This window comes from Nocardiopsis alborubida, from assembly GCF_012396365.1.
In the GTDB taxonomy this organism is placed as follows: Bacteria; Actinomycetota; Actinomycetes; order Streptosporangiales; family Streptosporangiaceae; genus Nocardiopsis; species Nocardiopsis alborubida.
Genome location: NZ_JAAXPG010000039.1, coordinates 1 through 57,671, shown reverse-complemented (window position 1 = coordinate 57,671; position 57,671 = coordinate 1). Strand labels below are relative to the sequence as shown.

The following is a 57,671-nucleotide window of genomic DNA, read 5'->3' as shown; positions in this document are numbered from 1 at the left end:
TGGGGAGCGGGCCGAGACCGTGGCCGCCCTGGCCTGCGTCACCGGCTCGTTCGTCATCGAGGGACCGCCCGAGGTCGCCGACTGGGCCTCCTACGCCGAGGTCCTGCGCCCCCTGGCCCCCGCCGCCCTGGCCTACACCGCCGGGGACCGCTACACCCAGGCCAAGATCCGCGGCGCCGCCGCGCTCGGCGCGCAGGCCTGGGAACTGCCCTTCACCCCCGGCCGGTCCACCACCGCGGCTCTGGGTCGCCTCGCCCACTCCCTCTAGTACCGCCGGAACGCCCCCACCCGGCCCGTCACGACGACCGGCGGCTGCGCCCGCCCCCGTACGCGCCCGGGCCCCTCTCCGCGCCCCCACGCGGCCTGGGAAGCGGCGCACACGCACCGGTGTTGACGCTTGCGTGGCGAATAGGCAAGCAGAACGAGGCTGTTCATGACAATGATGTCCGGCAGACCCTCCTACAGGGCCCTGGTCAACGACGGGAGCGCGAAGGGGCAGTCACTGCCCCCCGGAATCACCCGGCGCATCATCTCCTACGCCCGCCCGCACTGGCGGGTGATCCTGTGCTTCCTGCTGGTGACGACGGTCGGCGCCGGGATCGTGGTCGCCAACCCGCTCCTGCTCAAGGCCATCATCGACCGCGGCATCCTGACCGGGAACACCGCGCTGGTGGTGTGGCTGGCGCTCGCCGCGGCGGGGCTGGCGGTGTTGGAGAGCGGGCTGACCCTGCTCGGCAGGTGGCTGTCCTCCCGCATCGGCGAGGGGGTCATCTACCAGCTGCGCACGCAGGTCTTCACCCACGTGCAGCGGATGCCGGTGGCCTTCTTCACCCGTACGCAGACGGGCTCGCTGATCAGCCGCCTGAACACGGACGTGGTGGGCGCGCAGCGGGCGATCACCTCGGTCCTGCAATCGGTGGTGTCCAACCTGGTCAGCGCGACCGCGGTGATCGTGACGATGCTCGCCCTGTCCTGGCAGGTGACGCTGATCGCGCTGGCCCTGGTCCCGCTGTTCGTGGTCCCCGCCAAGGTGATCGGGCGGCGGCTGGCGCACATCTCCCGCGACGCGATGGACACCAACGCGGACATGAGCTCGCTGATGACCGAGCGGTTCAACGTCGGCGGGGCGATGCTGGTCAAGCTGTACGGACGCCCCGAGGAGGAGTCGGCGGGGTTCGCCCGGCGCGCGGGGCGGGTCCGGGACCTGGGCGTGCGCCAGGCGGTGTTCGGCTCGCTGCTGTTCAGCCTGCTCGGCCTGATCACGGCGCTGGCCATGGCGATGGTCTACGGGGTCGGCGGCGTGCTGGCGATCGACGGGGCCTTCGAGGTGGGCACGCTGGTGGCGCTGACCACCCTGCTCGCCCGCCTCTACGGCCCGGTGACGACGCTGTCCAACGTGCACGTGGAGATCATGACCGCGCTGGTCTCCTTCGACCGGGTCTTCGAGGTGCTGGACCTGGAACCGGGCATCAAGGAGAGCCCGGACGCCCGGGACCTGTCCGGAGGACGGCTGGGCGTGGAGTTCGACAACGTGTCGTTCCGCTATCCGGCGGCGAAGGAGTCGTCGGTGGCGTCGCTGGAGCTGACGCCGCAGGCGTCGGTGGACGAGGACACCCAGGTGCTGAGCGGGGTGTCGTTCCGTGCGGAGCCGGGGACGATGGTGGCCCTGGTGGGGCCGTCCGGCGCGGGCAAGACGACGCTGACGCACCTGGTGTCGCGCCTGTACGACCCGACCGAGGGCCGTGTGCTCATGGGCGGGCTGGACCTGCGCGAGGCGACCGGCGACTCGCTGCGCGAGGCGGTCGGCGTGGTCACCCAGGACGCGCAGCTGTTCCACGACACGGTGGGTGCGAACCTGCGGTACGCCCGGCCGGAGGCGACCGACGCCGAACTGGAGGAGGTGCTGCGGATGGCGCGGCTGGGAACCCTCCTGGACCAGCTGCCCAACGGGCTGGACACGATGGTCGGCGACCGCGGGTACCGGTTGTCGGGCGGTGAGAAGCAGCGGCTGGCGATCGCGCGGCTGCTGTTGAAGGCACCGTCGGTGGTGGTGCTGGACGAGGCGACGGCCCACCTGGACTCCGGGTCCGAGGCGGCCGTGCAGGAGGCGCTGTCCGTGGCGCTGGAGGGACGGACCTCGCTGGTGATCGCGCACCGGCTGGCGACGGTGCGCGAGGCGGACCAGATCCTGGTGCTGGAGGACGGCCGGATCCTGGAGCGCGGCACGCACGACGAGCTGCTGGACCAGGGCGGGTTGTACACGGCGCTGTACCGGACCCAGTTCGCGCCGCAGAGCCGTTAGGACCCGTGCCGGGGAACGGCCCGGTGGGACGGTTTCCGGCGCGGCCGGTCGGCCGTCCGCCGGAAGCCTCTCCGGCGCCGGGGCGCGGCGCGGCCGCCGGGGACTCCGCGTCAGTCCTTGCCGGACCTGCCGCCCTTCCCGTCCTTCGTGGACTTCCCCGCCTTGGTCTTCTTGCCGTCCTTCTTGGACTTGCCGTCCTTCTTGGACTTCCTGCCCTTCTTCCCCGCCTTCCCGCCGTCCTCGTCCGGACGGGCGGCGTCCCCGCGCTTCTCCTTTCTGCGTTCCTTCTTGGCCGCCTTGGAGTGCTTGGGCTTCTTGCGCTTCTTCGGCTTCTTGGCGTCCTTGGAGGTCACGTGGTCGGCCAGGACCGCGGGCAGCGGGGCGATGCCGGGCCCGCCCTCGAAGATCCAGTCGTCGACGGCCTCGACCAGCTTGTCCTCGGTGACCTCCCCCAGCCACACCGGGCGGCCTCCGGCGGCCCGCCCCGCCGAGGACGGCTGGACGACCACCACGTTGGCCTGGAAGCAGATACCCAGGCACTTGCTGATGCGAACGGGAACGCTGCGGCCGGAGTGGTCGTCGATGGCCCTGAGGCGGGCGAGCTGGGCCTTGTGGTCCACCCCGGGGACCTTCTTCCTGGTACCGCAGCAGCAGCCCCGGCACACCGTGAGCTGGCAGGGACGTCCTTCGACCGTGTCCACGCCTCTCCCTCCGCGCTCTCGCCGGACCGCAGGAACCGTTAGGTTCGCCTTACCTCATCAGCGTAATCCGTCGTCGGAACCGCCTGACCAGCGGGTACGCCATCGGGCCCGGCCTCCTCCACCGGCACGCCCCCGTGCCCGGGACCGGCGACCACCACGGGGCGCCAGGTCTCGGGCAGCCCCGCTCCGCCGTCGCCGCCGTTCCACCCCGGCGCCCACACGAACGGCAGACCGGCGGCGAACAGGGGGCCCGGGCGGTCCATGAGCTGCATCCGCACCTGGGGTTCGGTGCAGGCGCCGGAGTTCCCGCAGCGGGCCACCGCCTGACCGGCCCGGACGCGGTCGCCCCGGCGGACCTCCAGCGATCCGCGTTCCAGGTGGCCCAGGAGCACGTAGGCGCCGCCCACGTCGATCACGAGGTGGTTGCCGAGCGGTCCCGCCGGACCGCGCAGCTCCCGCAGCGTGTTCTCCACGACCGAGCCGAACAACCAGGGCCAGGAGTTGCGGCTGCGGTGGTCGCGCTGGCGCCCGTGCGCGGTCACCACCGTTCCGTCGGCGGGGGCGTACACGGGCTGGCCGAAGCCCGGGAAGTCGCCCGGCGGGCGGCTGAGCGGCCGCCAGCCGATGTCGGGACGGGCGCCCGCGCCGGGTTCGGCGACCAGGCCGAGCGCGTGGGTCTGCCCGTAGGCGTGGCTGCCCTGGCTCGGCACGTTGTCCACGGGGCTGGTGAGCGCCATCCACCTGCCCCGCACCGGCGGCTCCAGCACCCGGGGCTCGCACCGCACGGTGCCCAGGCGCAGGTACACGACCAGCGCGGCGGCGAACAGCGTGCCGCCCGCCCACCAGGAGAGGCCGAGGTAACCGGCGAGGAGGGCGAGGGTGGCCGCCCACATCAGCGGCATGCGGACCCTGGCGAGCAGCAGCGGCCAGCGGGGGACGGGACGGCCGGAGGGGGCCGGGGAACGGCGCGGGGCGGGTGAGGGCATCCCCCATTGTGGACACCCCGTCCGCCCCGGCCGAAGACGGGTCGCGTTACCTCCGGTTCTCCCCGTCCCCCCGGGTCTCCCCGTCCTGCCCGGTCTCCCCGTCTCTGCGAGCGCGCTTGCGCAGGTACTCCGTCGCGGCTCCGGCGCCCCGGTCGATCCTGTCGTCGTGGGCGCCGCCGGTGGCCTTCTTCGCGGCTCTGGCGGCCTTGCCCACCAGACCCTGGGCCTGTTCGGCGTTGTCGTCGACGGCCTTCTTCAGCCGTTTGAACGCATCTCCGGTACCGGACATGGAATCCTCCCTCGATCCGTCCTGCCCTGTCGCGATACCCGGTTCCCACCCCGTTCATGCCGGTGGGGCGTCCGGTGTCGGCACGGGGGCCGGGTCAGACGCCCAGGACCACGGTGGCGATGGAGAAGTAGATGAGCAGGCCCGTGGCGTCCACGATGGTGGTCACCATCGGCGAGGACACCACCGCCGGGTCCACGCCCACCTTGCGGGCGAACAGCGGCATGGACGAGCCGATGACCGCCGCCCACGTGCACACCGCGATCACCGAGCACGCCACCACCACGGCGACGTCCACGCCCACCAGCAGGGAGCCGATGGCCAGGGCCAGCACGGCCAGGAGGAGTCCCAGCAGCAGGCCGACCCGTGCCTCCTTCCAGATCACCGACGGCAGGTCGCGCACCCGGACCTCGCCGACGGCCAGGGCACGCACGATCGCGGTGGCCGACTGGGCGCCGACGTTGCCACCCGTACCGATGAGCATCGGCACGAACAGGGCCAGGGCGGTGACCGCCTCCAGGGCCGACTCGAAGGCCTGCATCACGTTGACCGTGAGCGTGGCCGCCACGATGAGCAGCATGAGCCACACCGAGCGCGCACCGACCAGGCGCAGCACGCCGACGGACACGTAGTGCTCGCCGACCGGGCTCGCACCGGACTGGAGGGCCATGTCCTCGGAGTCGGCGGCCTCGATGACCTCCAGGGCGTCGTCGAAGGTCAGCAGACCCACGAAGCGCTCCTCGGAGTCCACCACCGCCAGGGCGACCAGGTTGGCCTCCTGCATCAGGCGGGCGGCGTCCTCGACCGGCTCCGTGGCGCGCACGCGCGGCGCGAACACGTCCACGATGTCCTTGATCAGCCGTTCGTCGTCGCTGACCACCAGGTCGCCCAGCGTCACCGTCCCGACCATGCGGCGGCCGTCGCTGACCACCGGCAGGGTGTAGATGGTCTCGGCCTCCGCCCCCCTCGCGCGCACGACCTCCAGGGCGCGGCCCACCGCGAGGTCGCGGTGCAGGATGACCGTCTCGGGGGTCATGTACCGGCCGACGGAGTCCTCGGGGTAGCCCAGCAGGGCGGCGGTCATCCTGCGTTCGGCGGGGCTGAGCCCGGCCAGGGCGCGGGTGGCGATCTTGGCGGGCGCCTCGCCGATGAGACGGGCCCGGTCGTCCGGGTCCATCTCCTCCAGGATCTCGTGGAAGGCCGTGTCGCGCAGTCCCAGCAGGATGGACTGCTGCTGGCCGGGGTCGAGTTCCTCGAAGACCTCCAGCTCGCGGTCCTTGTCCAGGAGCCGGAAGGGGATGATCGCCTCGCCGCCGTCCATGCGGGAGAGTTCGTCGGCGATCTCGTAGGGCCTGTGTTCGGCCAACCAGAGCCGGATACCGGTCAGGTCGTTGTTCTCGACCAGATCGATCAGTTCTTCAGCGCGCTCGCCTTCTGACATGCGAAGCACCCCCTCGCATTCTTCTGCGCCCGGTGGGAAGCACCACGGGCGGCACCGGATCCTGGGAAAAGCGGTGGGCCGGTGGTTCCACGGCCCCGCTCCGGTCCCGTCGTCACTGGTGTGGTGAACCGTGCGTCGAGTGGGTCTCCGGGGGCGGAAAAGGCGGGCACGGTGATCCGGGGACGTGTACGGTCTGACCGCCGTACGCGGGACGGGGAGCACTCCGACCCTACCCGTCGAAGTGCTCCGAGGGCACACCGGACGATCCCGCACCCACCAAAGGACGACCGACGGGCGGGAGGCGGAGCGACCCGAGAACACACCCAACGACCCCGCACCCACCGGAAGACGACCGACGGGCGGCGGGTCAGTCCCGCCAGAGGACGACCAGGGCGCAGTCGTCGTTCTTGTCCTTGCTGAGGGTGTCCACGATCTCGTCCGCTCCGGTGGCGAAACCGCGCGGGACGAGCTGTTCGGCCGCGCCGAGGAGGCGGTCGATCCCGGCGTCGAGGTCCTCGCCCGGGGTCTCGATGAGGCCGTCGGTGCAGAGCATGATGGCGTCACCGGGCCGGAGCCTGCCCTCGACGGAGGTGTAGGTCATCTCGGGGATGACCCCGAGGACCACGCCCTTGGCCTCGGTGGTGCTCCACAGCCCGCCGCCGCTGTCGTAGTGCAGCGCGGGCGGGTGTCCGGCGGAGGCGATCTGGTACTCGCCGGTGTCCAGGTCCACGCTCAGGTGCACGGCGGTGACGAAGCCCTCACCACCGCTGTTGCGCATGAGGTAGTCGTTGCAGTGGGCCAGGAAGTCGCGGGTGGGGACGGCCCCGATCAGGCCGCTGAAGGCGCCGGAGAGCAGCAGGGCCCGGGTCCCGGCGTCCACACCCTTGCCGGAGACGTCCACCACTGCCACGTCCAGCCGGTTCTCCCTGCGGATGGAGACGACGAAGTCACCGCCGAAGGACGAGCCGCCCGCCTGGCGAAGGACCGCGGTGCGCCCCCAGCCCTCGGGCAGCCGGGGCAGCCTGCCCTGGCGGCGCAGGCGGTCGCGCAGGTCCAGCAGCATCATCTCTCCGCTGAGCCCCTGGACGCCGAGGCGCTCGCGCACCCCCGACAGCAGGTAGGACAGCACCGCGGTGACTCCGATGGTGACCAGCAGGCCGGGGCCCACCTGGCCGAAGTCGAGCATGAAGGCGACGAAGACCAGGACGGCGGCGACCACGGCCAGCAGGAAGGCCAGGCTCTTGCGCTTGAGGAGGAGGCCGCCCGCGAGAACGGTGAGGATGGTGGAGCTGGGAGGGAACCAGCCGGTGGGCCCCCACACGGCGCCGACGCCGACGCCGACGGCCAGGGCGACGAGGGTGATCAGGACGAGCCGGTAGCGGAACAGCACCTTGCGCCGGAGCACCGCGACGAGCCGCTGCGCGGTGGAGCGCAGTAGCCGGGTGGTCTTGGCGGTCGGTGTGGGCTTCATGTGTCCCCTGCGTTGCACACCCGCTCACCAGCGGGGGTTCGGTTCTCGGACGGCACGGTCGGATGGGCGCGGGGGCCGCGTCGCCGCCGGGGGCCGGCGTACGGGGCGGTGTGGGGCACGCCCTGGCCGTGGTTGCCGGAGGTGCCGACCGGAGGGCACCGCCGCGCCGCGGGCAGTGAGGCCCGCAACTGTGCACGAACTGTAGCGCGGGGGGTGTCGCCGTGGCACGTGCAACCAGCAGTGTTCTCCGCCCAAACCGAGGATTTGGGTTCAGCCGATAACCGAGCGTGTGGATTCGGGCATCGTCCCGGCGTCCGGAAACCGTTCCGTAAGCCGGGATGTCCACCCCTCTCGGACGCTCCCGCGCGGCCGGGCCCCGCCTGCGGTCACCCGGTCGGGTCCACGCCCCGTCGTCGCGGTCCGGTCCCAGGCTCCCACGGGACGGCGGCGCGGGCCGGGGACTCTCGGCCCCCGGCCCGCGCCGGAGGTCGCTCCGCGCGCACGGACGCCCCCGCACGCGGCCTTCCGGTTCCGCGCGGGAGGCGGTTCGGGCGCCCACGGGGTTCTGGAGGGGCTGGAGGTGGGACTGCAGGCAGGACCGCGCCGTAGGCGTCCGTTGAGGGCGCTGGCCCGCCCCGCCTCGGAGCACCTCCGACGGGCGGTGGCGGGAGACGGGCGGGCCAAAGCGGAGCGGAGGTCCCCGAGAACACCGCTCAGGGGAGCGGGGGGAGCTCGCCGGTCTCCTCGTAGGCCGTCAGCATCGCGATGCGGCGGGTGTGCCGGTCCTCGTCGCTGTACGGAGTGGCGAGGAAGACCTCCACGAACCGGGTGGCCTCCTGCTCGGAGTGCATCCTCGCGCCGAGGCTGAGCACGTTGGCGTCGTTGTGCTCACGCGCCAGGCGGGCGGTGTCCTCACTCCAGGCCAGGGCCGCGCGCACGCCCCTGACCTTGTTCGCGGCGATCTGCTCGCCGTTGCCGGAGCCGCCGATGACGACGCCCAGGGCGCCCTTGTCGGATGCGGCCCCCTCGGCCGCGCGCAGCACGAAGGGCGGGTAGTCGTCCGCGGCGTCGTAGGCGGCGGGCCCGGCGTCGACGACGTCGTGGCCCTGCTCCCTCAGCCAGGAGACGAGGTGTTCTTTGAGCTCGTAGCCCGCATGATCTGATCCAAGGTAAACACGCACGGGTCCAGTCTGGCAGGTCACGGCGGTGACAAGCGCAGCGCCCCGCTCGCTGGGGCGAGACGGGGCGCGGTGGTACTCGTGTCCCTCAGAGGGAGCCGGAGGCCGCAGCGGCGACACTCAGCCCGAGGACGGCGAAGAGGGCCATCGAGCCGATGGCGATCACGTTGTAGAGGACGATCGCCTTGAGGTCCTTACCGATCGGACCTGCCTTGGAGACCGCGGGCTTCTTGCTCAACTTCCACCTCGTTAGGGTTCGACCGGGGATATCCCGTCGGAAATTTTTCCACACCGCACAACGTGGTCCTCACCGGGGCCGATTCCACGCGAGGGGCCGCGGGGACCGTGAGTCCGCGCACACCCGCCGGCGGGCCCGCGGTACCGGATCGTGCGCCGGGCCCCGCGGGGCCCGGCGCACGATCGGCGTCACAGCTGGAGGGCCTTGACCTCGCAGAACTCCTCCAGGCCGTGGGCGCCCCACTCACGGCCGTTGCCGGAGCGCTTGTAGCCGCCGAAGGGTGCGCGCGGGTTGAGGGCGCCGCCGTTGACCTCCACCTGTCCGGCCCGCAGGCGCCGGGCGACGGCCAGTCCCCGCTCGGGGTCGCCGGACCACACTGCGGCGTTGAGCCCGTACACGGTGTCGTTGGCGATGGCGACCGCCTCCTCCTCCGTGTCGTAGGGGATCAGGACCAGCACCGGGCCGAAGATCTCCTCCTGGGCGATGCGCATGCCGTTGCTCACGTCGGCGAAGACCGTCGGGCTGACGTAGTAGCCGTTCGCGCGGCCCTCGACCGGTTCGGGGCCGCCGGTGACCAGGCGGGCGCCCTCCTCCACGCCGAGCGCGAGGTAGGAGCGGACCCGCTCCAGCTGGTCGGCGGAGACCAGCGGGCCCATGCGGGTGGCCTCGTCCCCGGGGTCGCCGGGCGCGTACTTGGAGGCGGACTCGGCGGCCAGGGCGACCGCCTCCTCGTAGGAGTCGCGGTGCACCAGCATGCGGGTGAGCGCGTTGCAGCTCTGCCCGGTGTTGCGCATGACGTCCGCGACGCCGCGCTTGACCGCCTTGGTCAGGTCGGCGCCGGGCAGGATGACGTTGGGGGACTTGCCTCCCAGTTCCAGGGCGAGCTTCTTGACGGTCTCCGCGGCGACCTGGCTGACCCGGGTCCCGGCGCGCGTGGAGCCGGTGAAGGACACCATGTCCACGCGGGGGTGCGCGGCGATGGCCTCACCGACGACCGGGCCGGTGCCCGACACCAGGTTGAACACGCCCGCGGGCAGGCCCGCCTCGTGGAACACCTCGGTGAGGGCGTAGGCGCTGAGCGGGGCGACCTCGCTGGGTTTGAGGACGACGGTGTTGCCCGCCAGGAGGGCGGGGACGACCTTGAGCACGATCTGGTGGAGCGGGTAGTTCCACGGGGTGATGGCGCCGACCACGCCGACGGGCTCGCGCACGATGAGCGAGTTGCCCACCCTCTCGCCGCCGAAGTAGCGCTCGCCGCTCTCCTCGACCAGGTCGATGTAGGTCTGGAACATGAGGGCGGGCAGGCCCGCCTGGACCTTGCGGGCGAACACCACGGGGGCACCCATGTCCCGGGTGAGCACCGCGGCGATGTCGTCGATGCGGGCGTTGAACAGCTCCAGGGCCTTGGCCAGGTGGGTGACGCGCTGCCCTGGCGTGAGGGCGGACCAGGCGGGGAGGGCCGCCGCTGCCGCCGCGACCGCGGCGTCGACGTCCTCGGCCGCCCCGGCCGGAACGGTGTCGATGACCTGCTCGGTCGCCGGGTTGACCACGTCCAGTGCCTCACGGGAGGCGGAGTCGCGCCAGGCGCCGTCGATGTAGAGGGATCGCATGGCCCCACTGTCGCAGAACGGGATTCGGGTTGACCAGCCCGGGACGCCGGGCCGGTGCTTTCCCCGATGCCGGGATCCCGGCGGCCTCCCGCCCCGCCCGCCGGGGTCCCGGGTCGGTGGCGGTGCGAGGGCTCCGGGTCAGCTCCGCGCGGGGGCGCCGGGGCCGACCGTCGGGTCGGCAGCGCGCCCGGTCAGTCCCAGTGCGGGGGGCGCTCGGAGAGGAGGCGCGCGGTGGAGTCGTCGTCGGAGTCGCCCCAGCCGGGGCCCCTCTCGTCGCCGGTGGTGTCGGGCAGGATGTCGAGGTCGTCGAGGAAGTCGACCCTGCGCTCGTCGTCGGGTCCGGACACGGCCCCCGCTCCCTTCGCGTTCGTCGCGGCGGGCCCCTGCCCGCCGCCGGTGTTCGTCTCCAGTGTGCACCCGTCCCGGCGCGCCGCGGCTGTCCGCCCCGCCGGGCCGGGGCCGCGGACCCCGGCCCGGCGGGGCAGGGGTCAGTCGAAGACGGGATTCCGGGTGCGGGTCCGCTTGAGCTCGAAGAACCCGTCGGTCCCGGCGACCAGGAGCACGCCGTCCCAGAGCTTCCCGGCCGCCTCGCCGCGCGGGATCGGCGTGACGACCGGCCCGAAGAAGGCGGTGTCGGCGACCTGGACGACGGGGGTGCCCACGTCCTCGCCGACCAGCTTCATCGCCTCGGCGTGCGAGGCGCGCAGGGCCTCGTCGTACTCGGTGGACGCACCCGCCCCGACCAGGTCCTCGGGCAGCCCGACCTCGGTCAGCGCCGCGCGGACCGTGTCCGTGGTGCGCGGCTCGCCGCCGTTGTGGAAGCGGGTGCCCAGGGCCGCGTACAGGCCGCCCAGGACCCCGGGGCCGAAGCGCTGCTCGGCCGCGACGCACACCCGCACCGCCCCCCAGGACCTGTCGATGCTCTCACGGTAGTCCTCGGGCAGGTCGCGTCCCTCGTTGAGCACGCCCAGGCTCATCACGTGCCAGCGCACGCGGACCGGCCGGACCTTCTCCACCTCGACGAGCCAGCGCGAGGTGATCCAGGCCCACGGGCACGCGGGGTCGAACCACATGTCCGCGTGGACGGTCTCCTGCCCGTCGCCGGAGCCGGGGGTCTGCGTCATAGCTGCTCCTCCAAACACGAAAAAAGGTGTGCACACTTCAGACCTTAGGAGTGCAACCCCGGTTATCGGTTGCGCATTCCGTCCCGGCGCGTGGCAGGATCGAGGCGAGAAGACGACCTCCGGCCCCGACGACGCTCCACCCAGGCGGCGGACTCGCCGTGGTCGGCAACGATCCGGCCGGCGACGACGGCCGTGGAGGGAGCGTGGCGTGGCAGGGAACCTGACACGGGACGAGGCTCGCGAGCGGGCGCGGATTCTCAGCGTCGACTCCTACGCCGTGGAGCTGGACCTGACCACCGGTGCCGAGACCTTCAGGTCCACCACCGTGATCCGGTTCTCCAGCTCGGAGCCCGGGGCGAGGACGTTCGTCGAGTTGGCCGCCCCCGCGATCCGCACGGCGACGCTCAACGGCGCCGAACTGGACGCGGCCGAGCTGTTCGACGGCGAGCGACTCGTCCTCCCCGAGGTGGCCGCGGACAACGAGCTGACGGTCGTCGCCGACGCCGCGTACATGCGCACCGGCGAGGGCCTGCACCGGTTCGTGGACCCGGTCGACGACTCGGTGTACCTGTACACCCAGTTCGAGACGGCCGACGCGCACCGCATGTTCGCGTGCTTCGACCAGCCCGACCTCAAGGCGACCTTCGAGCTGACGGTGTTCGCTCCCCCCTCGTGGGAGGTCGTGTCCAACAGCGCGCCCGACGTGGAGCGCGAGGCCGCAGGCGAGGAGCGGGTGCGCTGGCACTTCCCGGCCACGCCGGTGATGTCCACCTACATCACCGCGCTGATCGCGGGCCCCTACCACGTGGTGCGCGACGAGCACGACGGCATCCCGCTGGGCCTGTACTGCCGCGCCTCGCTGGCCGAGCACCTGGACTCCGACGCCCTGTTCGAGGTCACCAAGCAGGGCTTCGACTTCTTCCACGGCCTGTTCGACCTGCGCTACCCGTTCGGCAAGTACGACCAGCTGTTCGTGCCCGAGTTCAACGCGGGCGCCATGGAGAACGCGGGCGCGGTCACGTTCCTGGAGGACTACGTCTTCCGCTCGCGGGTCACCGACGCCCGCTACGAGCGCCGCGCCGAGACGATCCTGCACGAGATGGCGCACATGTGGTTCGGCGACCTGGTCACCATGCGCTGGTGGGACGACCTGTGGCTGAACGAGTCGTTCGCGACCTACGCCAGCGTGTACTGCCAGGCCAACGCCACCAAGTGGACCGACGCCTGGACGACGTTCGCGAACGTGGAGAAGAGCTGGGCGCTGCGCCAGGACCAGCTGCCCTCCACCCACCCGGTCGCCGCCGACATGGTCGACATCCAGGCGGTCGAGGTCAACTTCGACGGCATCACCTACGCCAAGGGCGCCTCGGTGCTCAAGCAGCTCGCGGCGTACGTGGGCGTGGACGCGTTCTTCGCGGGCGTGCGCGCCTACTTCAAGGAGAACGCGTTCGGCAACACCGAGCTGCGGGACCTGCTCAAGCACCTGGAGGCCGCCTCGGGCCGCGACCTGTCGGGCTGGTCGCGCGACTGGCTGGAGACCACGGGCGTCAACACGATGCGCCCGGAGTTCGAGGTGGATGCCGAGGGCCGCTTCACCTCGTTCACCGTGCTCCAGGAGGCCCCGGCCGACCACCCGACGCTGCGTTCGCACCGTCTGGCGATCGGCCTGTACGACCGCACCGACGAGGGCGTCGTGCGCCGTGAGCGCGTGGAGCTGGACGTGCGCGGAGAGCGCACCGAGGTGCCGGAGCTGGTCGGCCGGGTCCGGCCGGACCTGGTCCTGATCAACGACGACGACCTGACCTTCACCAAGGTCCGCCTGGACGAGCGTTCCCTGCGCACCGTGGTGGAGGGCGTCGGCGAGATCCGCGAGTCCCTGCCCCGCGCGCTGGCCTTCGGCGCCGCCTGGGACATGACCCGCGACGGCGAGATGGCCGCCCGCGACTACGTCTCCCTGGTCATCTCCGGGATCAGCGGCGTGAACGACGTCATGGTCGCCCAGACCCTGCTGCGCCAGGCCAACTCGGCGCTGCACATGTACGCCGACCCGGCGTGGCGCCCGTTCGGCTTCGAGCAGCTCTCCGAGCGGCTGCGCGAGCTGCTGACCGCGGCCGAGCCGGGTGGCGACCTCCAGCTGGCCTACGCCAACGCGCTGGCCGCCTCGGCGGCGAGCGACGCCCACCTGTCCCTGGTCCGGGGCCTGCTGGACGGCGCGATCACCGTGGACGGGCTGGTCGTGGACACCGACCTGCGGTGGACGCTGCTGCGCCGCCTGGTCGCGACGGGCAAGGCCGGGGAGGCGGAGATCGCCGCCGAGCTGGAGCGCGACGCCACTGCGACCGGACAGCGCAACGCCGCCGGGGCCCGGGCCGCGATCCCCACCGCCGAGGCCAAGGCCGCGGCGTGGGAGCGGATCGTGGGCGAGGAGCTGGCCAACGCCGAGTTCCGCGCGGTCCTGCTGGGCTTCACCGAGCCGGGCCAGGCCGAGCTGTACCGGCCGTACGCGGAGAGGTACTTCGCGCAGCTGGGCCCGGCCTGGGAGAAGTGGACGGGCGAGTTCGCGCAGACCTTCGCCGAGGTGGTGTACCCGAGCGGTCTGGTGGAGGAGGCGACGCTGGAGCGCACGGACGCCTACATCGCCGAGTCCGACCCGGCCCCGGCGCTTCGGCGCCTGCTGGTCGAGGGCCGCGCGGGAGTGGAGCGGGCCCTGCGCGCCCGGGCCACCGACATCGCCGCGGGAGAGCGCCAGAAGTAGGGCGGGGAAGCGGCGCGCCCGCCCCGCCGTCGCAGGCGGGGCGGGCGCGTCCGTGTGTTCGGCTCCGGCCGTGCGGGCCGCTCCCGGGTGAGGGTCGGGGACCGCCCCGCGGGCGTCCGTCGGAGGCGCCTGCCCCGGCGACCGGTTCCGGGACCGAAAGGGCGCACCGGACCAGTCGTCCCTCACCGCAGGTCAGGATCCCTCATGTCACACCGGCAACGGTTCCGGGCTCGCTAGGGGGTGCGGTCACGGCCGCCGACCGGTCCGAGGGTGCGGCGGATGCGCGCCACCATGCGCGGGTCGGCGAGGAGCTCGTCCACCAGGACCGGCTCGCCCTCTCCGCTGGTGAGCGGGATGCGCCAGTTCGGGTACTCGTCGCTGGTGCCGGGCTGGTTCTGCATGCGCCGCTCCCCCACCACGTCGGTGAGCGCGACCCCGATCATGCGGGCGGGGGTGGCCACCAGGTAGGCGTGCATGGCCGCCACCACGGCGGCCGGGTCGGCCACCGGGTCGACGTCGTCGTCGAGCAGGCCCAGCTCCACCAGGAGCTCGCGCCAGCGCTCCACCCTGGACTCCGCGTCGGCGCGCTCCTCCTCCACGGGGCGGCCGAGCAGCCCCAGCCGGCCGCGCAGCTCCACGTGCTCGGTGGACAGGAACGACGCCACCGGCGGCAGGTCGTGGGTGGCGACCGTGGCCAGGCAGTCGGTGCGCCACTCCCCCGGCGGGCGCGGGCGTCCGTCGGCGTCCTGCTCGAACCACAGCACGGAGGTGCCCAGGACCCCGCGGTCGGCGAGGTGCCCGCGCGCCCACGGCTCCACGGTACCCAGGTCCTCCCCGACCACGACGGCGTCCGCCCGGTGGGCGGCCAGGGCGAGCGTGCCCACCATGCCCTCGTGGTCGAACCTGACGTAGGCGCCCTCGGCCGCGGAGGCGCCCTCGGGCACGCACCAGAGCCGGAACATGCCCATGACGTGGTCGATGCGGACCCCGCCCGCGTAGCGGAACGCCTGGGCGAGGATCTGGCGGAACGGTTCGTAGCCGCGCTCGGCCAGGTGCCGGGGGTGCCAGGGGGGCTGGCCCCAGTCCTGCCCCTGCTGGTTGAACTCGTCCGGGGGCGCCCCCACGTGCAGTCCGGGCACGAGCGCGTCCCCGTACATCCACGCGTCCGCGCCTCCCGCCTGCACGCCGATCGCCAGGTCGTGCACGATACCGACGGCCATCCCGCCGGTCTCGGCGGTGGTCTGCGCCTGGGAGAGCTGTTCGTCGAGGATCCACTGGAGCCAGCGGTGGAACTCCACGGCGGGCCACCTGCGCAGGGCCTCCTCACCGACGGCGCGGCTGTGGACCCCGCGCAGCCCGTGCGGCCAGGCCCGGTAGTCGGTGCCGTGCTGCTCGGCCAGGGCCGACCAGGTGGCGAACTCGACCAGCGGTCGGCCCTCGCGTTCGAGGTAGGCGCGCAGGGACGCCTCGCGGCCGGGGGCGCGGGGCGCCTCGAAGAGCACCTCCAGGGCGGTGCGCTTGGCCCTCCACACGGAGTCGCGGTCGAGGAGGTCGGCGGTGCGGCCGCGTTCGCGCAGCGGCCGGGCCAGGCGCTGGATGCCCTCGCGCTGGGCGGGGTCGAGCCGGGCGTACTCGGGCACGTCCTCGATGCGGATGTAGAGGGGGCTGGCGTAGCGGCGGCTCACCGGGAGGTAGGGCGAGGGCTCCACCGGGGGCAGCGGTTCGGTGGCGTGCACCGGGTTGATCAGGGTGAAGTCGGCGCCCAGGTCGCGCGCGCTCCAGTCGGTGAGCTCGGCGAGGTCGCGCAGGTCGCCGGTGCCCCAGGAGGCGCGGGAGCGCACGCTGTAGACCTGCGCCATGATCCCCCACAGGCGCGGGTTGTCCCTGAGCGCGCTGGGTTCGATGCGGTCGGGGGCCACGAGCAGGGGCGCGGTGCGCTCGGCGGCGCCGTCGGTGACGCGCAGGGTGTGCACGCCCAGCGGCAGTCCGGGGCCGAAGGGCAGCAGGGAGCCGCCGGAGGTCTCGACGACGCTGTGCGCCCCCTCGGGGAGCACGAGGTCGGGCGCCTTGCCCTCGCGGACGACCACCGCGGGCGGCAGCGGGCCCGGGGCCGTCCCGGGGACCGGGGCCGCCGGGTCCACGCCCAGGGCGGCCAGGACATGGCGAATGGTGTCGGGACTGACCGGAACCCTGCGCCCCCGCCAGTCCTCGTAGGTCGTCGCGACTCCGTGCTGCTCTGCCAACCGTGCCAGCTGAACGTCCCTCACAGAATCCGATCATGCCCTACCAGGGGCTCCGTACACCGGAGGCCGTTCCGGCGTGGGACCAGAACGTGTCCGGGGTGCGGGCCGATAACGGCTCCCCGCGCGGCGCCTCCGGACTGTCCAGCACGTACAAAGGGGCGCTCTGCACAGGCCGTCAAATCGATCGCCGTGTGTCCTGGACATCTGCATAATCGGGGTGTGCTCGCGAACTACCGGCGGCTCTTCGCCGTCCCCCACGTCCTGCCCCTGCTGGCCTGGTCCCTGGCCGCGCGCTTCTACATGCCGGGGCTGATGATCGCGGTCACCTTCCTGGTGGAGGGGTGGACCGGCTCCTACACACTGGCCGGGCTGGTCGCGGGCACCTTCACCCTGGGCATGGCGCTGGTGGGGCCGCTGCGCGGGCGGATGGCCGACCGGGGCGGCACCGACCGGCTGGTGCTGGTGTGCGGCGTGGTGTTCAGCGCGGGTCTGCTGGGCCTGGTCCTTCTCCCCGCGCAGCTGTGGTGGCTCTCGCTCCCGCTCGCGTTGGGCACCGGAGTGTTCGGCTCCCCGGCGAACCAGATCGTGCGGGCGCTGTGGCCGCGGCTGACGCGCGGTCCCGAACGGCAGGCGATCTACGCGGCCGAGGCGACCACCCAGGAGCTGCTCTTCGTCTTCTCCCCGATCATGACCGCTGGCGTGGTGGCCTTCGCCGGCGCGCGCTGGGCGCTGGTGCTGCTGTCGGTGGTGGCGCTGCTCGGCTCGGTCGGGTTCGCGCTCGGGCTGCGGCGGGCCGGGGTGACCGGTCCCGCGCTGGTCGAGGAGGGAGCCGGGGAGGAGCCGCGGGGTCCCCGCCGGAGCCTGCTGCGCAGCCCGGCACTGGTGGCGCTGTTCCTCATGTGTCTGCTGATGGTCAGCGGGATCATGGGCGTGGACCTGGTGATCGTGGCGTGGGCCAACGAGCTCGGCGCCCCGCAGTACGTGATGGTGCTGGCCTCGGTGTGGGCGCTGGGGTCGCTGGTGGGCGGGGCGATCGCGGGCGCGCTGCGCGGCCGCCCCCACCTGGTTCGCCGCTGCTTCGGCTCGGCGCTGGGCGTGGCGGTGCTGGTGCCGTTCGTGCCGCCGGTCGCGCAGCTGCCGACGCCCCTGCTGATCACACCGCTGCTGTTCCTGTCCGGTATGGCGCTGGCGCCGACCCTGGCCGCGGTCATGGGCCGTCTGGGCGACCTGGCCCCCGCGCGTCGGCGGGCCGAGGCCTTCGGGTGGATGTCCACGGCGCTGGGCGTGGGCGGGGCGGTGGCCGGTCCGCTGTCCGGCGGCCTGATCGACCTCATGGGGATCGCGGGCGGCATGCTGGGGGCCGCGCTGCTGGTGCTGGTGTCGGCGCTGCTGAGCCTGTTCGTGCCCGAGCCACGCCCCGAGGCCGACGAGGGGTCGGGCGGCCCCGCCGTCGAGGACGTCGGGAGCGTGCTGGAGGCTCCGCCGGTGCACGGCGCGGCGGCGGGCGCCGAGGCGGCCGCCGCGCCCGACGAGTCCCGTTAGCGGACCGGCCAGAAACGTTGCTGGTGTGTCATGGGAGTGCTGACCTGCGTTGGCGGAGGGGACGGGCCCGTGCCGGTCAGCCGACGCGGACCCGCGCGGCGCGGTGGGCCCACGGGCGCGCGCGTTCGAGCTGCGCGGACAGCGACAGCAGTGTGCCCTCGCCTCCCATGCGGCCGGTGAGCATGACGCCGATCGGCAACCCCTCGGGCGACCAGTGCAGGGGGACGCTGACCGAGGGCTGGCCCGAGACGTTGTAGACCGAGGTGAACGGCGCGAACGCGGTCATCCGCCGGAACTCCTCCTCGGGACCGTCGCCGGTGAAGTGCCCCAACGGGACCGGGGGCGCGGCCAGCACGGGCGAGAGCACCGCGTCGAGGGGCTCGGTCGCGGCGACGAGGGAGCGGACGCCGCGCTGGAGGCGGGCGCAGGCGGCGATGTAGTCGGGGACGGGCGTGGCGCGGGCCCTCCCGCGCAGCAACCGGTTGAGGGGGCTCAGCTCGGCCTCTCGGGCGGGGGCGACCGGTGTGGCCGAGGCCATCGCCGCCCAGACCACCCCGAAGTCCGCCATGAAGGAGCCGCCGAAGTGGGCGTCCCCGGGGGCGGGGACCTCCTCCACCTCGTGTCCCAGGTCGGTCAGGAGACGGACGGCCTCCTCGTGCGCGGCCAGGACGTGGGGGTGCACGGGGATCCCCGCGGAGCCGGTGGTGGCGTGGCAGCCGATGCGCAGGCGTCCGGGTTCGCGGTCCACGTGGTCGGCGAACGTCTCGCCCGGCGGCAGGGGCGGGGCGGTGAAGTGGTCACCCGGTCCGGAGAAGGCCATGGCGTCCAGGAGGAGGGCGGCGTCGCGGACGCCGCGGGTGAGTGGTCCGGCGGTGGACAGGCCCGCGAGGTCGGGCTTGAGCGGCGCGCCGGAGATCCGGCCGCGGGTGGGTTTGAGACCGAAGAGCCCGCACGCGCTGGCGGGAATGCGGATCGAGCCGCCGCCGTCGCTGCCCTGGGCCGCGGGGGCGAGTCCGGCGGCGACGGCCGCCGCGGCGCCTCCGCTGGAGCCGCCCGGGGACAGGTCGGTGTTCCAGGGGTTGCGGGAGGGCGGGGCGACGGCGTTCTCGGTGTAGCAGCTCGACCCGAACTCGGGGGTGTTGGTCTTTCCCGGCAGGACCGCGCCCGCGGCGCGCAGCCGGGCGACCATGCCGGAGTCGGTCGGGGCGACGGCGTCACGGAAGACCGGCGAGCCCTGGGTCATGCGGACCCCGGCGACCGGGTCGAGGTCCTTGACGGGTACGGGGAGCCCGAGGAGGGGCGGTAAGGCGTCCGGCGTGTCGGCCATCACCCGGTTCTGCGCGTAACGGGCTTGTTCGAGCGCCTTTTCCGGGGTGACCGTAATGTACGCACCGACGAGGTGGTCGTACCTCTCGATCCGGTCCAGGAAGTGCTCAGTGATCTCAGTAGGCGACAGCTCACGACTGCGGACCATCGCGAGGAGGCGGTGGGCCGGAAGGTCATGGATCTGGGTCATGGCGAGTCAGATTAGCGGGCACACCGCAGGGCACCACGGGAAGGAGGACCCGACTTCTCCAGAGAGACTGACCGAAAGGTAAGCATTCCCTGTCCTGAGGCGGCTGACACGCTTGCACGCCAAGGAACAGGGGATAGAAAAGTGTGAGAAGTAATGCACTAGGACTCGGATATGGATCGAACTAACCTGTCCGACGTGAAATCGGCTACCAGAGTGAACGGCTCCACTCCATCGTCCGAGGGACCGGACCCCGAAAGGCCCGAAGCCCTCTTTTTCCCCAACCAGAGAAAAAAGAAGGACACCTCGGGCGGCAAGGCGGTCTACGGCGCCCTGCGGTCCAACCAGACCGCACGCAGGTGGGTGGTGCGCGGCGGCGGTGCCGCCGTGGTGGCCGTCCTGGTCGGCCTGCTCACCTCCGACTGGCGGACCGGCGTCACCTTCGGCGTCCTCACCCTGGCCGGGGTCATGGTGTACGCGTCCCGTCGCGAGTCGGAGATCCCGCGCTGGCGCAAGCCCTCGGCGGCCCAGCGCAAGACCGAGGCACAGCTCAAGGTGATGAAGCAGCTCGGCTACCGCGTCCTGCACGCGCGCGCGGTGCCCGGCGGCAACGGCCAGATCGACCACTTCATCGTGGGCCGACGGGGCGCGTTCGCCATCGACTCCGAGTCGTGGGACAAGCGGCTTCCGCTGCGCAACAAGCTGGAGAAGCTCTACCACGGGCGGTTCAGCAAGAACGAGCGCATCGACGAGGCCCTGGAGGAGGCCAAGCGGGCGCAGGACCTGATCAGCTCCGAACTGGGGCGTGAGATCAAGGTGCGCGCGTCGCTGGCCATCTACGGCCCCGGCATGCCCTGGGACAGCCACCGGCTGCGGGGCGTGGACATCATCACCGGCACCAAGGTCCGCAAGTGGCTGCGCAGCGGCCGGGACCGCCTCACCGAGAAGGAGATCGAGGAGATCTACCAGGCCGCACTGAAGGCCCTGCCGCCCAGGTACTGAGACGCCCCCACCCCCCTGACACGGCTCCGGCCCGGGACGGACCACGGCTCCGTGGCACCCGGGCCCTCCTGTGTCCAGGGCCTTCCCGCCCTCCCGACCCGGCCGCGAAGCGGCCCGCGCCCGACCCTCCCACCACCGCCGTCTCACGATCCGGATGGCCCGTCTTCCAGTACGAGACCAGACCGGTACGACGAAGGACTACCATCGAGGGGAAACACCCGCAACGATGGGAGCCCACCCCATGCCAGTCCTACGCTCACGCACGGTCACCCACGGCAGGAACATGGCCGGCGCGCGCGCCCTCATGCGCGCCACCGGTGTGGAGCGCGAGGACTTCGGCAAGCCCATCGTGGCCGTGGCCAACAGCTTCACCGAGTTCGTCCCGGGCCACGTCCACCTGCGCGAGGTGGCCGAGGTCGTCGCCAACGCCATCCGCGAGGCGGGCGGCGTCCCCCGCGAGTTCAACTCCATCGCCGTGGACGACGGCATCGCCATGGGCCACGGCGGCATGCTCTACTCCCTGCCCAGCCGCGAGCTGATCGCCGACTCGGTCGAGTACATGGTCAACGCGCACTGCGCCGACGCCCTGGTGTGCGTGTCCAACTGCGACAAGATCACGCCCGGCATGCTGCTGGCCGCGCTGCGCCTGAACATCCCCACGGTGTTCGTCTCCGGCGGCCCCATGGAGGCGGGCAAGGTCACGGTGGTCGAGGGCACCGCCACCACCGTGCGCAAGCTGGACCTGATCAACCCCATGATCGCCGCGGCGGACGAGAGCGTCTCCCAGGCCGAACTGGACGAGATGGAGGAGGCCGCCTGCCCGACCTGCGGCTCCTGCTCGGGCATGTTCACCGCCAACTCGATGAACTGCCTCACCGAGGCGATCGGCCTGGCCCTGCCCGGCAACGGCACCGTGCTGGCCACCCACACCGCCCGCCGCGCCCTGTACGAGGACGCCGGACGCCTGGTCGTGGAGGCCGCCAAGCGCTACTACGAGGACGACGACGCCTCCGTGCTGCCGCTGTCCATCGCCACCCCCGAGGCCTTCGGCAACGCCATGGCCCTGGACGTGGCCATGGGCGGCTCCACCAACACGATCCTGCACCTGCTGGCCGCCGCCACCGAGGCGGGTGTCGGCTTCGGCCTGCCCGAGATCGACGCGGTCTCGCGCCGGGTGCCGTGCCTGTGCAAGGTCGCGCCGAACACCGAGAAGTACCACATCGAGGACGTGCACCGGGCGGGCGGCATCCCCTCCATCCTGGGCGAGCTGGCCCGCGGCGGCCTGCTGGACACCTCCCTGCCCACGGTGCACGGCAAGACGATCGGCGAGTTCGTCGCCGAGTGGGACATCGCCTCCGACACCGTCTCACCCGAGGCCCTGGAGCTGTTCCACGCCGCCCCCGGCGGAAAGCGCACCACGAAGGCCTACTCGCAGAGCACCCGCTGGGACACCCTGGACACCGACCGGGAGAAGGGCTGCATCCGCTCCGTCGAGCACGCCTACACCAAGGACGGCGGGCTGGCGGTGCTGTTCGGCAACCTCGCCCCGGACGGCGCGATCGTCAAGACCGCGGGTGTGGAGGAGGAGCTGTGGACCTTCTCCGGACCCGCCAAGGTGTTCGAGTCCCAGGAGGACGCCGTCGACGGCATCCTCAACAAGCGGATCGAGCCCGGTGACGTGGTGGTCATCCGCTACGAGGGCCCCAAGGGCGGTCCGGGCATGCAGGAGATGCTGTACCCGACGAGCTTCCTCAAGGGCCGCGGTCTGGGCAAGGCCTGCGCCCTCATCACCGACGGCCGCTTCTCCGGCGGCACGTCGGGACTGTCCATCGGCCACGCTTCCCCCGAGGCCGCCGCGGGCGGTGACATCGCGCTGGTGGAGGACGGCGACGTCATCAGCATCGACATCCCCAACCGGGGCATCGTGCTGGAGGTCTCCCCGGAGGAGCTCGACACGCGCCGCGAGCGCCTGCTCAAGGAGCTGGGCCGGTTCAGGCCGCGCGACCGCCAGCGGCCGGTGACCGCGGCGCTGCGCGCCTACGCGGCCATGGCGACCTCGGCCTCCACCGGCGCCGCGCGCGACGTGTCCCAGGTGGAGAAGTAGCAGGCAAAGAAGTAGCAGGCCGAGAGACGGGGGCGGCGAAACCGCCCCCGTCCCTCAGGAGCAGCAGCCGCCCCCGCAGCACCCTCCACCGGAGGGCGCGGGGGCGGACGCGCGTCCGCCCACCGCCACGGTGGACAGCAACCGGACCGTGTCGCCGTGCCCCTGGGGACAGGTCGCCGGGTCACCGGCCCGCGCCATCGGACGGGAGAGCTCGAAGGTGTCGCCGCACTCGCGGCAGCGGAAGTCGTATCTGGGCATGCGGTCAGGATACGACCGCCCCCCGGCGGGTGTGCCGGAGGGCGGTCGGGGTCGGCGGCGGCGCCGGGTGGGACGCGAGGTCCCGGCTCCGCCGGATCAGGCAGCCAGGTGGGCCATGTACGGCTCCCACTGGGGGTCGCCGTGGAGGTCACCGTTGATCAGGCGCCAGTGGGGCCCCTTGGGCACCTTGGGGGTCACGTGCAGCTCCCAACCGAGTTCGTCCAGGAACTTGTCGGCCTTGCGGTGGTTGCACGGCTTGCACGCGGCGACCACGTTCTCCCACACGTGCGCGCCGCCGCGGCTGCGTGGGATGACGTGGTCGATGGTCTCGGCCTTCTTCCCGCAGTAGCCGCAGGTGTGCCTGTCGCGCCGCATGAGGGCCACCCTGGTGAGGGGCACTCTGCGGCTGTAGGGGACGCTGATGTAGCGTCGGAGCCGGATGACCGACGGCACGTCGTAGGCACGTGTCGCCGAGTGCAGTATCGCGCCCGCGTCGTCCTGGTGGACGACCTCCGCCTTCTCTCTCAGGACGAGCAGGATCGCCCTGCGCAGGGGCAGTGTCGTCAGTGGTTCGAAGCTGGCGTTGAGCAGCAGCACGTGGCGGCGGGCGGTCCCTGTGCCACCCTCCCGGCTGCTTCGGGCGCTCATCGCGTCGCCCCAGCCGTCGTCTGTGACGGCCGTGTCTCCTCCCCGGCCAGCCGATCGGCCAGCCAGGAGACCTCCCTGTGCACCGATCCGAGGATCGATGGTTCCGTACGCCTTGCCACACGGACCTCCCGGTGGTCCCGCCGAGTTGCGTCCCGCATTCAGTTTGCGTGGTCGGACCGCTCCGGCGCCACCCCAATTTGCGCTGGGCCGCCCAGAAACCGCGTGTTCTCCCTTTTCCCGGCTCCATTGTGCGCTGACGGCGCTCCGTTTCACACTGGCGCCGCGCCGGGCACACCCGGGTGGATGGCGGTGGATAGGGTGCGAAGTATGCGTGAACTCCGCTACCCCCCGGCCGCACGGCTGGACATCATCGAGAACCTGCACGGCCACACGGTCGATGACCCCTACCGTTGGCTGGAGGAGGGCGATTCGGCGCAGACCAAGGAATGGGCTACCGCGGAGGACGCCCTGTACACCGAGGTCTCATCGCGGTTCACCACACGGAACTGGTTCGCCGACCAGGTGCGGTCCCTGCTGGGCGCCGGAAGCGTAGGAGTGCCCGTGTGGCGGGGCGACCGCCGCTTCTTCGTCCGGCGCACCGCCGAGCAGGAGCACGGCGTGCTCTACGTCCAGGACGGCGACGGCCCCGAGCGCGTGCTGGTGGACCCCGGGGCGCTCGACCCCCAGGGCCTGACCACACTGGACGCCTGGAAGCCCGACCACTCCGGCGCGCTCCTGGCCTACCAGCTCTCCGAGGGCGGCGACGAGGAGTCGGTGCTGCGCGTCGTGGACGTGGCCAGCGGCGACCTGGTGGACGGGCCCGTCGAGCGGGCCCGGTACAGCCCGATCGCGTGGCTGCCCGACTCCTCCGCCTTCTACTACGTACGCCGGCTCCCCCGGGAACAGGTGCCCGAGGGCGAGGAGAGCTACCACCGCCGCGTCTACCTGCACCGACTGGGCACCCCCGCCGACCAGGACGCCCTGGTCTTCGGCGAGGGCCGCGACAAGACCGAGTACTTCACCCCGGTCGTGAGCCGGGACGGCCGCTGGCTGGTGCTGCTCGCCAACCGCGGCACCTCGGCGGCCACCGACGCGTGGATCGCCGACCTGTCCGACGGGAACCTGGACGCGCCGCGCCTGGTCCCCTTCCAGGAGGGCGTGGACGCCTCCCTGTACCCGCACGTGGGCCGGGACGGGCGCCTGTACCTGTTCACCGACCGGGACGCCCCGCGCGGACGCCTGTGCGTGGCCGATCCCGCCGACCCCGGCTACGGGAACTGGACCACCCTGGTCCCGGAGGACCCCGAGGCGGTGCTGGAGGGGTACGCGGTCCTGGACGGCCCCGGGATGGAGCGGCCCGAACTGCTGGTCCTGCGCAGCCGCCACGCCGTCAGCGAGATCACCCGGCACGACCTGGCCACCGGCGAACTCCTGGGCGGTTTGGGCATGCCCGGTCTGGGCACGGTGGCCGGACTCGTCGAACGCCCCGAGGGCGGGCACGAGGCGTGGTTCGGCTACACCGACAGCACCCACCCCTCGTCGGTGTACCGCTACGACGCGCTCTCGGGCGAGGTGTCGCTGTGGGCCGAGGCCCCCGGTGACATCGACCTGCCCGACGTGCGGGTGGAGCAGGTCACCTACACCTCCCGGGACGGCACGGCCGTGCGCATGCTGGTGGTCTCGCCCCAGGCGCCCGCCGAGGGGCCGCGGCCGACCATCCTGTACGGCTACGGGGGCTTTCGCATCTCCCTCACGCCCGCCTACTCGGCGGTGGCCCTGGCCTGGGTGCGCGCGGGAGGCGTGTACGCCGTCGCCAACCTGCGCGGCGGCCTGGAGGAGGGGGAGGAGTGGCACCGGGCGGGCATGTTCGCCGACAAGCAGAACGTCTTCGACGACTGCGCGGCGGCGGCCGAGCACCTGGTGGCGACCGGGGTGACCGACCCCGAACACCTGGCCGTCATGGGCGGCAGCAACGGCGGGCTGCTGGTGGGGGCCATGGTCACCCAGCGGCCGGACCTGTTCACCGCCGCGGTCTGCTCGGCCCCGCTGCTGGACATGGTCCGCTACGAGCGGTTCGGTCTGGGCCAGCTGTGGAACGTCGAGTACGGCACCGCCGACGACCCCGAGCAGCTGGGGTGGCTGCTGGGCTACTCGCCCTACCACAACGTGCGCGAGGGCACCCGCTACCCGGCGACGCTGTTCACCGTGTTCGACAACGACACCCGCGTGGACCCGCTGCACGCGCGCAAGCTGTGCGCGCTGATGCAGCACGCCACGGCGGCAGCGCCCGAGGAGCGACCGATCCTGCTGCGCCGGGAGTCGGAGGTGGGCCACAGCTCGCGGTCGGTGAGCCGCAGCGTGGCGCTCAACTCCGAGCAGCTGGCCTTCCTCGCCCACCACCTGGGGCTCTCCGTGGACTGAGGTCCCCTCCCCGGTGTCCGCCCCGCGAGAGCAACAACACAGGGATCGGACACCGGGGAGCGCCCGTTCCCCCGGGGAGCGTTGAGACAATCGAGGGACCCGCTCCCCCAGGAGAACAGCGCGAGAGGACCCGGACGTGACACAGACCGAGACCGGAGCCGCCGACACCGGGGCGGCCGAGCCCCGGAGGCACGTGCACCTCGCGCAGGTCCGCTACGCCGACCTCGACCCGCAGCACCACGTCAACAACGTGCGGATGCTGACCTACCTGGAGGACGCCCGGGTGTCCTTCCTGCGCTACGGCGGCGCCGTCGAGGGCGACGAGGTCTTCGGCGCCATGGTGGTGGCCCGCCAGGAGGCGGACTACGTGGCTCCGCTGCTGCCCCGGTCGGAGCCGGTGCGCGTGGAGCTGTGGGTGACCGAGGTGCGCAACGCCAGCTTCACGCTGGCCTACGAGATCCGGGACGAGGCCACGGTGTACCTGCGGGCCAGGACGGTGCTGGTCGGCTTCGACGTGCCCACGCAGCGCGCCCGGCGGCTCAACGAGGTCGAGCGCGCCTTCCTCGCCGACTACGCCTGAGCGCCGCGGGGACCGGGCGGCCCGGTCCCGGCGGCCGTGTCACTCCGGGCCGGTGTCACTTGAGGGAGATGGTGACGGCCTCGCCGTCGTCCCCGTCGTCGCCCTTGGCGGACACCGATACCCGGGTCGGGTTGGCCACCTCGGGGGCGGTGGTCTCCTCGGGCACGTTCACCATGCTGTGCGCGGCCATGACCATGTACTCCCAGAGCTGGCGCTCCAGGACCTCGTGCAGGTCCAGGGAGTCCACGGCGACGCGCATGTGCCTGAGCCACAGGTCGCGCTCGGCGGCGCCGATGCGGAACGGCACGTGCCGCATGCGCAGCCGGGGGTGGCCCCGCTGCTCGTTGTAGGTGCGGGGGCCGCCCCAGTACTGGATGAGGAACAGGCGCAGGCGCTCCTCGGCGGGGCCGAGGTCCTCCTCGGGGTACATGGGCCGCAGCACGGGGTCGTCCGCCACTTCCTCGTAGAAGCGGCGGACCAGGCGGGTGAAGGTCTCCTCACCGCCCACGGCCTCGTAGAACGTCATCTGCACGGGCTCGTCGCCCGCGCTCTGCTGGGAATCGCGCGCGGAAGTCATCGCCACCAGGGTATGCGAACGCCCCGGCCCGGACGAGTCGTCCGCCGGGGCGGAGCGCGCGAGGGCCCGCGGCCGGATCGGGGATCCGGCCGCGGGCCCGGGGCGCCGCTTCGTACGGGGCGCTCGGCCCCGGTCCGTCAGTCGCGGGTGAGCTTGCGGTGGGTGACCGCGTGCGGGCGCGCGGCGTCGGGGCCCAGGCGCTCGACCTTGTTCTTCTCGTAGGACTCGAAGTTGCCCTCGAACCAGTACCAGTTGGCGTCGCCCTCCCACGCGAGGATGTGCGTGGCGACGCGGTCGAGGAACCAGCGGTCGTGGGAGGTGATCACGGCGCAGCCGGGGAAGTCCAGCAGCGCGTTCTCCAGCGAGCCGAGGGTCTCCACGTCCAGGTCGTTGGTGGGCTCGTCCAGGAGCAGCAGGTTGCCGCCCTGCTTGAGGGTGAGCGCCAGGTTCACGCGGTTGCGCTCACCGCCGGAGAGCACACCGGACGGCTTCTGCTGGTCGGAGCCCTTGAAGCCGAACGCGGCGACGTAGGCGCGGCTGGGGATCTCGACCTTGCCGACCTGGATGAAGGTCTCGCCGTCGGAGACGGTCTCCCAGACGTTCTTGGTGTCGTCGATGCGGCCCCGGTACTGGTCGACGTAGGAGATCTCGACGGTCTCGCCGACGTTGATCCTGCCCTGGTCGGGGGTCTCCTCACCGACGATCATCTTGAACAGCGTCGTCTTGCCGACACCGTTGGGGCCGATGACGCCGACGATGCCGTTGGGCGGCAGCGAGAAGCTCAGGTCCTCGATGAGCACGCGGTCGTCGAAGCCCTTGGTGAGGTTCTTGACCTCGACCACGGTGTTGCCCAGGCGCGGACCCGGCGGGATCTGGATCTCCTCGAAGTCCAGCTTGCGGGTCTTGTCGGCCTCGGCGGCCATCTCCTCGTAGCGCTGGAGACGGGCCTTGCTCTTGGTCTGGCGGGCCTTGGCGTTGGAGCGGACCCACTCCAGCTCGTCCTTGAGCCGCTTGGCCTTCTTGACGTCCTTTTGGCCCTCGACCTTCAGGCGGGCCTGCTTGGTCTCCAGGTAGATGCTGTAGTTGCCCTCGTAGGGGTAGAACTGGCCCCGGTCCAGCTCCAGGATCCACGTGGCGACGTGGTCCAGGAAGTACCTGTCGTGTGTGATCGCGATGATGGTGCCCGGGTACTTGGCCAGGTGCTGCTCCAGCCAGTTCACGCTCTCGGCGTCCAGGTGGTTGGTGGGCTCGTCGAGCAGCAGCAGGTCGGGCTGCTCCAGGAGGAGCTTGCACAGGGCCACGCGGCGCTTCTCGCCACCGGAGAGCTGGGTGACGGAGGCGTCGCCGGGCGGGCAGCGCAGCGCGTCCATCGCCTGCTCCAGCTGGCTGTCCAGGTCCCAGGCGCCCCGGTGGTCGAGCTGCTCCTGGAGCTTGCCCATCTCTTCGAGCAGGTCGTCGGAGTAGTCCGTCGCCATCTGCTCGGCGATCTCGTTGAAGCGGTTCAGCATCGCCTTGGTCTCGGCGACGCCGTCCTCGACGTTCTCCAGGACGGTCTTGTCCGGGTCGAGGTGGGGTTCCTGCGCGAGCAGGCCGACGGTGAAACCGGGCATGAGCCTCGCCTCGCCGTTGGACGGCTGCTCGATGCCGGCCATGATCTTCAGAAGCGTCGACTTACCCGCACCGTTGGGGCCCACGACGCCGATCTTGGCTCCGGGCAGGAACGACCCCGAAACGTTGTCCAGGACGACCTTGTCGCCGTGCGCCTTGCGCACGTTGTTCATGGTGTAGATGTACTCCGGCATGAGTCCAAGCCTAGGGTGTCGCGACCCGTGCCCCCGCCATGGCCCGGGCCCGCGGGAGCCGGTTCCGCGCGGGGGTCCCGCCGGAACGGGGCGGTGACCGCCCGGCGGACCCGACCGCGTTCCGCGAAGACCCTCTCCCCTCACTCCTGCGGCCGCTGGCTCCTCGCGCGCAGCCAGCGGGGCGTGAACTCGCGCCAGCGCTCCACGGGCAGCCCCCAGGCCAGGGCCCGGCTCATCAGCACCGCCATGGAGTAGCCGGGATCGGCGGCCAGGGCCACGTCCAGCGCCGCGGCGGCCAGGGGCTCGTCCCCGCGCTGCCAGGCCGCGACCGCCAGCAGCGAGGCGGGTGCCGCGCGCTGGTGCCGGGGCAGGTGGCGGGTGACCCGGGCCCACAGCTCCTGGTGCGCGGGAGCCGCCTCGGCCGTGATGCGCGCCCACGCCTCGTCGCGCACCCGGATCTCACCGAGGTAGACCCCCAACCAGGCCAGTTCCTCCCTGCCGGTGACGCCCCTGCCCGCCCGTTCGGCCCGCACCGCCGAGAGCACGGCGCTCAGGCCGCGGTCGGTGAGGGCGCCCCGCATCCCCTGTTCCAGGAGCCGCCGGGCGCGCGCCTGCACCTCCTCGGCGACGGCGTCCATCGCGGCTCGTTCGGGGCCGTGCACGGGCCGCAGGAAATCCCGCACCCGCTCGGCCTCGGCCGTGACCGCGGAGAGCGGCTGAACCGGGACGATCCCGCGCAGGACCGCGCTGGCCGGGACGGTGGAGCTGTCCACGTTGACCACGGTCCCCTCGACCGGACAGCAGTCGGTCCTGGCGCAGGTGTAGGACCAGTACCGGCCGCCGGTGACCCGCAGGGCGTCGACGACGGCCAGGCTCCGCCTCCGGGCCGCGGACAGGATCCTGTCGACGTAGGGCGTGACCCGTTCGGGCGGTCCGTAGGCCACGACCACCAGGGCGGTGCAGCCCTCCGCGACGGCCATGTCGACGGGGACGGCCGCGCGCTCCAGCGGGTCGCCGGCGGCGGCCAGGCGGTCCAGGTCGCCGCAGAACGCCGAGTGCACGCCCTTGTCGCGTACGGCGAGGACCACGATCCCCGGGTCGGGCGGCGTCCCCACCAGGTAGGGCAGGGTCGCGATGATGTCGGTCGGGTTGGTGAGGGTGAGGGCGGCGCCCGACCCGGCGGGGCCGGACGGCCTCCTCCCCCCGGGGCTCCGGGGGGAGGGGACGGGGACGCCGTCGTCCGGGGAGTGCCCGGACGCGGTGGGACGGTCGGACGGGGCGGAACGCTCGGGGGCTCGCGCGGAGTCGAGGGGGCGCCGGGGGTCGGAGGGGCCGAGGGAGTCGTGTGGCTGGTCAGAGTGCATATCTTCACGGTGCGTGACCCGGCGGTTCGGGCGCAACGTCTTCTTCGCGCTGTGGACAACTCCGAGAGACCACAAAGACGCAGGTCAGGGAAGTTCGGTGTGCTCGGTGGGGTCTGTGGAGCCCGTGTGACCAGGAATCTCCCCTCCCCGCGGTCCCGGGATCTTGCCGCCGTCCCCGGGGCGCCCGGCGGGCAGGCACACACGGTTGCGGCCGGTCTCCTTGGCCCGGTAGAGCGCGAGGTCGGCCGCGGTGAGCAGTTCCACCAGGTCGTTGCCGTGGTCGCCGGTGACGGCCGCGCCGATCGAGATGGTGATGGACACCGGCACGTCGTCCACCGCGATCTCCATGCGCCCCACCTGGGAGCGCAGACGCTCGGCCGCCCGCCAGGCCTCGGCCGTGTCGGAGCCGGGCAGCAGAACCACGAACTCCTCACCGCCGAACCTGCCGAGCAGGTCGGACTGGCGCAGCTGCTGGGCGATGGTGGTGGCCACGCCGAGCAGCACCTGGTCGCCGAACAGGTGCCCGTGGTTGTCGTTGACCCTCTTGAAGTGGTCGATGTCGATGATCAGCACCGCAGCCCTGCCCCGTGAGGAGCGGGCCCTGGCGATCTCCACCGACGCCTCCTGCTCCCAGGTGGGGGCGTTGAGCAGACCGGTCTTGGGGTCGGTCCGCGCGGCCATCTGGAGCTGCTGGTACATCAGACTGCGCTGGAGCAGCAGTACCGGGGGAACCGCGATGACCAGCAGGAACAGCGACAGGTGAGCGAGGATGGCGACGGTGACGCCGACACATAACTCGACGGTGTCCACGATGAGGGCCTCGCGGTCCCACATGGGCCGAAGGGCGTGCCCGGGGCCGTTGCTGATCCGCGCGGCCACCGCGACGAGCAGGTTGTTGAGGACGGTGAAGCCCGCGCAGCACAGCACCGCGACGAGCACACCGGGACCCGTGATCAGGTGCTCGTGCGCGTCGGGGGTGCCGCCGAGCCCGTCGACGAGGCCGCCGCCCCAGATGGAGTGCCAGGCCACCGAGGCCAGGAACCCGGAGAGGGCGATGGAGGCGGCGTTGAACACCCGCCGGTGGAGCAGGGCCCGGCGCGTGCGGTACTGGAGCACCAGGAAGACCGGCACCGGGAGGATCAGCGTGTACAGGGGCGGCAGGAGGAGGACCGCCGGAAACCACCAGGCCCCCAGGAAGTCCCGGTTGATCCCGGCCGGCGTGCCGAGGCGGCGGCTCGCCTCGACGCAGAGCACGGCACCCACCAGCAGCGCGACCAGGGTGACCAGGTCCATGACCGCGGGTGCGGTCAGCGCCACCGCCCCTCCGAACAGGAACAGCGTCGCGGCCACGAGCAGCGCCATGTAGACGGTCAGTCCGCGGGGCTGCTGGAGGATCGGCCAGCGCGGACGTTCGTCCTCGGGACGCCCGGCCGGCGCGATCGGCTTCTCAGAGATGCTCACCGTTGCGCCTCCCTCCTCACATCGCTCTCCACCGTCCGCCTCCTACACCCGCCTCTGATGGGTCCACCGCCTCCCACGGTTCTCCCTTCGACGGGGTTGTTTCGCCGCGCGTTCCCTTACGGTGCCATTCGGTTACGACAACGGGGTGTCGGAGTCCGGCAGCGGTGCGGCACGTCCGTCCCGCGACACTCCCCACTTTACATTACGTTGGGTAATAACTTAATTGCTGATTGTGCGATCGTCGTGGACAGCGGCCCAGGACTCAGGACACCCGGTTTTCGTGGGGTTGGGCTCAGCGACGTTTTAGGGCATCCTGCCGTAGGGACCCACCACGGTAGCCACTGTGTGGCACGGAGTGTCGACCGCCTGACACCCCGGCCGTCCGGGTTCCCACGGCACTCACTACAAGGAGCACACATGTCCAGTGGCACTGTCTGGATCTAGAACCCGTTACAACTGAGTGAAGATCACCGGGGACGGGCGGCGCGGTGCCGCCCGTCCCCGGCCTCGGAAACGCGGTGGGACTCCGGCCGGGGCGATCCGCGCCCGACCGGACCCCGGGTCAGTCCGCCGTCCTGGCCGCCTCGTAGGCCGCCCGGAACGCCCGGTACCTGGCCAGTTCGGCCTCCATGGGCTCCACCACGCGCAGTCCGGTGATCTCCCGGACCCGGGCGGAGGCCGTTCTCTCCACGTCCTCGCGGCGCTGGACCGCGGCCACCTCGACGAGGTTCCCGCACCCCACCCCGGTCAGCCACCCCACCAGCAGGGCCGCGACCACCAGGACGCCGGCGTAGGCGGCGAACACCGGGTCGTCGAACATCCCAAGGCCGGTGATACCGCCGCCCGTCCAGCTCAACAGGGTCACGACGGCCCAGGCCAGGCCCAGTCCCGCGACCACGAGCAGCGCGTACTGGGCCGCACGGGCGGCCTTCCACCACGACGGGCTCCGGTCGGGATCGCCGACCGCCCCGGCCACCGCCTGCCCGAGTTCGGCGGGAAGCTCGGGAACGGCGCCGCGGGCCACGGCGCGCATCCGGCGGCGCCAGAGCGGAGGCATCCCCTCCGAGACGCTGTCGGCGGCCTCGCCCAGCACGGTCTCCAGCTCGGCCTCGTGCGCGTCCACCGGGCCGCCCACCCCGCCCCCGCTGTCACGGCGCAGGAAGTCCAGCTGGACCGCGGCGAGCGGGTCCTTGCCCAGCCGCAGCGAGCGGCGGGCCACCGGCCAGCCGACCTGGCGCCTGCCCCGCCGGACGTCGTTGGTCTCGGTGACGTCGGCGACCGCCGCCACACCGGCCGCGTTGGCCAGGCCCTCCTGGACACGGGCGCGCACCGGGGCCGGAATCGCCTCGGACACCGTGCCCTCGCCGTGGAACTCCCCGAAGGGCTCGATCACCTGGTCCAGGTCGGCGGCCAGGCGGTCCACCAGGGCGCGCCGCTCCCGCACCGTCTCGGCGAGGAACTCGCGCAGGTCGCGAATGCCCTGGCCGGTGAGCGTGGACGTGGTGATCACCCGCGGGTGCACCCCCGACTCCGTCTCCAGCAGGCGGCGCAGGTCGGTGAGCAGTTCCTCCAGCTCGTCGGGATCGACCTTGTCGACCTGGTTGAGGACGGCGACGGTGACCGCGCCGTGCCCGGCCATCTGGGCCAGGTAGCGGTGGTGCACCGCGGCGTCGGCGTACTTCTGCGGGTCGAGCACCCACACCAACAGGTCGACCGAACCGATGAGGCGGTCGGCCTCGGCGGTGTGCATGCTGCGGACCGAGTCGTGGTCGGGCAGGTCGAGCAGGACCAGACCGGTCAGCTCGGAGCTGCCCGTGTCCAGGACGCTGGTGCGCGAGTGGCGGTAACGGTTCGGGACGCCCAGCCAGCTCAGGAGGGCGTCGGCCCCCTCGTGGCCCCACACGCAGGCGTGCGCCTTGGAGGTGGTGGGCCGGGTGACGCCGGTCTGCGACAGCTGGAGCCCGCACAGGGCGTTGAACAGTGAGGACTTGCCGCTGCCGGTACCTCCCGCCAGGGCGACCACGGTGTGGTCGCCCGACAACCGCAGTCGGGCCCCCGCGTGGTCGAGCAGCTGGGTGGAGCGGGCGACGAGTTCCTGGGGCAGGTCGTCGCGGCCCAGCTCGGTGAGGGTGGACAGCGCGTCCAGACGCTCGATCAGTTCGGCCCGGGTGGTGGAGCGGGTGGGGTGCCAGGCGTCGTGGGTGGTGGGACGGTACTCCTCGTCCTCCTCCGCGCCGTCGTCGGCGGCGGTGTTGTCGGCGCCCACGGCGCGGAAGGCCCCGGAGACCGCGGAGGGCCCGGGAACGCGGCGGGGCAGCGGTTCGGGCCCCTCCGGGGCGTCGGCTCCGGCCGACGCGGGCTCCTCCGGCTCCTCCGGCTCCTCGGATTCCTCGTGCGCACGCGTGCCCGGGGAGACGTCCCGGTTCTGGGGGACCTGCTCGTCGTCCCCGTTCTCCGGCTGCTGGCCGACGGTCGGGAGGACACCGGTGGCGCGCCCGGCGATACGGGTGTCGTCGGCCGCCTCGGCGAGGCTGCCCACCCATCCGGCGAGCCCGTCGGGGTCCTCGTGGCTGTCCTCGGCGAAGCGGCGGTCCCCCTCGCGCTCCCGGTCGGCGAGGGACCTCGCGTGGCGCCCGGAGCGCCGCTGCGCGGCGGGGGGCGGGGCCGGGTCCTCCGGCTCCGCCCCCGCACCGCGCGGAGCCCCCTGGTCGCTCTGGGCGACCCTGTGCGGAGCCCCGGCGCCCGAGGGGTCGGGGTATGCCGCGATGCCGTCGTAGGCGGGATCCTCGGTGCCCGCCTCGGACACGGCGTGGTCGGGGTGTTCGGGGACCGGCATGGTGTACCCGCGCCAGGGCCCGGACGCCGCGTCGCCGCGGGGGCGCCCGTCGTCAGCGGCGCCGGACGTGCTCTGTCCGCTCTCGCGGTCCTCGTCCTCGGTGCGGGAGTGCGCACCGGGCTCCCCGTGCGCCTGCGCGGGGTTCCATTGAGTCGTCATCTTGCAATCTCAAGGTTGTACGTGGCCTGGTAGAGCTGGACGGCGGTGTCCTCGGACGGGATCGCGGCCGACGCCAGGGCGCTGTCGAAGGGCACGCGCTCGCGGTCGAGCAGCCCTTGGACGCGCTGGCGCAGGTCGTCCCGTGCCGCTGCGCCAATGCTACGCAGCGACTGGGCGCCGAACAGCCCCTTGAGCAGGCGCTGCGGGGAGGGGCCGGAGACGTCGGCCGCGTGGGCGCCGCCTCCGGAGTGGGACCGCTCGTAGCCGAGCAGGTCGATGATCAGGACCAGGGCGACGACGTCGTGGTCGAAGGTGACGAACCGCGCCACGGAGCGCTTGGTGGCGCCGCTGGCGGTGATCATCTCGACGACGCCGCGCTGCCACTCGGCGATCTCCTGGCGGATCTGCTGCTGGAGCAGGCCGGTGCCGGGCTGGTTGAGGGCCTTGGAGGCGAGGTCGCCGCCGCCGGGGACCTCGCGCCACCTCCGCTCGACCTCGTCGGAGGCGCGTTCGCAGCTGGAGACCACCAGGGCCTCCAGGCCGTCGCGGACGGCGCGCTCCAGGGCGCTCACCCTCTGGCCGCGCTCGGCCTGCTCGGTGCGGCCGCTCCTGCGCGTGCGCCTGCCGCGCGGGCGCAGGCTCCTGGTGAGCTCGCCCCCGGCCGCCACCTCCTGCCAGCGGGCCAGCAGCGACCCGCGCAGCAGGGAGCCGTCGGCCAGGCTGGTGTCGACGCGGTCGCGGGCGGCGGCGTAGGAGTCGTCGACGGCGGCGGTGAGGGTGCGCCCGGTCTCGATCTGCGCCTCCACCTGGCGGGCCAGTTCGGGGACCCGCGTCCGGAAGCTGTCGATGACGCCGATGAAGGTGCGCCGTGAGACGCGGTCGCGCTGCTCGGCCTCGCCCGCCACCTCCGCCAGGTAGTCGCGGATGTGGTCGGCGACGTTGGAGGTGAAGCGCTCGCCCCGGATCTGGTCGGTCTCGGGGATGGCGAACCGGGCGGCCGCGCCCAGCCCGTTGGCCTCCAGCATCGCGCCGAAGTGGTCAAGGAGCTGTCGCCTGCCCCTGCGCGGCACCCGGGAGAGCACGACTGCCAGGGAGGTGTCGCGGTCACGGGCGACCTGGAGGAACTCCCACACGCGCGCGTCGGCGTAGCGGCTGCTGGTGGTGACGAACACCCACAGGTCGGCGGCGTCGAGGAACTTGGCCGCGAACTCGTGGTGCGCGGCGACGGCGGAGTCGACGTCGGGGGTGTCGAGCAGGGCCACGCCCGGGGGCATGGCCTCGGTGGCGGCGAGCACGAGCATGCCGTCCTTGCCCGGCATCGCCAGGCCCTGCTGGCGCACGCGCGGCAGGGAGGGGATGAAGGAGGCCTCGCTGAACCAGTCGACGTCGGCGGGGTTGCAGGCCAGGACGGGGCTGTTGGTGGTGGGGCGGCGTACGCCCGTGGTGGTGACCTGTTCGCCGACCAGGCTGTTGACCAGGGTGGACTTGCCCGCTCCGGTGGATCCGGCGACCGCGATCAGCAGCGGGATGTCGGGGCGGCGGACCCGGGGCAGGACGTAGTCGGAGAGCTGGGCGAGCACGTCCGCCTGGAGTGCGCGGCCCTCCTCGTCACTGGGCAGGCCCTCGGCGAACTCCAGGTCCCGGATGTGCTTGCGCAGTACTTCCAGGACCTGCTCGAAGTGGTTCTCGTCGGGTTGGGGGGCGCGGTGCTTGGCCGGTCCTGCGGCGAGCGGGACGGTGGGCCCCCGACGGGCGTCGGCGGCCGCGGTGTCCGTCTCGCGCGCGGGTACGGAGCCCTGGGCGGGCTGTTCGGAGGTGGCGGCCGGTCCGGTTCCGAACCGGCCCGGAGCGCCGGGACCGTTGGTCCCCGGTGCGGCCGACGGCCGGGTCATGATCGGGGTGCCCTCCTCATCGGTGCTGACGGTTCCCGCCGCGGAGCGACGTACGCCGCGGGCGGAGGTCTCACTGGAGATCGCGCCCGGTCGCCAGTCGACGGGTCTCGAACTGGTTTCCCGTGTGCAGTATGTCAAGATCCCGCGCTGTTTTGACCACTTCTCCGATGATCACCACCGCGGGGGGCCGCACTCCGGCCGATCGGGCCGCGGCGGCGATGGTGGCCAGCGTACCGGTGACGGTCCGCTGCCCCGGCAGTGTGGCCTCCTGCACCAGCGCCACGGGGGTGTCGGGGGACCTGCCGTGGGAGACGAGGGCCTCGGCGATCGCCTCGATCCGCTCCACCCCCATGAGGACGACGACGGTACCGCCCGCCCGGGCGAGTCCGGCCCAGTCGACCGTGGAGCGCTCGTCCCCCGGGGACACGTGCGCGGAGACGATGTGCAGGTCCTGGGCCACGCCGCGGTGGGTGGCGGGGATGCCCGCGCTGGCCGGGGCGGCGAGCGCGCTGGTCACTCCGGGCACGGCGATGACGGGGATCCCCGCGGCGGCGCAGGCGGCGGCCTCCTCGCCGCCGCGGCCGAAGAGGAAGGAGTCGCCGCCCTTGAGCCGCACCACGAACTTTCCGCGCCCGGCGCGGTCGACCAGGGTCGCGTTGATCTCCTCCTGGGTCATGGACCGGCCGTAGGGGATCTTGGCGGCGTCGACGATCTCGACGTCGGCGGGCAGGCGGTCCAGGAGGGATGTGGGGGCGAGCCGGTCGACCACCACCACGTCGGCCTGGGAGAGGAGCTGCTGTCCCCGGACCGTGATCAGGCCGGGGTCGCCTGGGCCGCCTCCCACGAGTGCGACGCCGCGCAGGCGCTCGCGTCCGCGGCGGGCGTCGAGGGTGCCGTCGGCGAGGCCGTCGACGACGGCGTCGCGCAGTCCGGCCGAGCGGCGGGGGTCGCCGGAGGCGACGACGCCCACGGTCACCCCGGCCGCGCTGCCGCTGGCGGGGGTCCAGGCGGAGGAGGCGTGCCGGTCGTCGGCGCGCACGCACCACACGCGGGCGTTCTCGGCCTCCTCGGCGACGGCGGCGTTGGCGGCGGGGTCGTCGGTGGCGGCGTGCACGAGCCAGTAGGCGGGGGCGTCCGGTCCCGCGACGTCGCCCGCGGCGTAGGGGCGCCGGTGCCAGGTGAGGTGTCCCGCCGCGGCGAGGTCCTCCAGGGCCGCCGAGGCCTCGGGGGAGACGAGGGTGACGCGGGCCCCGGCCTCGATGAGAACGGGGACGCGGCGCTGGGCGACCCTGCCCCCTCCGACGACGAGGACGTCGCGTCCCCGCATGCGCAAACCAAGGAGATAGGTCATGTGTCGCGCCCCTTCGGTCGTCCGTGCCGGTCCCCGGCGACGACGGCGGGGTGCTGGCGGAGGAGGGCCGCCAGCCGCCGGCGATAGTTCGGCGATTGCTCCAAAAGTACCTTGTCAAAGAGGTATTACGCGGGTGTAAACGGGTGCCGCGCCGGGGGTGTGAGCCCGCCCGCACCGGGGGCCGGTGCGGGCGGGGGCCGTGGGCCGCTCCCGGTCAGGGAGCGGTGGAGACGCCCGCGTCGTCGAAGGTGGCGACGTCGCGCAGGACACGCGCCGCGCTCTGGAGCAGCGGCAGGGCCAGCAGCGCTCCGGAGCCCTCGCCCAGGCGCATCTCCAGGTCGACCAGGGGGCGCAGCCCCAGGTGCTCCAGGGCCAGGCTGTGGCCGGGCTCACTGGAGCGGTGTCCGGCGAAGCAGACGCCGAGGGCCTCCGGGGAGATCGCGGCGGCGGCCAGGGCCGCCGATCCGGCGATGACCCCGTCCAGCAGGACGGGGACGCGCAGGGCCGCGCCGCCGAGCACGAACCCCGCGAGGGCGGCGTGCTCCAGGCCGCCCAGGGCGGCCAGGGTGCCGATGGGGTCGGCCGGGTCGACGGGGTTCGCGGCCAGGGCGCGGCGCACCACGTCGACCTTGTGGGCGTAGACGGCGTCGTCCACGCCGGTGCCCCGTCCGGTGGCGTGCGCCGGATCGGCTCCGGTGAAGGCGCACACCAGGGCGGCGGCCGGGGTGGTGTTGGCGATGCCCATGTCGCCGGTGACCAGGCAGCGGTTGCCCGCGGAGACCAGGTCGCGGGCGACCTCGATGCCTCCCTCCAGGGCCTGGAGGACCTGCTCGCGGGTGAGCGCGGGCCCCTGCGTGAGGTCGGCGGTGCCGTGCGCGACCTTGCGGGCCAACAGGCCGGGGGCGCTGGGCAGGTCCGCGGCCACGCCGACGTCCACGACGGTGACCTCGGCACCGACCTGGGCGGCGAAGGCGTTGACGACGGCGCCGCCCTCCAGGAAGTTGTGCACCATCTGGGCGGTGACCTCCTGGGGCCAGGGGGTCACCCCCTGGGCGTGCACTCCGTGGTCGCCCGCGAACACGGCGACGGCGGCCGGTTCGGGGATCGGCGGCGGGCACTGCCCGGAGATCCCGGCCAGCTGGACCGAGACCTCCTCCAGGAAGCCGAGGGAGCCGGGCGGCTTGGTCATCCGGTCCTGGCGGTCTCTGGCCTCCTCCATCGCGCGGGTGTCCAGCGCTCCGACGGCGGTGATGGTCTCCTCCAGCAGGCTCGTGGGTTCCTGGCCGGGCAGACCGCGGCGGCCGTAGCGGTCGTGGTGCACCGCCCAGGACAGGGGGCGTTCCCTGGCCCAGCCGGAGAGGCTGAGCTCGGACTCGGTGGGGAACTCCTCCACGTAGCCGACGCACAGGTAGGCGGCCACGTCCAGGTGGGCGGGGAGTTCGAGGGCGCGGGCGACGTCGCGCTCGTCGACGAAGGTGAGCCAGCCGACGCCCAGACCCTCGGCGCGCGCGGCGATCCACAGGTTCTCCACGGCGAGCGCGGCGGCGTGGTCGGCGCTCAGGGGGCGGGCGTGGCGGCCCCGGGCGTGCCGGCCTCCCCGTGTGGGGTCGACGGTGACGGCGATGTTCAGGGGCGCGTCGAGGACGGCCTCGGCCTTGAGTCCGGCGAAGGCGCGGGCGCGGACGCCCGGCGCCGCGTGCGCGTGGTCCTCGCGCTCGGCCGCGGCGAGGCCGCCCACGCGGGCGCGCAGGTCGGGGTCCTCGATGACCAGGAAGTCCCAGGGCTGGACGTCGCCGACGCTGGGGGCCTGGTGGGCGGCTTCCAGGACGCGGGTGAGCACGTCGTGGGGCACGGGGTCCGACCGGAAGCCCGTCCGGACGTCGCGGCGTTCGCGGATGGCCCGGTAGACGGCGGCACGTTCGGCCTCGCCGTAGGCGTGGACGGAGCCGCTGCCGGCCCGCTCGGGGGCCGCCGCGGGCTCGGGGGCGGGGGCGGCGTGGACCGGAGGCCCGGTGGGCCTCGGCAGGGGCGCGGCTGGTTCGTGTGCGTGCATGCTCTGCTCCGGCTCGGTGGTCGCGGAGTGCTCGTCCGCGCGTCCGTGGTCTGTGGTCGGTGCCCCGGGGCTCCCGGTCTCCGCCTCCTGCCGGTCGGCGGTGGACCCGGTCGGGCTGACGGCCCGGGCAGGGAACGCGGGTGCGGGGACCGCCGGGCGGGCGGGCACCGCGGTGTTCATGGGTGCGGCGGGGCGGGCGGGAACCGGAGGATGGGCGGGTGCCGCCCGGTGCCCGGGAGTCGCGGGACGGGCGGGTGTGGCCGCGCGGGCGGGCACCGTGCCGCTCACGGGCACCGCGGGGCGGGCGGGCGTAGCGGTGCGCACGGGTGCTGCCTCATGCGCGGGCGCCGACTCATGCGCGGATACGGCCTCATGCGCGGGTGCCCCCGCCTTCGCGAGCGCCGCAGCCCTCGCCAGCGCCGCCGCGTTCGCGAGCGCCATCGAGGGCCCCGGGGCGGCGGGAGGTTCCGGGTCGGCGGAGCCACCGGGCTCCGCCGGATCCCCGGCCTCGGCGGAGGGCACGGCCTGCTCGGAGCTCTCGGAGGCCGGGTGCGGCTCGGCTCCCGGGCTGGCCTCCTCGGTCCCGGTGGTGTGCTCACCGCCTCGGAAGGGGATGACGTTGGGCCGGTGCGGCGGCCCGCTGGGCGGCGCGTCCGCCGCGGGCTCGACCGCTGGTTCGGCCTCGGGCCGCGGGACCGGAGGGACGTCCAGGGGAAGCGCGCCGTAGGGCGAGGCCGGGGCGGAGGGGGCCCTTGGCCCGGGGTCGGCCGGTGCGGGGGGCCGCTTCCGCTGCCGGAACGGGTTGGCCGAGCCCGCGGAGCCGCGAGGGGACTGGGCCGGGGTGCCGCGTCCGCTCTCGGGCAGCCCGTCGAGCAGGCCGCCGAGGCGGGGGCCGGCTCCGGGGGAGGATCTGCCGCCCTTCCCGCGGGACGGTTCGGCTCCGCCCTCCTCGCCGCGCCGGGCGTCCTCGCGGTCGTCTCTGGTCATGATCGCTCCACGCAAGAGGTGTTGTGACGGGCCCGTTTCCGCCTTGTCCGGCATAGACCGGTAAGCGTAGTCCGCCGTTTCCGCGCCGATCGCACGGGTCCTCGGAACCCGGGGCGGCCGGTACCGACTCGGCCGCCGGGGCTCCCAAGTCACCACCAACTGTGCCAGAGACCGCGTGGGCGCGCGCTGGCCCCCGCGGCCGTCCGCGCGCACGGCCGACCGCGGAGCGGCTCCTCACCGGGCGAGCAGCTCCCCCAGCGCGCCCGTCAGGACCCGGTGGACGGCGGGTTCGCGGACCGCCACCCGGAGCCACTCCGGCCCGAGGCCGGGGAAGGTGTCACCGCGCCGGACCGCGATCCCCCGTTCCCTGAGGCGGGCCCGCAACCGATCCGCTTCCGGGTCCGTGACCAGCAGGAACGAGGCCCGTGCCCCCGGGACCACCCGCAGGCCCAGGTTCCGCAGGCCCTCGGCGAGGTCGTCGCGGTGGGCGGCCAGGGACACCGCCCAGGCGTCGGCCTCGGCGAGGGCCTCCCGCGTACAGCACGCTTCCATCGCGACCAGGGCGGGTGTGGACACCGACCACAGGGGCTGGGCCCCGGAGAGCCGGGCCACCAGGTCGGGTGCGGCGAGCAGGTACCCGGCGCGCAGCCCGGCCAGGGACCAGGTCTTGGTGAGGCTGCGCACCACCACCAGGCCCGGCAGTTCCCCTCGGGAGGCCAACGACTCCGGCTCACCGGGAACGCAGTCGGCGAAGGCCTCGTCCACGACCAGTACGCGTCCGGGGCGGGCCAGCCCGGCCAGGACCGCGCCGGGGTGGAGCACGGAGGTCGGGTTGGTCGGATTGCCCACCACGACCAGATCGGCGTCCTCGGGGACCAGTCCGGGGTCGAGCGTGAAGTCCGGTTCCAGCAGCACCCGGTCCACGGCGTGCCCGGCAGCGCGCAGGGCGGCCTCGGGCTCGGTGAACTGGGGGTGCACGACGACCGCCCGCCGGGGGCTCAGGACCCGCGCCAGGAGGACGAAGGCCTCGGCCGCCCCGGCGGTGAGCAGGACCTCGCCCGCCTCCCGTCCGTGGCGCCGGGCGACCGCCTCCCGCGCGCGGGAGGGATCGGGGTAGGCGCCCAGGCTGGTCAGCGACTCGGCGAGGAGCCGCCCCAGCCAGGCGGGCGGCGTCCGGCCCCGCACGTTGACGGCCAGGTCGAGCAGTCCGCCGCCGACCTCTGCGTCACCGTGGTGGCGCAGGTCGTGACCCGCGTCCATGTACTCCCCCACCCCGTATGTTCCTTTCTTCACAGGAAAAACATCGCACCATACGGCATCACCAGCCTTGCCTGATAACAGGGGGTGCCTTGGCCAGATATTCGGACGTGTCTTCAGTGGCGTGGCTCACGGTGCTGTGCCAGGGTGTCCGCGTTCCCACCCCCAGGGCCTTCCCCCACCCGACCCGAGAGAACGGACACACGATGCGAAGGCGTACTCTCCTGGCCGGTGCCACCGCGGCCGCGGGCCTGACCGCGCTGGGCACCGCGCTCCCCTCCCCCCGCACCGCCCTGGCCGACGGTGGCGGTGGCGGTGGTGACCGCACGGTCCCCCGAGTGCTGGCGGAACCCTCCGCTTCGCCCGGACTCGTCCGCCCCGACCTGCGCTTCGACATGGTGGCCGTCACCGGTGACCCCGGAGAGGCCCACGCGGCGGTCCGCTTCGAGACCGCCGGCGGCCTGGGCTCCTGGAACCCGGTGCACCTGCACACCGGGGGCCGCGACGACCGGCACCCGGTCGCGGCCGCGCTGGTGCGCGCACCCGAGGGCGCCACCGGGTACGAGGTGCGTTCGAGGGGGGAGACCGCCGCCGTGAACCTGCACGACGGAGAGGGACTGCGTTTCGGCGGTCCCGCGCAGGCGTCGCTGTCCGCGGAGACCTCCGGCACCCTGCGCGGCCGGACCAGCGTCCCGTTCCGCACCCGCGCCGGCTGGGGCGCCGACGAGTCCTGGCGCTTCGACGACCAGGGCGACGACCTGTGGGAGGCGGAGTTCCACCCCGTGCAGGCGCTGACCGTGCACCACACCGCGATGCCGACCGGGGAGGACCACGCGGCGGACGTGCGGGCGGTGTACTACCTGCACGCGGTGCAGCAGGCGTGGGGTGACATCGGCTACCACCTGCTCATCGACCCCGACGGGGTGGTCTACGAGGGCCGCCACTCGGGCGAGGACGGCGTGCCGGTCCTCTCCGGGATCCCGCGGCCGGGGCGGGCCGAGTCGGTGACCGCCGGGCACGCCTACGGGTTCAACCAGGGCAACGTGGGCGTGTGCCTGCTCGGGGACTTCACCGACGAACTGCCCACCCAGGCGGCTCAGGACTCCCTGGTCGACGTGCTGCGCGTGCTGTGCGCGGTGACCGGCGTGGACCCGGCCGGGCGGATCGAGTACGTCAACCCGGGCACGGGCGTGGTCACTCCGGGCGACGCGATCTCCCGGCACCGGGACTGGCTGGAGACCGAGTGCCCGGGCAACGCCTTCTCCGAGGTGTTCGACAGCGCGGTCCGCCAGCGCGTCATCGCGGGCCTGGCCTAGACGGCCGCGGTAGGAGTGCCCGCCGGAGCCGTGAACCGCACGCGGCCCTCGGCCGCGCCGGCGGGTGCTTCCCTGGTCGGGACGGTACCGCCCTCCCCTCGGGCACACGCGGAGAACACGGGTGCCGTACTCCGGGACTGCGCGTATCGTGAGCGCACTCCGACCCGAGGGGAGAGGCGTGACCACCACGCACGACAGACCGATACTGCCGTCAGTGATCCTGGAGACCGAGCGCCTGCGGCTGCGTCCGTTCGTCGAGGGCGACATCGACGACGTGCACGCGTCCTGCACCGACGCCGAACTCCAGCGCTGGCTCCCCCTCCCCCTGCCCGGGGTGCCCTACACCCGGGAGGAGGCCGAGCGGTGGTGCTGCGAGGTCGCCCCCGCCCTGCGCACCTGCGGTGAGGGCCAGCAGTGGGCCATGGTGGAGAGGAAGACCAAGCGGCTCGTGGGCTCGGTGGGCCTGGTGCGTGTCGTATGGGCGGCGATGACCACCGAGGTCGGGTACTGGGTCTCGCCCTGGGGCCGCGGCCTCGGGTACGCGACGGAGGCCGCCGTGGCCGTCTCCCGCTGGGCGCTGGACCAGGGCTTCCAGCGGGTGGAGATCAAGGCCGCCACCGGCAACACCGGGTCGCGCCGGGTCGCGGAGCGGTCGGGGTTCAGTTTGGAGGGCGTCGAACGCAGCGCGATGCCGCTGCACGAGGGCCGCACCGACCTGGCGGTGTACAGCCTGCTCCCCACCGACCTGGGCTGACCGGCGAGCCCCGGCCCCGCCGGGCAGCCGGGCGGGGCCGCACCGTCCCCGGGCCGCGGTCGCGGAGCGGCCCGGGGAGCGGCCCCGAGCGCGTCCGGCGGCTTCCGCCCGCCCGGACAGGCGCCACCGGGCACGCGCCGCGTGCGCGGTGTCACCGGGGAGCGGCGAAGGGGGAGACGGGCGCGCACGCGGCGCGGGGCGCGCGGCGTCCGCCGGGGTTCGGTGGGGAGAGCGGCGGGTGGCCCGGAAACCGCCCCCGAACACGTCCTACCCCCACACGCGGGAGAGCAGCCACCTGCCGGTGACCGTGTCGTGGCGCAGTTCGTACACCCCCTGGGACTGGGCCGTGCCCGCCTCCACCCGCCAGTGCCTGCGTTCGGGTGTCTGGGACTCACGCGCCGGTGTCCAGTCCATGCGCAGCGTGACCCAGTGTTCGAGGATCCTGCGCACTCCGTACACCCTGCCGTTCCACACGAACCGGGCCGGGCGTCCGTCGTCCTCGACGACGGTCACCTCCGCCCCGTAGTACCGTCCCACGACACTTCCCCTCAGCATCATCCGCCTCCTGTCAGTCCCGGCACACGCCACCGGGACACCCACCCGTGGGGAAGACGCGGCCAGGTGTTCGAACGTGTGTTCTAACACTAGCGAAAACCGGTGCCTTCGGGGAACTGTTTCGGCACGAGAGGCATCCCCCTGGATGACCACGTGGCCACCACACCCGTACCCGGCGCTTTCGCCGCCGGCCGGTACGCTGGACGGCTCGCCCCCGGAAACCGTGAGGTCCCCTCTCCGTGATGTCGAACAGTGGCAGACCCCTCCGCTCCGGGAACCCCCGTGGCCCGGACGGCCACCGCTTCCCGAGCCGCCCGGTGCGTGGCGGCACGGGCACCGTCCGCCTCACCGAGGACTCCTCGGGGAGCCGCGTCGCGCCCGGAGCCATCCGCCCCGACTGACACGGTGCGCCCGCGCGCCGCCCCCGAACACCCCCGCCACGGGCCCGGACCCCGCGTCCGCTGGGCCCGAAGGGCCAGCCAGTCCAGAACGTGCCAGCGTGTCGGCATCGGTACGCTGTCAGCGCGTACTCCACGATTCATGTGAGGGACCCCCAACTGTGACGTCGAACGGGCACAAGAGCGGCAAACCCCTGCGTGTGGGGGACCCGAGCGAACTCGACGGCTACCGCATCGTGAGCCGTCTCGGCCGGGGCGGCATGGGCACCGTCTACCTCGCCAGGGACGCCTCCGACCGGCCCGTCGCAGTGAAGCTCATCCACCCCGACCTGGCCGACGACGAGTCCTTCCGGCTGCGCTTCGCCCGCGAGGTCGAGGCCGCGCGCCGCGTGGCCCGCTTCTCCACCGCGGGGGTGATCGACGCCCGGCTGGAGGGCGAGCCCCTCTTCATCGTCTCGGAGTACGTGCCGGGCCCCAACCTGGACGAGGCGGTCCGCGCGGACGGCTCGATGGCGGGCGGCACCCTGGAGGGCCTGGCCATGGGCGTGGCCGCGGCGCTCACCGCCATCCACGGGTCCGGGATCATCCACCGCGACCTCAAACCCGCGAACGTGCTGCTCTCCCCGGTCGGCCCGAAGGTCATCGACTTCGGCATCGCCCGCGCCCTGGACGACGCCGCGGACGCGGTCACCCGCTCCAGCCAGCTCATGGGCACCCCCTCGTACATGGCCCCGGAGCTGATCCTGGGCCAGCGGGCCACCGCGGCCGCCGACATCTTCGCGTGGGGCTGCCTGGTGGCCTTCGCCGGAACCGGCACCGCCCCCTTCGACGCCGCCACGGTGCCCGCCGTCCTGCACAACATCTCCTCCGCTCCGCCGCGTCTGGACGGCCTGGACACGGACCTGTACGACCTGGTCAACGCGGCACTGGACAAGAACCCGGCCAACCGGCCCACCTCCAAGCAGCTCCTGGCCCGGCTGACCGGCCAGGAGGAACCGCGGGAGGCCGAGGTGGAGCGCACGATCAGCACCTCGTGGGCCCCGCCGAGCAGTTCCCCCGTCCCGGGGCAGCCGCCGCAGGACACCGGGGCACGGGAAGGCGGACCCACGTCGAACCAGGCGCCGGGCGAGCCGCAGCAGACCCCGAGCGGGCCGCGGCAGGCGGGCGGGCAGCACCCGGACAGCGGACAGCAGCAGGGCGCGGCGGCTCCGGAGAGCGGCCGGACCTTCCAGGCGCAGCCCGCACACGCGCAGCCCACGCGGCACAACCCCTACGCGCGGCCCACGCAGGTCCAGCACCCGGTACAGCCGCCTCCCCCGGTCCAGCGGACCCCTGTGGAGCAGCAGCACGGCAACCCGGGCGTCCCGCCCCCGGGTCCCCAGCCGGGCACGGGGTACGGCGGGCACCCGCCCCAGGGCCAGCCCCCGCTCCACGGCCAGCAGGTTCCCGGCCACCACGCCAACTCCGGCGGTCAGGTCCCCCCGCCGCACCGGGCGCACGGCGGCTACGCGTCTCCGCCGCAGGGCCAGCCCGCCTTCACCGCCTACTCCGGTTCCGGCGGCCCGGGAAACCCCGGTGGCCCCGGTGGAGCGGGCCAGCCTCCCGGGAGGTCCGGCGGCGCACCGCGCGGCCGCAGGCGGATGGTGGTGGTCGGCGCGGCCGCGGGGGCGGTCGTCCTGGTGGCCGCCGTGGGTGCGACGGTCCTGCTCAACAGCGGCCAGGCGATCCCGGAGAACACCGTCTCGATCCACAACCCCGACTTCAGCTCCGACCCCGGCTGGGTCAGCAACACCTACGAGGCCGGGGAGTCCGACGGCTACTGGGCCGCCAAGGAGGGCGTCCTGCTCTCACTCGAACCCGACAGCCAGCCCAGCCGCGGCGAGGTCGTGAGGCTGGAGCAGGAGCAGGAACTGCCCGCGAGCGTCCTGGTCAGCAGCAGCGTGTACGCGGTCACGGGCCCCGAGCAGTCCATGTTCGGCGTGCGCTGCTGGGACAACGACGGCGAGGACGGCCGCAGCCAGTACGAGGCCCTGCTGCGCTACGACGGCCAGGGCGCGTCGATCCGCCGGATGAGCGAGACCGAGGGTGACAGCGTCCTCGTGGAGACCACCGACGTGCCCGGGTACGCGCCCTACCCGCTCCACGACGAGTCGTTGCGCGAGGAGTACGGCATCACCGGCAGCCCCTTCGACTTCGACCACGAGAACATCCCCACCAACACCGTCACGCTGTCCTGCCGCTTCGACGAGGCCGAGGACACCATGGAGCTGTCCATGTGGGTCAACGAGGAGCACGTCCTGACCACCGTGGACGGCGCTCCCCTTCCCGATGACGCCGAGGAGCCGCAGGACCGCCGCAGGGTCGGCCTCGTGACCCGGCAGGGACCGAGCAACCAGCCGTTCGCTGCGTTCTTCACCGACTTCTCCCTGCACCGGATCATCGAGGAGGGCCGGTCGGAGTAGGCGGGCCGACCCTCCGTGGCCGTTCCGGCTCCGGGCTGACATGATGCCGGGAACCGACACGGAAGGAACAGTGGACCCATGCGTGCCATCGTGATCGAGGAGAACGGCGGGCCCGAGGTACTGCGGCTGGCCGAGAGGGACGACCCGGCGCCCGGCCCCGGGGAGGTCCTGATCGACGTCGAGGCCCGCGGGGTCAACTTCATCGACATCTACCAGCGCAGCGGCCTGTACGACGTCCCTCTCCCCTACGTCCCTGGCATGGAGGGCGCGGGCGTGGTGGCCGCCGTCGGCGACGGCGTCACCGACCTGTCCGCGGGGCAGCGGGTCGGCTGGGCGATGGCCCCCGGCGCGTACGCCGAGCGTGCCGTGGTCAAGGCGTCGCTGGTCGTCCCCGTCCCGGACGCGGTCTCCGCCGAGCAGGCCGCCGCCCTGCTGCTCCAGGGCATGACCGCCCACTACCTCGTCCGCTCGGTGTACCCGGTGGCCGAGGGCGACACCGTGCTGGTGCACGCGGCCGCGGGCGGTACCGGCCTGCTGGTGACCCAGCTGGCCAAGGAGCGCGGCGCGCGCGTCATCGGCACCGTGTCCACCGAGGAGAAGGAGCGCATCGCCCGGGAGGCGGGCGCGGACGAGGTGGTCCGCTACACCGAGACCCCCGTGGCCGAGGCGGTGCGCGACCTCACCGGCGGCGAGGGGGTGGCAGCGGTCTACGACGGCGTCGGCCGGGACACCTTCGACGCCAGCCTGGCCTCACTGCGCCCGCGCGGCGTGCTGGCGCTGTTCGGGCAGTCCTCGGGAGAGGTCGCCCCGGTGGACCCGCAGCGGCTCAACTCCGCCGGTTCGGTGTACCTGACCAGGCCCTCGCTGGCCTACTTCGTGGCCGACCGCGCGGAGCTCCTGGGCCGGGCCGGCGACCTGTTCGCGCTGGTTGGTGACGGCCGTCTGGACGTGCGGATCGGCGGACGCTACCCGCTTTCCGACGCGGGGCGCGCCCAGAGCGACCTGGCCTCGCGCCGGACCACCGGCAAGCTCCTGCTGGTCTGAACCGGGCGGCCGCGGGCCGAACACACGGAGGGGGGAGGGAGGTCGGCCCCTCCACTCCCCCCGCAGGTCCCACACGGCCTAGTCCTCCTCGCGCGGCCCGGGCGGCCGGGAGCCGCCGAGGGCCGACCCGGCCCGCCGGACGTCGTCGCGGGCGTCGGCCACCGCGCGTTCGGCGGCCTCGGCCGCGTCCATGGCCGCCTGCGCCGAAGAGGACCGGGTGGGATCGGGCGCCGTGAGCTGCGCGGGCCCCTGGGGCTGGGCGTCCCCGTCCTCCTTCTCCGTGGAGGGAACCGTCGAGGCGTTGCCCGCGAAGGCGTGGCTGACGTTCTTGACGGCCTCGGTGAGCTCACCGGGGATGACCCAGAAGGTGTTGCCGTCGCCCTCGGCCAGGGACGGCAGGGTCTCCAGGTACTTGTAGGCGAGCACCTTGGCGTCGGCGTTGTTGGCGTGCACCGCCTGGAACACGCGCTCGATCGCCTTGGCCTCGCCGTCGGCGCGCAGGATGGCCGCCTGCTGGTCGCCCTGGGCCTCCAGGATGGCCTGCTGACGGGCGCCCTCCGCCTTGAGGATGCGCGCCTGGCGCTCACCCTCGGCGTGGAGGATGGCCGCGCGCTTGTCGCGGTCGGCCCGCATCTGCTTCTCCATCGCCTCCTTGATGGTGGGCGGCGGGTCGATGGCCTTGATCTCCACGCGGTTGACGCGGATGCCCCACTTGCCGGTGGTCTCGTCCAGGACCCCGCGCAGGCGGGTGTTGATCTCCTCTCGGGAGGTGAGGGTCTTCTCCAGGTCCATGGAGCCGATGACGTTGCGCAGCGTGGTGACGGTGAGCTGGTCGATGGCCTGGATGTAGTTGGCGACCTCGTAGGCCGCGGCCCGGGGATCGGTGACCTGGTAGTACAGCACGGTGTCGATGTTGACGACCAGGTTGTCCTCGGTGATCACCGGCTGCGGGCGCGAGGTGAACACCTGCTCGCGCAGGTCGAACTTGGAGTTGACGCGGTCCACGCCCGGGATGAGGAAGTTCAGGCCGGGGTTGAGGGTGCGGATGTAGCGGCCGAAGCGCTCGATGTTGTACGCCCTGGCCTGCGGGACGATGCGGATCGCCGCCAGGGCGACGGCAACGACGACGACCGCGAGGATGATGAGGGCGATGGTGGGTTCCATGTGCTGCACCTGGCCTAGGTCTGGGACGTGGCTGTGGCGGGGTTCAGGGCAGTGCTTCGCGCGGGTAGACCACGGCTGTGGCCCCGTCGATCTCCATGACGTCGACGCGTGTGCCCACCGGGATGACGAGGTCCTCGTCGATGCAGCGCGCGGACCACTCCTCCCCGGAGAGCTTGATCCTGCCCCGGTCGGCGTCGACCTCCTGGAGGACGACCGCGGAGCGTCCGACGAGCGCCTGGGCGCCCGATCTGACGGCGGGACCGCCCCTGAGCTGGCGTCGCATGATCGGCCGCACGAGGTAGATCCCGGCCGCCGCGGTGGCGGTGAACCCGATGATCTGTACGGCCACCGGAAGCCCGATGGCGCCGAGGAGGGCGGCGACCAGCGCCGCGACCGCCAGGAGGCCCAGTACGAACGTGAGGGTGAAGACCTCGACGACCCCCAGGCCCACGGCGAGGATGAGCCAGATCAACCAGGCTTCCATGTTCCTGCGACCCTCCCGTTCATGTTCGGGTATTCCTTACGCTACCCATACAGACCCGGCGAAGCACGCGATCCGGCTCCAGTGTTCCCCGGCCGTGACACACGGACGCGGCCCCCGCTGGCACCCGCTCAGGGCCACCGTGGGCCGCGTCCGCTCCGCCCGTCCTACCGTCCGCCGGAGAACTGGTAGACGAGCTGGTACGTGGGCCGGTTCTGCCACGCGATCGGCCACATGTTGATGCCGCCGACCGCCTGGTGGATCACCGTGTCCGCGCACAGCTGGTCGCCCGGGTCGCAGTGCCCGTCGCCGGGGTAGACCTCCCCGGCGGGGGTGTCCGCGGCCTGGGCCAGGCTGTCCAGCAGCACCGTACGGCAGGCGTCCGGGTCGCCGCCACCGCAGTAGGCCCCGCCCAGTCCGCCGTCCACCTCCTGACCGAGCACCGTGCGCAGGTCCTTGTCCACGTAGGACCACCAGCCGTACTGGAACGCCGAACCCCGGTGGGGCTGTGCCTGGTTGACGCTTCCGGGCTCGCCTCCTCCGATGGAGCCCGAGGGCGACTCGTCGGTCTGCACGGCCCTGGTGAGCTGGGTGTAGAGGTCTCCGCCCAACCCCGGCTCGAACTGGGCGCGGACCAGCAGCGGCCACCAGGCGTCCAGTGTGCGGATGGCGTCGGCGTGGGAGTAGTACCCGGCGTCGCGGAAGGGTTCGCGGCGCAGGGACCCGGACTCGTGCCAGAGCCGCAGCTCCTCCACGGCCGCGGCCAGTTCGGGGTCGTCCACGGCCTCGGTGCCGATCACCTCCAGCAGGAGCGGGAGGACCTCCTGGGCGCGCAGGTCGGCGACCCCGGCCTCCATCATCACCCGGGTCAGGCTGGCGGTGGTGAACGCGTGCCCGTCGGCGATCAGCGCGGAGACGCGACCGTCGAGCAGGTCGCCGCGGTGCACCGATCCGGTGGCCCAGCCGGAGGTGTAGCCCTGGGCGGGCTTGTTGTTCCAGTTGACGATGTAGTCGGGGTTGATCGCCTGCGGGTGGTCCTCCTGCGGGTGGTAGTCGGCGCCGTTGGTGTCGGGGTCCCAGCCGGACCAGCCCGCGTCGGAGTAGGCGTCGACGGGCAGGTTGGGGTTGGTGCCCTCGGTCCGGACCGGGTTGGCCCCGGAGTTGACGAAGGCGATGTCCTCGTCGTCGACGTAGTGCCAGTTGAAGGCGTAGCCGATGTCCTCTGCCGCGTCCGTGAAGGACTCCGCCGAGGTGATCTCGCCGGGGTCGTTGAAGCGCTGGAATCCGATGATGGAGTCGACCTCGCGCATGTAGGTGGAGCGCCGCGTCGTGAACGCGACGGGCTCGCCGTCCACGGTCGCGAAGGAGTGCACCAGACCGAACTCCGAGCGCAGGGAGGTCAGCGTGTAGCCGCCCTTCGGCGTGCCGTCGGCGATGGTGGGCGACCACTCGTTGGTGACGCTCAGCTCCTCGAAGGGCACGCAGTCGCCGGCGGTGTCCACGTAGGCGCGCGACCCGGTGGTGGGCGCGGACCCGTCGGTCTCGCACAGCTCGACGGCGAAGGTGTCGGTGACGTCCTGGCCCGCCGAGGTGGCGCTCCAGGCGTAGTCGACGCCGCGCCCCATCTGGACGTAGAAGCTCACGCCCGCGAAGGACGCGCCGCGCGCGCTGATGCCGGGGCCCTGAAGCTCCTGGAGCATGAGCAGCTGCGGGGAGAAGTAGCCGGTCTGGGGGCCCATCACGGCCACGGGGTTGCCGCTCTCGGTGTGCTCGCCCGAGACGAGCAGGGCGTTGGACATGCCGCGGGGGTCGGTGAAGCCCTCGGGCAGGACGCCGTCGTTGAACACGCCCTCCACCGCGGACAGGTCCCCCTCCTCGATCATCCGCTCCAGCTCGTCACGCTGTTCCTGGGACAGGTCCTCGACCGCGGGCGCCTCGGCTCCCGCCTCGGGCTCCTCCACCGTGCTCGCCAGCGGGGCGGGCTGCTCGGCGGTCTCACCGCTGAGCGCGGAACCGTGCTCGTCGTGGACGATGTCGTAGGGCTCGACCGAGCCGGGGTCGGGCACGGCCTCGCCGACCGGGTCCTCGGGGGTGCCGCTGTAGGGGAACTCGCCCTCGACGCTGACCACGGCCTCGGGGTCGTTCTCCATCCGCCAGGCGCGGTACAGCTCGGCACCCTCCTCGGCTCCGTAGCGGTCCCGGAAGTTGGCGAGCACGACGGCCGCCTGGACCTCGCCGCCGCCACCGCCGCCGAAGATGCCGCCGACCATGGCGGCGATGCCGACGACGTCGGTGGGGGTGAAGGGCTCGATCTCCCCGGCGTTGGTGATGGCGTCCTTGTGTCCGGTCAGGACGTACTCACCGGGGAAGTCGCGGTCGTCGTCGGCCTCCTCGATGTAGGCGTTGACGCCCTCCAGGTAGGCGTCGACGTCGACGAGGGCCTGCTCACCGCGCTCTCCGCTGGCGGCGACCCGGTCGATCTGCGCCTGCTTGTCCTCCTCGGTGTAGGGGGCGCTGCGCCACAGGTCCTGTTCCAGCCCGCGGTTGCCCTCGGCCCCTCCGGCGAAGGAGGTGAGTTCGCCGCGGCCGACCCGACGCAGCACGTCCATGAGGAAGAGGCGGTCCTCGGCGGCGGCGTACCCGGCGCCGAACATGGTGCCCTCGCGGGTGGTGCCCTCGACGTGCGGAATGCCGTGGTCGGCGTCGCGGGTGATGGTGACGTCGTCGCGCGGCTGGTACCGGCGCCCCACGTCGTCGGAGTCGACCCCGAATCCGGCGTCGAGGAAGAAGTCGTCCAGCCCATCCTCCGTGAGTCCGTCGTAGTGGTGGACGAGGTTGTCGTACATGTCCAGCTGGCTGGAGGCGTGCTGCGGCCGGGTGCCGAAGACCTGGTGGCCGAGGATCTCGACGAGTGTGGCGCTGCCGTTCTGGCCGGGGGGAAGGATGTCGCGGCATCCCCCGGGGGCGCAGTAGTCGGGTTCCGGTTCGGCGAGGGCCTGGGGGGCCGCGGGCAGGGCGGCGACCGTGGCCGCGGCCACCGCGAGGGCGGTACCCGAGGCGCCGGCGCGTAGCCGTCGTCTGAGCGAGGGGAACAAGAGCTGTCACCACCTGGGGGTGCGGGCGATGGGTGAGCGCATGCTACGCACGAGTAGGGAAATCGCGAAAGAGATTCACGTTTTGGTGGGCAAAGAGGACCCCGTACCAGAAAACCGGTGGGTTTGGAGTGACCGGCGCCACAAGCAGCCCGGATTCCGAAGGGCGGACCGGAGGGGGGTCGGCACGGGAACCGGGTCGTGGCCACATCCGGCCACGACCTTGGGGCGGAGCCCTGCCTGGGCCACCGGCACGACTGGGGCGGGCGCGGGAACGGGACGGCACAGGCGAGGCAGGGTCGGAAACGGGACGGCACAGCTGGAACGGGCCCGGGAGGGGCGGCGCAGACGGAACGGACGTGGAGGCGGATTGGCACCGGTACCGGAGAAGTGGTTCTCGCTCTCCCCGCCCTTTGACACAATCGCGGCATGAGCGAGTACCCCAATTCCCGCCCGGGGGAACCGTGGTGGCACGAGCCCCACGACGAGACCCCCGGCTGGGGCCTTCCCCCGCAGCAGCACGGCGGGGCCCTGGAGCCCTACGGCTCCCCCACCGGGGGCTACCAGCCCGCCGTCCCCCAGCCCCAGGCCGGGGGCGACGTCCCCCTCGGCACCATCGGCGAGATCGCGTTCTCCCAGCACACCGTGATGACCCCCGTCGGGCGCTTCCCGATCAGGGGAACGGTGTGGACGGTGAACGACATGAGCCGCACCGAGCGGAGCACGCCCACCTGGGCGGTCATCGTGGCCATCCTGGTCTTCTGGTGGACCTGTCTGCTCGGGCTGCTCTTCCTCCTCGTCAAGGAGCAGAGGACCACCGGGCACGTACAGGTCACCGTCCAGGGGCACGACAAGCACTACAGCACGACGATCATGGTGACCCACCCGGGCATGGTGGGCCAGATCCACCAACAGGTGAACTACGCGCGCAACCTGGCCTGAGCCGGGTCCGCACCCGGCGCCACCCGGGACGACCGACAGACAGTTCCCGGGGGCTGCGTCCGCGGCCCCCGGGGGGCTCCCCCGTGACGGGCCGTCGGGAAGCGGGGCCGCGCGGCACCTGTCGGCGAACGGCCCGCCACCGCGCGCGGCCGCCCGCCGCGTCGCACGGCCTCCCGTCCGAGGTGCCCCCTGGCCGCACACGAGGCACCCCGACCGCATCCGAGGTGTTCACCGGCGCTCACGTGCGCGCTGCCGGGCCACCGCCGCGGCCACGGCCAGGGCACCCAGGTGGACCGCCCGGGCGAGGCGGACCGCGCGGCGGATGTCGTCGACCCCGGCCCGGGGCCCGTCGCCCATCGCGGGGCGGCGTTCCTCACGCCCCCCGTAGACGTTGGCGCCGCCCAGGGTCCTGCCGAGTGCGCCCGCGAACGCGGCCTCGCACTGCCCCGCGTTCGGACTGGGGTGCCGGTCGCCGTCACGCCGCCACACGCGCCACGCCCCGCGCACGTCGCCGCCGACCACGGGCGCGGCCAGGACCGTCAGGACCGCGGTCAGCCGGGCCGGGCCCCACCCGGCGAGGTCGTCCAGCCGCGCCGAGGCGGAACCGAACCTCTCGTAGCGCTCGTCTCGGTGGCCGACCATGGCGTCGAGGGTGTTGACGGCGCGGAAGCCCGCCAGGCCCGCCACCCCGCCCAGGGCTCCCCAGACCAGGGGACCGACCACGGCGTCGGAGGTGTTCTCGGCGACCGACTCGACCACCGCCCGGGCGACTCCCGCCTCGTCGAGCCGGGAGGGGTCCCTGCCGCACAGGTTCGGCAGGAGTTCTCTGGCCCGGGCGAGGTCGCCGTCCTCCAGGGCCCCGGCGATCCGCTCGGCCTCCCGGCACAGCATGCTGCCGCCGAGCACGGCCCATGTCGTCGCCGCCGTCGCCGCACCGCCCCGCACCACGGAACCCGCGGCCACCACGGGAAGCACGGCCCCGGCCGCGAACAGGGCGCCACGCGCCCGCGAGTCCCCGTAGACGCGCCGTTCCCACCATCCCGCGGCACGCCCGTACAGGGCGACCGGATGTCCCCTACGCGGATCGGGCACCGCCTTGTCGAGCAGGAAACCCGCCACCAGTCCCAGAGATCGCACCCGACCACGGTAGCCGCGTCAAGGAAGTCCCCCGCAACTCCCAAACCACGGCAAACCATGTTTGTCTCTCTGGGTAATAACACATACACAAAGAGCAATAAAAGGCTAGCCGTAAGGAGCCCCCGCATGCTGACCGCGCTGGCCGTACTGATGGTCTGCGCAGGTCAGTGGTGGATGTTCTGACTGTCCGTCCCACGTTGGGCGTCGGGACTTCGCGAAACGCCCGGGGTACAGCACCGCACCAGGAGTTAATCACCGGTAACGTGGTGCGCGAGGCCCATAGCGACCGATTTGGTGGAGCGCGCGTGGTAACGAGAGGCAACTACGAATCACCGTAGTTGATGAGGCTTTGCCCACCTGTGGGCGACATCGGACGAATACCCTAGAATGTCTGCCCGGGACGCCACCGGCACCACGACACGGGCCCTCCCGACCGTAGGCCCGCCGACCGGCCCCCACCCCGCCTCCGGCACGCAGCACCCTCCCGCGACCACGTGTCACAACGTGGTCAAGACCTGCCATGGCGGGCGACAATTGAATCGAGCACCCGTAGCTCAGTGGATAGAGCACCGGACTTCTAATCCGATGGTCGCAGGTTCGAATCCTGCCGGGTGCGCCACAAAACCCCAGTTCAGACGGGGTGCGCGAGTCGAACAGGCGAGGCACAGAGGCCGGATCCGGGCCTGAAATGCTCCTCGTGTGCTCCCCAGTGCAGGGTCCAGTACAGGTGGGCGCCCACCTCGCGGAGCACTTTGCCTGCACGTGACCTTGCGGGCCTGGACCAGGACGGCCCGGCGTGCGCCCACCAGCGACCCACAGCCGCCCCGACACCGTCGCGTGGGCATGTCGACGCCGGTCACGCCCTGCCGCCCCACCGGCCGCATACGGCCGATTCAGCCGGAACCCCTTACCCCACCGGGCATGACACGCCACAATCAGATGGCAAAACCACGGCGAGACGGATCCAGAAGATCCCCAACACCACAGGCCCGAAACCCACCGCCTCCGCCACTCCAGTCTCCCCTGTCGACCAAGGAAAGCCGAACACGCGTGGAACCCCTCGGCCCCAATGACCCCACCCATATCGGCCGCTACCGGCTCACCCACCTCCTCGGCAGCGGAGGCATGGGAAAGGTCTACCTCGCTCGCACCAACTCAGGCCGCAAGATCGTCGTCAAGGTCATCCGCGCCGACCACGCCAACAAAGACGAGTACCGCACCCGCTTCGCACGCGAAGTAGCTGCCGCCCGCAAGGTCGGCGGGTTCTACACAGCACAGGTCGTGGCCGCCGACACCGACGCCAACGAACCCTGGATCGCCAGCGACTACATCCCCGGCCCTTCCCTCCACCAAGCCATCACCGAACACGGTCCCCTCCCCGAAAGCTCCCTGCGCGTCCTAGCCCTGGGGCTCGCCGAAGGACTGACGACCATCCACGAACACGGTTTGGTGCACCGCGACCTCAAACCCGCCAACATCATCCTGGCCGACAACGGACCACGCATCATCGACTTCGGCATCTCCCGCCCCACCGAGGACACACGTATCACCCACACCGGCGCCCTCATGGGCACCCCCGCCTACATGGCACCCGAACAGGCCGAAGGCGAACGCCCCGAACCCGCCGCCGACGTCTTCAGCCTGGGCACCGTGCTGTACTTCGCCGCGACCGGCACCAACCCCTTCCAAGCCCGCACGGTCATGGCCACCCTGCGCCTGCTCATCGGCCCCACCCCGGCCATCTCCGGGCAGGTGCCCGGGGAACTGCACGACCTGATCACCCGCTGCTGGAACCACAGCCCCACCGAACGTCCATCCCTGACCGAGATCATCGACACCCTCGCCACTATCGGCACCGACCCGGATCACCCCTGGCCTGGACACCCACCCGAGACCACGCTGAGCACCGAAGTCCTGAACGACCAGTTCAAGACATTCAAGTCGCTCTACGACCAGGGCAGGTACAGCTCGGCTCTCCCCGGCTTCGAACAACTTCTCCCCCAACAGCGACTGACCCTCGGCCCCGACCACCCCGACACCCTCGCAACCCGCTTCTTCATTGCGAAATGTCTGGGCAAAACCGGAAACCCGCAAGCCGCGCTCGACGCCTACCAAAAACTCCTCCCCGACGATGTTCGTGTCAACGGCCCCGACCACCCCGGCACCCTCACCACACGCAACCAA

At 72.7% G+C, this 57,671-nt stretch carries 42 protein-coding genes and 1 tRNA gene (1 of these 43 running past the window's edge); 15 read left to right on the top strand and 28 right to left on the bottom strand.

The genetic code is table 11. The features are described 5' to 3' along the window. Positions 1–268 carry the 3' portion of an adenylyltransferase/cytidyltransferase family protein gene (locus tag HGB44_RS28550; RefSeq protein ID WP_061083549.1) on the top strand. Its footprint begins 236 nt before the window's first position, so 268 of the gene's 504 nt are visible here — the last part of the coding sequence; its start codon lies off the left edge, out of view; it ends in the stop codon at positions 266–268. A 171-nt stretch (positions 269–439) separates the two neighbouring features. Further along, on the top strand, positions 440–2,302 hold the full coding sequence (locus tag HGB44_RS28545) for an ABC transporter ATP-binding protein (RefSeq protein WP_061083548.1): 1,863 nt from the start codon (positions 440–442) through the stop codon (positions 2,300–2,302). 110 nt (positions 2,303–2,412) lie between these two features. Here the strand turns inward: HGB44_RS28545 and HGB44_RS28540 are convergent, their stop codons facing one another. From HGB44_RS28540 to HGB44_RS28495, 10 genes are all read right to left on the bottom strand, one after another. Continuing rightward, on the bottom strand, positions 2,413–3,003 hold the full coding sequence (locus HGB44_RS28540; protein ID WP_061083547.1) for a hypothetical protein: 591 nt from the start codon (positions 3,001–3,003) through the stop codon (positions 2,413–2,415). 38 nt (positions 3,004–3,041) lie between these two features. After that, on the bottom strand, positions 3,042–3,989 hold the full coding sequence (locus HGB44_RS28535; protein ID WP_061083546.1) for a M23 family metallopeptidase: 948 nt from the start codon (positions 3,987–3,989) through the stop codon (positions 3,042–3,044). 46 nt (positions 3,990–4,035) lie between these two features. Continuing rightward, positions 4,036–4,278: an Rv0909 family putative TA system antitoxin gene (locus tag HGB44_RS28530; RefSeq protein WP_061083545.1), complete on the bottom strand. Its 243-nt coding sequence runs from the start codon at positions 4,276–4,278 to the stop codon at positions 4,036–4,038. 94 nt (positions 4,279–4,372) lie between these two features. Continuing rightward, a complete protein-coding gene (mgtE, locus tag HGB44_RS28525; protein ID WP_061083544.1) occupies positions 4,373–5,716 on the bottom strand; it encodes a magnesium transporter in 1,344 nt (447 codons plus the stop codon). A 367-nt stretch (positions 5,717–6,083) separates the two neighbouring features. Then, a complete protein-coding gene (locus tag HGB44_RS28520) occupies positions 6,084–7,187 on the bottom strand; it encodes a PP2C family protein-serine/threonine phosphatase (protein WP_061083543.1) in 1,104 nt (367 codons plus the stop codon). 713 nt (positions 7,188–7,900) lie between these two features. Continuing rightward, positions 7,901–8,368 (bottom strand): ribose-5-phosphate isomerase, encoded by a 468-nt coding sequence (locus HGB44_RS28515; protein WP_061083542.1) that lies wholly within the window; start codon positions 8,366–8,368, stop codon positions 7,901–7,903. 85 nt (positions 8,369–8,453) lie between these two features. Further along, positions 8,454–8,603: a hypothetical protein gene (locus HGB44_RS28510; RefSeq protein WP_168444188.1), complete on the bottom strand. Its 150-nt coding sequence runs from the start codon at positions 8,601–8,603 to the stop codon at positions 8,454–8,456. A gap of 188 nt (positions 8,604–8,791) precedes the next feature. Continuing rightward, positions 8,792–10,213 carry an aldehyde dehydrogenase family protein gene (locus tag HGB44_RS28505; protein ID WP_061083541.1) on the bottom strand — a complete coding sequence of 474 codons (1,422 nt, stop codon included), beginning with the start codon at positions 10,211–10,213 and terminating at the stop codon, positions 8,792–8,794. Positions 10,214–10,404: 191 nt separating this feature from the next. Beyond that, positions 10,405–10,560: a hypothetical protein gene (locus HGB44_RS28500; RefSeq protein WP_168444187.1), complete on the bottom strand. Its 156-nt coding sequence runs from the start codon at positions 10,558–10,560 to the stop codon at positions 10,405–10,407. A 141-nt stretch (positions 10,561–10,701) separates the two neighbouring features. After that, positions 10,702–11,337 (bottom strand): mycothiol-dependent nitroreductase Rv2466c family protein, encoded by a 636-nt coding sequence (locus HGB44_RS28495; protein ID WP_061083620.1) that lies wholly within the window; start codon positions 11,335–11,337, stop codon positions 10,702–10,704. 208 nt (positions 11,338–11,545) lie between these two features. Here HGB44_RS28495 and pepN point away from each other — a divergent pair, with 208 nt between their 5' ends. Then, positions 11,546–14,092 carry an aminopeptidase N gene (pepN, locus tag HGB44_RS28490; protein WP_061083619.1) on the top strand — a complete coding sequence of 849 codons (2,547 nt, stop codon included), beginning with the start codon at positions 11,546–11,548 and terminating at the stop codon, positions 14,090–14,092. Between the two features lie 233 nt (positions 14,093–14,325). Here pepN and malQ read toward each other — a convergent pair whose 3' ends face one another. Beyond that, on the bottom strand, positions 14,326–16,359 hold the full coding sequence (malQ, locus tag HGB44_RS28485; protein WP_061083618.1) for a 4-alpha-glucanotransferase: 2,034 nt from the start codon (positions 16,357–16,359) through the stop codon (positions 14,326–14,328). 195 nt (positions 16,360–16,554) lie between these two features. Here malQ and HGB44_RS28480 point away from each other — a divergent pair, with 195 nt between their 5' ends. Then, positions 16,555–17,877 carry an MFS transporter gene (locus HGB44_RS28480; RefSeq protein ID WP_061083617.1) on the top strand — a complete coding sequence of 441 codons (1,323 nt, stop codon included), beginning with the start codon at positions 16,555–16,557 and terminating at the stop codon, positions 17,875–17,877. Positions 17,878–17,953: 76 nt separating this feature from the next. On the opposite strand, the gene HGB44_RS28475 is transcribed toward HGB44_RS28480, so the two are convergent. Continuing rightward, positions 17,954–19,393, bottom strand: a complete 1,440-nt coding sequence (locus HGB44_RS28475) for an amidase (protein WP_061083616.1) — start codon at positions 19,391–19,393, stop codon at positions 17,954–17,956. 213 nt (positions 19,394–19,606) lie between these two features. On the opposite strand from HGB44_RS28475, the gene HGB44_RS28470 reads away from it, so the two are divergent. Then, positions 19,607–20,392 (top strand): nuclease-related domain-containing protein, encoded by a 786-nt coding sequence (locus HGB44_RS28470; RefSeq protein WP_061083615.1) that lies wholly within the window; start codon positions 19,607–19,609, stop codon positions 20,390–20,392. A gap of 241 nt (positions 20,393–20,633) precedes the next feature. After that, entirely contained in the window at positions 20,634–22,496 is a 1,863-nt protein-coding gene (ilvD, locus tag HGB44_RS28465; protein ID WP_082768650.1) for a dihydroxy-acid dehydratase, read from the top strand. 54 nt (positions 22,497–22,550) lie between these two features. Here ilvD and HGB44_RS28460 read toward each other — a convergent pair whose 3' ends face one another. Both HGB44_RS28460 and HGB44_RS28455 read right to left on the bottom strand, forming a co-directional pair. Then, complete coding sequence (locus HGB44_RS28460; RefSeq protein ID WP_017566030.1) at positions 22,551–22,754, bottom strand: FmdB family zinc ribbon protein; 204 nt, start codon at positions 22,752–22,754, stop codon at positions 22,551–22,553. A gap of 96 nt (positions 22,755–22,850) precedes the next feature. Then, a complete protein-coding gene (locus HGB44_RS28455; RefSeq protein WP_017566033.1) occupies positions 22,851–23,351 on the bottom strand; it encodes an HNH endonuclease in 501 nt (166 codons plus the stop codon). 378 nt (positions 23,352–23,729) lie between these two features. Here HGB44_RS28455 and HGB44_RS28450 point away from each other — a divergent pair, with 378 nt between their 5' ends. Together HGB44_RS28450 and HGB44_RS28445 are read left to right on the top strand one after the other, a co-directional pair. Further along, positions 23,730–25,823 carry a prolyl oligopeptidase family serine peptidase gene (locus tag HGB44_RS28450; protein WP_061083751.1) on the top strand — a complete coding sequence of 698 codons (2,094 nt, stop codon included), beginning with the start codon at positions 23,730–23,732 and terminating at the stop codon, positions 25,821–25,823. 136 nt (positions 25,824–25,959) lie between these two features. Next, positions 25,960–26,403 (top strand): acyl-CoA thioesterase, encoded by a 444-nt coding sequence (locus tag HGB44_RS28445; RefSeq protein ID WP_061083750.1) that lies wholly within the window; start codon positions 25,960–25,962, stop codon positions 26,401–26,403. Positions 26,404–26,458: 55 nt separating this feature from the next. Here HGB44_RS28445 and HGB44_RS28440 read toward each other — a convergent pair whose 3' ends face one another. From HGB44_RS28440 to cobC, 9 genes are all read right to left on the bottom strand, one after another. Further along, complete coding sequence (locus HGB44_RS28440; protein WP_210752299.1) at positions 26,459–26,980, bottom strand: globin; 522 nt, start codon at positions 26,978–26,980, stop codon at positions 26,459–26,461. A gap of 137 nt (positions 26,981–27,117) precedes the next feature. Next, on the bottom strand, positions 27,118–28,782 hold the full coding sequence (gene ettA, locus HGB44_RS28435; protein WP_061083118.1) for an energy-dependent translational throttle protein EttA: 1,665 nt from the start codon (positions 28,780–28,782) through the stop codon (positions 27,118–27,120). A gap of 140 nt (positions 28,783–28,922) precedes the next feature. Next, positions 28,923–30,146 (bottom strand): DUF4192 domain-containing protein, encoded by a 1,224-nt coding sequence (locus HGB44_RS28430; RefSeq protein ID WP_061083119.1) that lies wholly within the window; start codon positions 30,144–30,146, stop codon positions 28,923–28,925. An 84-nt stretch (positions 30,147–30,230) separates the two neighbouring features. Continuing rightward, positions 30,231–31,607 carry a GGDEF domain-containing protein gene (locus HGB44_RS28425; protein WP_061083120.1) on the bottom strand — a complete coding sequence of 459 codons (1,377 nt, stop codon included), beginning with the start codon at positions 31,605–31,607 and terminating at the stop codon, positions 30,231–30,233. A 562-nt stretch (positions 31,608–32,169) separates the two neighbouring features. Then, positions 32,170–34,602 carry a GTPase gene (locus HGB44_RS28420; RefSeq protein ID WP_061083121.1) on the bottom strand — a complete coding sequence of 811 codons (2,433 nt, stop codon included), beginning with the start codon at positions 34,600–34,602 and terminating at the stop codon, positions 32,170–32,172. Continuing rightward, positions 34,599–36,494, bottom strand: coding sequence for a dynamin family protein (locus HGB44_RS28415; RefSeq protein ID WP_061083122.1), 1,896 nt, complete (start codon positions 36,492–36,494; stop codon positions 34,599–34,601). Before HGB44_RS28415 ends, HGB44_RS28420 begins: the two co-directional genes overlap by 4 nt. A gap of 70 nt (positions 36,495–36,564) precedes the next feature. Next, the gene (cobA, locus tag HGB44_RS28410; protein WP_061083123.1) at positions 36,565–37,845 is read right to left on the bottom strand and encodes a uroporphyrinogen-III C-methyltransferase; all 1,281 of its coding nucleotides are present in this window, start codon (positions 37,843–37,845) and stop codon (positions 36,565–36,567) included. 214 nt (positions 37,846–38,059) lie between these two features. Beyond that, positions 38,060–40,885, bottom strand: coding sequence for a nicotinate-nucleotide--dimethylbenzimidazole phosphoribosyltransferase (gene cobT / locus HGB44_RS28405; RefSeq protein WP_061083124.1), 2,826 nt, complete (start codon positions 40,883–40,885; stop codon positions 38,060–38,062). 234 nt (positions 40,886–41,119) lie between these two features. Continuing rightward, on the bottom strand, positions 41,120–42,145 hold the full coding sequence (gene cobC / locus HGB44_RS28400) for an Rv2231c family pyridoxal phosphate-dependent protein CobC (RefSeq protein WP_061083135.1): 1,026 nt from the start codon (positions 42,143–42,145) through the stop codon (positions 41,120–41,122). A gap of 203 nt (positions 42,146–42,348) precedes the next feature. On the opposite strand from cobC, the gene HGB44_RS28395 reads away from it, so the two are divergent. Beyond that, positions 42,349–43,458 (top strand): peptidoglycan recognition protein family protein, encoded by a 1,110-nt coding sequence (locus HGB44_RS28395; protein WP_061083125.1) that lies wholly within the window; start codon positions 42,349–42,351, stop codon positions 43,456–43,458. 178 nt (positions 43,459–43,636) lie between these two features. Continuing rightward, positions 43,637–44,212, top strand: coding sequence for a GNAT family N-acetyltransferase (locus HGB44_RS28390; protein WP_061083126.1), 576 nt, complete (start codon positions 43,637–43,639; stop codon positions 44,210–44,212). 267 nt (positions 44,213–44,479) lie between these two features. Here HGB44_RS28390 and HGB44_RS28385 read toward each other — a convergent pair whose 3' ends face one another. Continuing rightward, positions 44,480–44,770 (bottom strand): DUF6504 family protein, encoded by a 291-nt coding sequence (locus HGB44_RS28385; RefSeq protein ID WP_061083127.1) that lies wholly within the window; start codon positions 44,768–44,770, stop codon positions 44,480–44,482. Between the two features lie 556 nt (positions 44,771–45,326). Here HGB44_RS28385 and HGB44_RS28380 point away from each other — a divergent pair. Next, positions 45,327–47,627 carry a serine/threonine protein kinase gene (locus HGB44_RS28380; RefSeq protein ID WP_061083128.1) on the top strand — a complete coding sequence of 767 codons (2,301 nt, stop codon included), beginning with the start codon at positions 45,327–45,329 and terminating at the stop codon, positions 47,625–47,627. Positions 47,628–47,705: 78 nt separating this feature from the next. Further along, a complete protein-coding gene (locus HGB44_RS28375) occupies positions 47,706–48,671 on the top strand; it encodes a quinone oxidoreductase family protein (RefSeq protein WP_061083129.1) in 966 nt (321 codons plus the stop codon). Positions 48,672–48,749: 78 nt separating this feature from the next. Here HGB44_RS28375 and HGB44_RS28370 read toward each other — a convergent pair whose 3' ends face one another. From HGB44_RS28370 to HGB44_RS28360, 3 genes are all read right to left on the bottom strand, one after another. Then, entirely contained in the window at positions 48,750–49,835 is a 1,086-nt protein-coding gene (locus tag HGB44_RS28370) for an SPFH domain-containing protein (RefSeq protein WP_061083130.1), read from the bottom strand. Positions 49,836–49,878: 43 nt separating this feature from the next. Next, complete coding sequence (locus HGB44_RS28365; RefSeq protein WP_061083131.1) at positions 49,879–50,319, bottom strand: NfeD family protein; 441 nt, start codon at positions 50,317–50,319, stop codon at positions 49,879–49,881. Positions 50,320–50,483: 164 nt separating this feature from the next. Next, positions 50,484–53,411, bottom strand: a complete 2,928-nt coding sequence (locus HGB44_RS28360; RefSeq protein WP_061083132.1) for a penicillin acylase family protein — start codon at positions 53,409–53,411, stop codon at positions 50,484–50,486. A 426-nt stretch (positions 53,412–53,837) separates the two neighbouring features. Between HGB44_RS28360 and HGB44_RS28355 the strand changes: the two genes are divergently transcribed. Continuing rightward, positions 53,838–54,350, top strand: coding sequence for a hypothetical protein (locus HGB44_RS28355; RefSeq protein WP_061083133.1), 513 nt, complete (start codon positions 53,838–53,840; stop codon positions 54,348–54,350). Between the two features lie 228 nt (positions 54,351–54,578). On the opposite strand, the gene HGB44_RS28350 is transcribed toward HGB44_RS28355, so the two are convergent. Further along, positions 54,579–55,487 (bottom strand): cobalamin biosynthesis protein, encoded by a 909-nt coding sequence (locus HGB44_RS28350; protein ID WP_082768604.1) that lies wholly within the window; start codon positions 55,485–55,487, stop codon positions 54,579–54,581. 543 nt (positions 55,488–56,030) lie between these two features. Between HGB44_RS28350 and HGB44_RS28345 the strand changes: the two genes are divergently transcribed. Next, positions 56,031–56,106, top strand: a tRNA-Arg gene (locus tag HGB44_RS28345). A 431-nt stretch (positions 56,107–56,537) separates the two neighbouring features. Then, positions 56,538–57,671, top strand: a 1,134-nt coding sequence (locus HGB44_RS28340; RefSeq protein ID WP_168444186.1) for a serine/threonine-protein kinase, incomplete at its 3' end; no start/stop codon positions are given.

Bases quoted from the DNA above. Each gene is read 5' to 3' on its own strand.
- HGB44_RS28545 (WP_061083548.1), top strand. From the start codon at position 440: ATGATGTCCGGCAGACCCTCCTACAGGGCCCTGGTCAACGACGGGAGC.
- HGB44_RS28535 (WP_061083546.1), bottom strand. From the start codon at position 3,989: ATGCCCTCACCCGCCCCGCGCCGTTCCCCGGCCCCCTCCGGCCGTCCC.
- HGB44_RS28530 (WP_061083545.1), bottom strand. From the start codon at position 4,278: ATGTCCGGTACCGGAGATGCGTTCAAACGGCTGAAGAAGGCCGTCGAC.
- mgtE (WP_061083544.1), bottom strand. From the start codon at position 5,716: ATGTCAGAAGGCGAGCGCGCTGAAGAACTGATCGATCTGGTCGAGAAC.
- HGB44_RS28520 (WP_061083543.1), bottom strand. From the start codon at position 7,187: ATGAAGCCCACACCGACCGCCAAGACCACCCGGCTACTGCGCTCCACC.
- HGB44_RS28505 (WP_061083541.1), bottom strand. From the start codon at position 10,213: ATGCGATCCCTCTACATCGACGGCGCCTGGCGCGACTCCGCCTCCCGT.
- HGB44_RS28495 (WP_061083620.1), bottom strand. From the start codon at position 11,337: ATGACGCAGACCCCCGGCTCCGGCGACGGGCAGGAGACCGTCCACGCG.
- HGB44_RS28475 (WP_061083616.1), bottom strand. From the start codon at position 19,393: ATGACCCAGATCCATGACCTTCCGGCCCACCGCCTCCTCGCGATGGTC.
- ilvD (WP_082768650.1), top strand. From the start codon at position 20,634: ATGCCAGTCCTACGCTCACGCACGGTCACCCACGGCAGGAACATGGCC.
- HGB44_RS28460 (WP_017566030.1), bottom strand. From the start codon at position 22,754: ATGCCCAGATACGACTTCCGCTGCCGCGAGTGCGGCGACACCTTCGAG.
- HGB44_RS28450 (WP_061083751.1), top strand. From the start codon at position 23,730: ATGCGTGAACTCCGCTACCCCCCGGCCGCACGGCTGGACATCATCGAG.
- HGB44_RS28440 (WP_210752299.1), bottom strand. From the start codon at position 26,980: ATGACTTCCGCGCGCGATTCCCAGCAGAGCGCGGGCGACGAGCCCGTG.
- ettA (WP_061083118.1), bottom strand. From the start codon at position 28,782: ATGCCGGAGTACATCTACACCATGAACAACGTGCGCAAGGCGCACGGC.
- HGB44_RS28430 (WP_061083119.1), bottom strand. From the start codon at position 30,146: ATGCACTCTGACCAGCCACACGACTCCCTCGGCCCCTCCGACCCCCGG.
- HGB44_RS28420 (WP_061083121.1), bottom strand. From the start codon at position 34,602: ATGACGACTCAATGGAACCCCGCGCAGGCGCACGGGGAGCCCGGTGCG.
- HGB44_RS28415 (WP_061083122.1), bottom strand. From the start codon at position 36,494: ATGACCCGGCCGTCGGCCGCACCGGGGACCAACGGTCCCGGCGCTCCG.
- cobA (WP_061083123.1), bottom strand. From the start codon at position 37,845: ATGACCTATCTCCTTGGTTTGCGCATGCGGGGACGCGACGTCCTCGTC.
- cobT (WP_061083124.1), bottom strand. From the start codon at position 40,885: ATGACCAGAGACGACCGCGAGGACGCCCGGCGCGGCGAGGAGGGCGGA.
- cobC (WP_061083135.1), bottom strand. From the start codon at position 42,145: ATGGACGCGGGTCACGACCTGCGCCACCACGGTGACGCAGAGGTCGGC.
- HGB44_RS28395 (WP_061083125.1), top strand. From the start codon at position 42,349: ATGCGAAGGCGTACTCTCCTGGCCGGTGCCACCGCGGCCGCGGGCCTG.
- HGB44_RS28385 (WP_061083127.1), bottom strand. From the start codon at position 44,770: ATGATGCTGAGGGGAAGTGTCGTGGGACGGTACTACGGGGCGGAGGTG.
- HGB44_RS28375 (WP_061083129.1), top strand. From the start codon at position 47,706: ATGCGTGCCATCGTGATCGAGGAGAACGGCGGGCCCGAGGTACTGCGG.
- HGB44_RS28370 (WP_061083130.1), bottom strand. From the start codon at position 49,835: ATGGAACCCACCATCGCCCTCATCATCCTCGCGGTCGTCGTCGTTGCC.
- HGB44_RS28365 (WP_061083131.1), bottom strand. From the start codon at position 50,319: ATGGAAGCCTGGTTGATCTGGCTCATCCTCGCCGTGGGCCTGGGGGTC.
- HGB44_RS28355 (WP_061083133.1), top strand. From the start codon at position 53,838: ATGAGCGAGTACCCCAATTCCCGCCCGGGGGAACCGTGGTGGCACGAG.